The organism is Shewanella sp. BJSY2023SW005, assembly GCF_047314585.1.
In the GTDB taxonomy this organism is placed as follows: Bacteria; Pseudomonadota; Gammaproteobacteria; order Enterobacterales; family Shewanellaceae; genus Shewanella; species Shewanella algae.
In genome coordinates this window covers 1-42,550 of record NZ_JBKORJ010000044.1, presented here as the reverse complement: position 1 = coordinate 42,550, position 42,550 = coordinate 1, and the positions used below count along the sequence as shown (strand labels likewise).

Below are 42,550 nucleotides of genomic sequence, written 5' to 3'. Positions count from 1 at the left end.
ATAGCGGATTTATATGCCCATCGATGGGAGATAGAAGTGGGCTATCGGGAGATGAAGCAGCATCTTCTGGAGAGTCGCTTTACGTTGCGTAGTCAATTGCCAGAGTTGGTTATCCAAGAATTGTGGGGGGTACTATTGGCCTATAACCTCATCAGATACAAGATGATGTTGATGGCTAAGAGCTTACCGTCGTTACATCCGAACCAATTAAGCTTTAGAGATGCATCGAGTTATATCATTTTTAAACTGACTCAACTGTCATCTCAAACGCCTGGAAATGTCCCGAGAGAGGTCTTGGACATAGTGCGTAATGCGAGGCAGTTCAAGCTTGATGGGAAACGGGATAGAGCCTATCCACGTGCGTTAAAAATGAGTAAAAACAAGTATCCCATTAAGCCTAAGAAAAATGCCGTTCACACTAAGTGAACGGCATTACCCAATGGCGCCTTTGTTTTATCTATTATTGGTTCAAAGCTTACATAGTCAATTCACATAGCCAGGTCGACCCGGACACTGCCCTGCAGATAAACCACCCGCACTTCATCGCCTACCTTGAAGGTCATGCCGGGATCTTCATCCTGTATGATCATCACCTGGGTTTCATCTTCCTGACGTATCATCAACTCCACCAACTTGAGTTCACGATAGTAACTGCTGTCACCATATTGATGACCAATGCCGGCGCCGAGCAGAGCACCCAGTACAGTCGCCACATCCTGACCACTACCGCCACCGAACTGATGACCAATCACGCCACCAAGCAAGGCACCACCGAAGGTTTTCCAGCCGCGATTTCTGTCTTCCATCAGCTGTTTCTCGGTGATTTTTCGTACCGACTCCACCTGACCGTAGAGCACTTTTTCAACCGGCTGAGCCTGGTTTCTGTCATAACCGGCATAGAGGGTATGAGTTCCCGCTGCGAGGGACAATGAGAGCAGCAGCATTGCATTCAGTATCAGTTTCCACATAGCTGTTTTTCCGCTAACTTATAAGAAGGCCCTGAGCAGAATCATACGCAATTGTGAACCTACTGTCTTTCTTAAATCATGAGTTGGATCCTTTCCCGTCGCCTGAGCTGGCGTTGACGGATCCCAACGGCCTATTGGCCATTGGCGGCGACCTGCATCCCAGGCGGTTACTCAACGCCTATTACGAGGGCATTTTCCCCTGGTTCAATACCCATGACCCCATTCTCTGGTGGTCTCCGGATCCCCGCGCCGTCTTTGTTCCTGGCAGCATCAATATCTCCCGTAGTCTACGCAAGTATTTGAAAAAACAGGATTGGACTTTCAGCATCGACCGAGCCTTTGCCGATGTGATGGCCGGTTGCGCCATGCCGCGAAAAGATCAGCCCGGCACCTGGATAACCGGAGAGATACGTCTGGCCTACCAGGAGCTGCACCACCTGGGTCATGCCCACTCCTTCGAGGTCTGGGAGAATGGTCGCCTGATAGGTGGCCTGTATGGCCTGGCCGTGGGTCAGGTGTTCTGTGGCGAGTCCATGTTCCACCGTAAAACCAACGCCTCCAAGGCGGCCTTTATCGCCCTGCACCAATATGCACTCAAGCAGGGTTTCAGGCTTATCGATGCCCAGGTGATGAATCCGCACCTTGAGAGCCTCGGAGCCAAAAGTTTAAAGCGTAAAGATTTTCTCGCACTCTTGAAACAATTCAGGGACGGTAGTCTTGCCAGGGATTGCTGGCAAACCGACGAGGTCAAACTTGAACTCTGATAACCATGCCATTGCCATAGGCCTCAGCCAACCCTTTGCCTGCAGCTACCTGAGCGGACAACAGGAGCAGTTATTGGTTATCCAGGAAGATGAGCTGGACTTGTCACTGTTTGAGCGCCTGTTGGCACTGGGGTTTCGCCGCAGTGGCAGCGCCATCTACAAGCCCCGTTGTCCCCACTGCAACGCTTGTCAGCCCATCCGAGTTCCCCTGGATGAATTTCGCCTGTCCAAAAGACAAAAACGCACCCTGGCCAAAAACCGTGACCTGCACTTTAGGATTGTGACCGAGGAAACCCCGGCTCACTATCCCCTCTATGAGCGTTATATCTGTGCCCGCCACAGTGACGGCCCCATGTATCCTCCGAGCGAAGAGCAGTACCGTCATTTTCTCGCCTGTGAGTGGCTCAGCCCGGTGTTTATCGAACTTTGGCATGGTCAGCGACTGGTTGCCGTGGCGGTGACAGATCTCCTGCCCCAGAGCCTGTCAGCCATCTACAGCTACTTTGACCCGGACTACAGCGACCGCTCCCTCGGGATCTTACTGGTACTGCTGCAATGCCGCCTGGGCAAATTGATGTCGAAATCGTTTCTCTATTTGGGATATCAAATAGATAACCACGACAAAATGGGTTACAAGCGACTCTACCGCCCCTATGAGATCCTCGGCGTTCAGGGCTGGCAGAAAAGCGACAATCACTGAGGCCTCCCCTTTACAGCCGCTGTAATTTGCGGCATGATACGGCGGTTTTTTACATTCGAGGCTAACGGGATAACTGATTAATGGCGAAAGAAGACAACATTGAGATGCAAGGGACTATCCTTGAAACCTTGCCAAATACAATGTTTCGGGTTGAACTGGAAAATGGTCACGTTGTGACTGCTCACATTTCCGGTAAAATGCGTAAAAACTACATCCGAATCCTGACCGGTGACAAGGTCACTGTGCAGCTGACTCCATACGACTTGAGCAAAGGCCGCATCGTCTTCCGCTCACGCTAAGATCCCAGTTATTTCTCAAAAGCCGGCTGTGCCGGTTTTTTTGCTGGTGAGCCCATGGGGGCGACCCACTGCGCAGCAGGCGCACCTGGCCTGCCGTTGTCTATCCAGACATCAATGTGTCGGATAAGGGTCAGGATTCAGAATAAAAATGGCTGCCAGTGGCAGCCATTTTTTTGTTTCGACTTAGCTTCTCAGGAGATCTTCTCCGGCGCTTCCGTGTTGATCTCCAGTTCGCCATCCTTGACATCCACATGGGCGATGCCACCGGACTCGAGTTTACCAAACAGGATTTCATCGGCCAGCGGTCGTTTCAGCAGATCCTTGACCACTCTGGCCATAGGTCTGGCCCCCATGGTCTTGTCGTAACCCTTCTCGGCCAGCAAGGTTCTGGCTTCATCACTGACTTCCAGCGTCACCCCTTTCTGATCCAACTGTGCCTGCAGCTCGACCAGGAACTTGTCCACCACCTTGGCGATAATGGTCATATCCAGATGGTTGAACCAGATAATGGAGTCGAGTCGGTTGCGAAACTCGGGCGAGAACACCTTATTGATCTCCGACATCGCATCCTGGCTGTGATCCTGCTGTTTGAAGCCAATGGACTTACGCACAGTTTCCTGCACCCCGGCGTTGGTGGTCATCACCAGGGTCACGTTGCGGAAATCCGCCTTGCGCCCATTGTTATCGGTCAAAGTACCGTGATCCATTACCTGCAGCAGCAGGTTATAGATATCCGGATGCGCCTTTTCGATTTCATCGAGCAGCACCACACAGTGAGGCGTCTTGATCACGGCATCGGTCAGCAAACCACCCTGATCGTAGCCGACATAACCCGGAGGTGCGCCAATCAAACGCGACACAGTATGGCTTTCCATATATTCGGACATATCGAAGCGGATAAGCTTGAGCCCGAGGCAAGCCGCCAACTGGTTGGTCACCTCTGTCTTACCCACCCCGGTTGGGCCGGCAAACAGGAAGCTCCCCACAGGTTTATTTTCATTGCCAAGACCACTGCGTGCCAGCCGAATCGCCGCGCTGAGACTCTCTATCGCCTTGTCCTGACCGAACACCACCATCTTCAGGTTGCGTTCCAGGTTTTTCAGCAAGTCCTTCTCGGAAGAAGTCACTGTTTTTTCCGGGATCCTGGCCATCTTGGCGATGATGGTTTCAATCTCGCTCTGACCCACGGTTTTCTTGCGTTTGCTCTGAGGCATCATCGCCATCCGCGCCCCCGCTTCGTCGATCACATCGATGGCCTTGTCCGGCAGATGTCTGTCGTTGATATGCTTATCCGACAGGCTGGCAGCGCTGGCCAAGGCCGCCAGGGTATAACGCACCCCATGATGTTCTTCGTAACGGCTCTTGAGCCCCTGAAGTATCTTGGTGGTTTCGGCCACCGAAGGCTCGTGAATGTCCACCTTCTGGAAGCGCCGCGCCAGTGCCCTATCCTTCTCAAAAATACTTTGATATTCCTGAAAAGTAGTGGAGCCCATACAGCGCAGATTACCGCTGGAGAGCAAGGGCTTGAGCAGGTTGGATGCATCCATCACCCCACCGGATGCCGCGCCGGCACCGATAATGGTGTGGATTTCATCGATGAACAGAATCGCATTCTGATCCGCTGTTAACTCCTTGAGCAGGCTCTTGAAGCGTTTCTCGAAGTCGCCGCGATACTTGGTGCCGGCCAACAGCGCACCGAGATCCAGAGAGTAGACGGTCGCTTCGCTTATCACCTCAGGCACAGACTCATTGACTATCCGATAGGCCAAACCTTCGGCGATGGCGGTCTTTCCGACGCCGGCCTCGCCCACCAGCAGCGGGTTATTCTTGCGGCGACGGCAAAGAATTTGAATCGAGCGTTCAATTTCGTTATCGCGGCCGATAAGCGGATCTATCTTGCCCTGCTTGGCCATCTCATTGAGATTACTGGCAAACTGAGCCAGCATGCTGCGCTCTTCTGTGGCTTCGGATTGATCTTCCAGGCTTTCCTGCGACCCCGGAGCATCGGCCTCATCGTTCTTGGCAAAGCCGTGAGAAATATAATTCACCACATCCAGGCGGGTAATATCATAACGACGCAGCAGATAAACCGCCTGGGACTCCTGCTCACTGAAAATGGCTACCAGCACGTTGGCGCCGGTCACCTCATTGCGGCCTGACGACTGCACATGAAACACTGCCCGTTGCAGCACCCGCTGGAAACCCAGTGTCGGCTGAGTCTCACGCTCATCATCGGGATCGCTGATAATGGGTGTGGTCTGGGTAATAAAGTTGGCGACCTCCTCCTTGAGGCGGTCGATATTGGCGCCACAGGCGAGCAAGGCATCCCTTGCGGCGGGGTTATCGGTCAGCGCCAGCAGTAGGTGCTCAACCGTCATATATTCGTGACGGGCATCTCTGGCTTGTTGGAATGCCAGGTTCAAGGTCACTTCAAGATCTTTGTTCAGCATACGCACCCCCTAAAAAACTACAGAGACAGGCTGGTTAAGCTTCCTCTAACGAACACAGTAACGGATGTTGGTTTTGTCTTGCAAACTGATTCACCTGAACCACTTTGGTTTCGGCTATCCCGAACGGGTAAACGCCGCAAACCGCTTTTCCCTGATGATGTATGGTCAACATAATGTCTGTGGCTTCCTGTTCATTCTTGCGAAAGAACAGCTGCAGTACCTCCACAACAAAGTCCATTGGGGTATAGTCATCGTTGTTCAGAATCACTTTATACATTGGAGGTGGTTGCAATTCCTGCTCAACCCCTTCCTCCACACGTTCTATCTGTCCAGTCTTACCCATGATTCAATATTAGCCTCTCAACTTGGCTTCTACCAACACTATGCCCGGCCATGTCTCAAAGTACCGCTTGGCGGGCCCTGGGCGGTATTGCCCTTTGTCACACTATACTCTGGCGCGGCGGCGCTTGTCTAAGGCGTTTCTAACTCATGCTTATTTTTCAATCGGTTAAAACGTATACGCCGAGAATAAGCCTAAGATGTTCCAGGTAGGCATTACCGATAAAGTGCCACCATGGCAAAACCGTATACGCACAGTAACAAATACAATGTTGTTTTTTTGTTAACTTAAGCTTGACATCCAGCAACACTGCTTACATTCTGTTATCTGAGCGCCTGCTAAAGCGCTCAAAAGTTTTACTATCTTACTGGGAAGCAGACAATAGAAGGAAGTGGAAGTATGGCAAGCGGAACTGTTAAATGGTTCAACAACGCCAAAGGATTCGGGTTTATCTGCCCTGATGAAGGTGGTGAGGATGTTTTTGCGCACTATTCAACCATTGAAATGGAAGGCTACAGAACTCTAAAAGCAGGCCAACCTGTTGAATTTCAAGTTGAGAAGGGCCCAAAAGGTATGCATGCCTCGGCTATCTCTCCAGTTAAATAACCGGGTGAACAGAGATGAAAAAAGGCGGGGTTATCCCCGCCTTTTTAATGCCTGTTTGGCAATTGAACGAGGGAGAGCTCCCTCATTCAGCTTTCAGTATCAAGCGCTCAGAAGACGATTCAGGCTGGCACTTGGGCGCATAGCCTGCTCGGCTTTAACAGGATCCAGCTTATAGTAGCCACCCAGTTCAACGGCACCACCCTGGGCACCATTGAGTTCTGCCACTATCTGCTCTTCGGCAGCCACCAGGCCTTCGGCCAGAGGTGCAAAATAAGCTTTCAGCTCGGCATCCTTGTCCTGCTTGGCCAGCGCACTGGCCCAGTACTGTGCCAGGAAGTAGTGACTGCCGCGGTTATCCAGCTGCCCCACCTTACGGGATGGTGACTTGTTGTTATCCAGGAACTGCCCTATCGCTTGATCCAGGCAATCAGCCATCACCTGTGCCTTGGCATTGGCTGTCGTCTGGCTTAGGTGCTCGAGTGAGGCTCCCAACGCCAGGAACTCGCCCAGAGAATCCCAACGCAGGTGGTTTTCCTCTTCAAACTGCTGTACATGCTTGGGCGCACTGCCACCGGCACCCGTTTCGAACAGACCGCCACCGTTCATCAGCGGGACGATTGACAGCATCTTGGCACTGGTACCCAACTCAAGGATAGGGAACAAGTCGGTGAGGTAGTCACGCAGCACGTTGCCTGTTACCGAAATCGTGTCCTTACCGGCTTTAATACGCTCAAGGGAGAAACGGGCCGCCTTTTCAGGTGACATGATATGCAACTCAAGCCCATCGGTATCGTGCTCAGGCAGGTAGGCCTTCACTTTGGCGATCACCTGGGCATCGTGGGCACGGTTTTCATCCAGCCAGAATACCGCCGGGGTGTTGGTCAGTCTTGCGCGGCGTACGGCCAGCTTGACCCAGTCACGGATAGGTGCATCTTTTACCTGGCACATGCGCCAGATATCACCGGCTTCAACGGCATGAGACATAAGCAGATTGCCGTCCTTGTCCAGTACTTTAACCGTACCGGACGCAGGGATTTCAAAGGTCTTGTCATGGCTGCCGTACTCTTCGGCCTTCTGTGCCATCAGACCCACGTTTGGCACGCTGCCCATGGTTGCAGGGTCGAAGGCGCCATGTTCCTTACAGAAACTGATGGTTTCCTGGTAAACACCGGCATAGCAACGATCCGGGATCAGCGCCTTGGTATCTTTCAGCTGGCCATCCGGGCCCCACATCTGGCCGCTGGAGCGGATTGCTGCAGGCATGGAAGCATCGATAATCACATCACTTGGCACATGAAGGTTGGTGATGCCCTTGTCTGAGTTCACCATCGCCAGCTCAGGGCGGCTCTGGTAGACGGCGGCGATATCGGCTTCAATGGCCGCTTTCTGCTCGGCCGGCAACTTGGCTATCTTGGCATAGACGTCACCCAGACCATTGTTGACGTCCACACCCAGCTCACGCAAAGTTTCACCGTGTTTGGCGAATACATCTTTGTAGAACACCTTCACCGCATGGCCGAACATAATCGGATCGGACACTTTCATCATGGTGGCTTTCAGGTGCAGTGACAGCAGTACATCTTCCTTGCGGGCGGCTTCAATTTCGCGCTCGAAGAAGGCGGTCAGTTCATGCTTGCTCATCACGGCCGCATCTATGATTTCACCGGCCAGCAACTTAAGCCCTTGCTTGAGCACCAGTTGGCCGCCATCATCTTGCTCCAGCACTATGCTGACAGTATCGGCCTCTTTGAGGGTAACGGACTGTTCGCTGCCGTAGAAATCCCCTTGTTGCATATGGGCCACATGAGATTTGGAGTCCTTGCTCCAGGCCCCCATTGAATGCGGGTGCTTACGGGCATAGTTCTTGACCGAAGTCGGGGCGCGGCGATCTGAGTTCCCTTCACGCAGCACAGGGTTTACCGCACTGCCTTTGATCTTGTCATAACGGGCCTTGATTTCCCGTTCTTCATCGGTTTTGGCTTCGGCCGGATAATCAGGCAAATCATAGCCCTTGGCTTGCAGCTCTTTGATACAAGCCTGCAGCTGAGGAATGGACGCACTGATATTGGGCAGTTTGATAATATTAGCTTCGGGCTGGGTTGCCAGCTCACCAAGCTCAGCCAGATGATCGCCGATGCGCTGCGCTTCGGTCAGACGCTCGGGGAAGGCGGCAATCACACGGCCGGAGAGAGAAATATCACGGGTTTCGACATTGATGCCGGCTGCCTGAGTAAAGGTTTTGATGATAGGCAGTAGAGATAAGGTCGCCAGAGCCGGCGCTTCATCTGTCTGCGTATAGATGATAGTGGGGGTTTTATCAGTCATTTTCAGTCCTACGCTTTTTATAAAAATGAGTTGTTATAAGTGTTGTTATTCTTTAATTTCCTTGCCTCTTTCGCCCTGGATACCGCTACCGTCGGTAATCTATGTCTATCTTGTTATGGGCGTAAAAATTGGTTGTAGATCACAATTTGGCGAACATCATAGAGCATTCCGGCCAAGATTCAAATTCCACTATAGGCGAGTGACAGGTACACTTTGCCAAAAGTCACAACCCCGTGTCGCCGCCAAACCAGACATAGGTGTTACACTCAGGCATATCACTCCCAAATGGTCAGAGCACGCGGCTCAAGCAGCCAGGATATCTCAATGAATTCGCCAACCTCCCAACCAAGACGTAAACCCAAACGCCAGCCCAGTCACCCCAAGGGCCCTGACGGTAAAGAGTTTGGCCGAGAGAAGAGTCAGCGTTCCACCAAACCAAGCCCCAACAGCAAGAGTTTCAGTAGCAAGAGTCCTAATAACAAAAGCCCCAATAACAAGAGACAGGGCCTGAATAAAAAGCGCCCTGGTCCTCAAAAACCCCGGCCAAAAGTACCACCACTCTCGGTTGCAGAAACCCAGGTGGTGCTGCTCAACAAACCCTTCGATGTGTTATGCCAGTTTACCGATGAAGGCGGACGACGCACGCTCAAAGATCTACTGCCCATCGCCGGTATCTATGCCGCCGGCCGCCTGGACAGAGACAGCGAGGGTCTGTTACTGCTCACCAATAACGGTCAGTTGCAGGCCAAGCTGACCCAACCCAACAAGCACACCTTCAAGACCTACTGGGTACAGGTGGAAGGCGATGTCGATGACACCGCGATTCAAGCCTTACGTGAGGGAATTGAGTTGAAAGATGGCCCCACCCTACCTGCAAAAGTCCGGCTACTGCAACAACCCGAATCTTTGTGGCCACGTAATCCGCCCATTCGTGAGCGGCGCAATATCCCCACCACTTGGCTGGAGATCTGTATCCGCGAAGGGCGCAATCGTCAGGTACGAAGGATGACAGCCCATGTCGGGTTTCCCACTTTAAGATTGATACGTTATGCCATAGGCGATCTCAGCCTGGATACCGAGCAAGGGCAATGCCTGCAACCCGGTGAATATCGTACTCTTTCTGAGGCGGCGATTAAGGAGCTTCTCCATGACTGAACGTTATCGCCCCAATGTAACAGTGGCCTGCATTATTGAGGCAGAGAAGCGTTTTCTGCTGGTCGAGGAATTGATAGACGGCCAACAGAAATTCAACCAACCGGCCGGTCACCTGGAAGCAAATGAAAGCCTTATCGACGCCTGTCGCCGCGAGGTGCTCGAAGAAACCGGCCTGACTGTCACCCCTGAAGCCCTAGTGCGGATAGATCAGTTCAGTGCTTCCAAGGAGCTGGCCTTTTTACGTTTCACCTTCTGTGCTCGCCTGGCCAAGTGCCAGAGTGCCAAGCCGTTGGACGTCGCCATCAAGGCCGCCCATTGGTTGAGCATGGATGAAATCACGGCCTTGGGACCTAAGCTTCGCAGCCCCTTGGTCAGCGCCACACTGGAGAGCTATTTGCAGGGACAACGGCTGCCGTTATCTTTGCTCAATAGCGAGCTGTTGTGATTAGCTCTGGGCACCAAGGCGTGATAGAATACGCCCCCGCAGAAACTGAGCGCCTTATGGCTGTTTGTCCACCCCCGCGTCGCGCCAATAACGGCCTGCCACAACCGGGCACAAGCAGCAGTTCTCTTTTCGGGCGTTCATGAATGAATTCAACGGTTTTAGGATCTATGACAGCTAACACTCCCAATGCATCAGGAAAAAAAGTCATTGTCGGCATGTCCGGCGGTGTCGACTCATCTGTTTCAGCCTATCTGCTGCTCCAGCAGGGCTATCAGGTAGAAGGCCTGTTCATGAAGAACTGGGAAGAAGATGACACCGACGAATATTGCTCTGCCGCCGAAGATTTAAAAGATGCCCAGGCTGTCTGTGACAAGCTGGGCATCAAGTTGCACACGGTCAACTTTGCCGCCGAATACTGGGACAATGTGTTCGAGTATTTTCTGGCCGAGTACAAGGCGGGACGCACGCCTAACCCGGACATCATGTGCAACAAGGAGATCAAGTTCAAAGCCTTCCTTGAGTTTGCCGATGACATTCTCGATGCCGACTATATCGCCATGGGCCACTATGTGCGCCGCCGTGATACCGACGGTAAAACCCAGCTGCTTCGAGGCATAGATGGCAACAAAGATCAGAGCTACTTCCTCTACACCTTGAGTCACCAACAGGTGGCTCGCAGCCTGTTCCCTGTGGGTGAACTGGAAAAACCCGAAGTTCGCCGCATCGCCGAAGAGCAAGGGCTGGTCACCTTCAACAAGAAAGACAGCACCGGCATCTGTTTTATCGGTGAACGCAAATTTACTGAATTCCTTGGCACTTATCTGCCCGCGCAACCGGGCAAAATCGAGAGTGTCGACGGTGAAGTGATAGGCGAGCATCAAGGGCTGATGTACCACACTCTGGGCCAGCGCAAAGGCCTTGGGATTGGCGGCATGAAAAACAGTAACGACAATCCTTGGTATGTGGTCGACAAAGATCTGAAACGTAATGTATTGGTTGTCGCCCAAGGCGGCCAACACCCAAGACTCATGTCGGTTGGCCTCACAGCCAGACAGTTGCACTGGGTCGACAGGCAAGGCCCGGCCGATGGCGCAAAAATCACGGTCAAGACCCGTTATCGCCAGCAGGATATCCCCTGCACTGTTTATGTCCAGGGTGACGATGAGCTGAGAGTGATCTTCGACGAACCTGTGGCGGCAGTCACGCCAGGGCAGTCGGCAGTATTCTACGACGGTGAAGTCTGCCTGGGTGGCGGCATCATAGAAACCCTGATTAGGGAGTAATCATTGAGCGAGCAATTGCATGACCGCACCATGGCATTTGCCGGCATATTGCAGGCTATCGCCCAGGTGCAATACATAGCCCGCCACGGGGAAAGCGATCCGCAGCAGTTGGCTGCGGCACTCGATGGCATCATGGTGACAGATCCCGAGAATATCGATGAGATCTATCCCGACAAAGTTGTGCTGGCCAACGGCTACAAGTGGATTATCAACCAACTGGGTGACAGCGCCCAGAAAGATGTGGAAATCACCCGCTATCTGGTCGGAATTCTGGCGCTGGAGCGTAAACTGAGCCGCAACCAGGCGGCTCTGGGGATGCTGTCTGAGCGCATCAATCAGGTGCATCGCCAATTGAGCCACTTTGCCATAACCGACGAGCAGGTTATCGCCAACCTGGCCAGCATCTACAGCGATATCATCAGTAATTTGGGGCCCAAGATCCAGATTTCGGGCAACCCCAACATACTGCAGCGGCCACTGGTCCAACATAAAATACGCGCCTTGTTGCTGGCAGCAATGCGCAGTGCCGTACTCTGGCGTCAACTCGGCGGCAAACGCAGACATCTGGTGTTTGCCCGCAAGGCGATCGTCGATACAGCTAAAAAAAGCCTCACCCTATAATAAAGCCAAGTTCATCAAGGAGCTTATAATGGATCTTTCCGCACTGACTGCTATCTCACCGGTAGACGGGCGTTATGGTAGTAAAACCGCCGAACTTCGGGGGATATTCAGCGAGTACGGTCTTACCAAGTATCGTGTTCAGGTCGAAATCAACTGGCTGAAACTGCTTTCCAGCTGCCCTGAAATCGAAGAAGTCCCCCCCTTCAGTGAAGAAGCTCTGGCATTGCTGGACAATATTCGCGATAACTTCAGCGAAGCCGATGCCCTGAGAGTCAAAACCATCGAAGCCACCACCAACCATGACGTTAAGGCGGTGGAATACTTCATCAAGGAAAAAATCGCCGACAATGCCGAGCTGGCCGCCATAGGCGAGTTCGTGCACTTTGCCTGCACCAGTGAGGACATCAACAACCTGTCCCACGGCCTGATGCTGACCGAAGCCCGTGAACAGGTACTGCTGCCATACTGCCAGAAGCTGGTCGATGCCGTTAAAGAGCTGGCCAGACGTTACAAGACTGTGCCTCTGATGTCCCGTACTCATGGCCAACCCGCCTCGCCTTCGACTCTGGGTAAAGAGATGGCCAACGTTGCCGTACGTCTCGAACGCCAACTCAAACAAATTGAAGCGGTTGAGATCATGGGTAAGATCAACGGCGCCGTGGGTAACTACAACGCTCACCTGTCGGCCTACCCAGAAGTTAACTGGCATGAGCTGTCACAGCGCTTTGTCACCAGCCTGGGGCTGAACTGGAACCCCTACACCACTCAGATTGAACCGCACGACTATATTGCCGAGCTGTTCGATGCCGTGGCCCGTTTCAATACCGTGCTGATTGATTTTGACCGTGATATCTGGGGTTATATCGCCCTGGGTCACTTCAAGCAGAAGACTGTGGCCGGTGAAATCGGCTCATCCACCATGCCGCACAAGGTTAACCCTATCGACTTTGAAAACTCGGAAGGTAACCTGGGCATAGCCAACGCCCTGATGCAGCATCTGGCCAGTAAACTGCCGGTTTCCCGCTGGCAGCGCGATCTGACCGACTCCACAGTACTGCGTAACCTGGGTGTGGGTATCGCCCACTCGCTGATCGCCTACCAGGCCACACTCAAGGGTGTCAGTAAGCTGGAAGTCAACGAGGCGCACCTACGCGATGAACTGGATCACAACTGGGAAGTGCTGGCCGAGCCGGTACAGACAGTCATGCGCCGCTATGGCATCGAAAAGCCTTACGAGAAGCTCAAGGAGCTGACCCGTGGCAAGCGTATCGATGGTCAGCAGCTGGCAGCCTTTATCGACGGTCTGGAGCTGCCTGAGAACGTGAAACACGAACTCAAGCAACTGACGCCGGCCAACTACATAGGCCGCGCCGAAGCCTTTGTCGATGATTTGAACTGATAGCCTCTTGGCTGTCACGGGCGGTACTGGTTTCCAGTACCGCCTTTTTTCTCCCCGGGGTTTATGCCGTTGCAAGCGGGATAACTGACTGGCCATTGAAACAGTTTATGGATTGGATAACAGATGACGAACACTTACCAGCTGACTCTGGACAGCAATGCCTTTGTTAAAGAGGTGTGGCAGCAACAACCCAAGGTGATCAGACAAGCCTTCAAGGACTTTGTCGATCCTATCGCCGCCGATGAGCTGGCGGGCCTCGCCTGTGAAGAGGAGATTTCCTCGCGGGTGGTAATCACCAGGGGGCAGGACTGGGAAGTGATCTCAGGCCCATTTGAAGACTATGACAAGTTCGGTGAAGAAAACTGGCAACTGCTGGTACAGGCCGTCAACCACTGGTATCCGGACTCACAGGGTCTGGTGGAAGCCTTCCGTTTCCTGCCGGACTGGCGCTTTGATGACCTAATGGTGTCCTTTGCCACGCCGGGTGGCGGTGTCGGCCCCCATATCGACAACTATGATGTCTTTATCATTCAAGGCGAGGGGCGCAGGCGCTGGACAGTGGGTGCCAAGGGTCAATACGCCAAGCGTGGCAACAATCCCAATACCCCTTTGATTGAAGACTTTGAGCCCATCATAGATACAGTGCTGGAGCCCGGCGACATGCTGTATATTCCGCCCGGTTTCCCCCACAGGGGCGAAACCCTGACCCTGGCACTGTCCTACTCAATAGGCTTCCGGGCACCGAGTCAGCAAGAACTTATCAGCGAAATGGCCGACTTTATGCTTGATCAGGATCTCGGCCACAAACGCTTCACTTCGAGTGAAGAAGCCGGGCAACCTGCGCTGATCGCCAAGAGCCAGCAACAGGGGATGATGGCGCTGCTGAAAGAGCTGACTGAAAACCCTGACTATTATCAGGGCGTGCTTGGCAAGTTGCTGAGTCAGAACCGCTTTGAACTGGATATTTGCCAGGGTGAGCCTATGAGTACCGAGGAACTCATTGAAGCCGCGGCCGAAGGCGCTGTATTCAAGCGCATAGGTGGGCTTAAAATTCTCATGCTGGAAGACGATCCCAACTGCCGACTGTTCATCAATGGTGAAGCTTTTGAATTGCCGCAAGGCAGTGAAAAGCAGGCGCAGCTTATTGCCAATCACACCAGCATCAGCGGCGAAGATCTTGAGTCACTGCTTCAGAATGATGCCGTGGCATTGCTGCTGTGCGAACTTTTGGAAAAGGGTTATTGCTATCTCAGTGACGAGGAATGAGCCGACTACCCTACTGCTAAAGCCGAGGTTTGAGAACCCTTATTCAGACTCTCACTTGGCTTGGCCAGACACTGCACAGACACTAAAAAAGCAGCCTACGGCTGCTTTTTTAGTTTGCTCTAGGGTTATCAGCCCCAGAGTTTATCGTCTTCCTGGATCTTGTATAGGCTCTCGGCTCTGGAAACCAGCAACTGGGCGAACTTGGCCTGGGTAGGGTCTTTGGTCGCCCCAGATTGCACCAGGTTCTCGGCCTTGAGCTGCCAGGTCAGCGAAAAGTGACGCAAGGCTTCGCGAGCAGTGGCTGCTACGCTGACATCAACATAGTCGGAAGGCAAGTCACCGGACATCACCCAATAGGTCTTGTGGCTGGGCTGTTTGGATTCGATTTTCCACATGGCTACATAAGGCGCCAGATAACGGCTTTCCGCCGGTACCACTTTGCTGGGGATCACCCCTTTCTCTGCAAGAAATTTATTGGCTTTCTGGAACTGTTCACGCACCCAAGCCTGGCGCAAGGCTTCCTGCTGTTCGGCGTTAGGCGGTGTGCTTGTCTGTTCAGTCATAAACTTTCCTTTCTTCTTGTTTGTTTTTATTGTGTTTTTATATTATGTATCTGTTCAACTAAGCCTCTGGCCGGCTTTTTCAGTACCACTCCATAATGAGACGACTATGAGTGGCTGACTTCAGTTTTCAACCAGCTTTACGTTAACGTAAGGTGGAAAGCAAAATTGCCAGATAGATCACAAATATTCTGCTCATCAGCTTTGTTGAGAGTATCGCTAAATGCTATGGTTCTGCAATAAATATAACAAGCGGTCGGCGGCCGCTAAGCGCCGCCCCAATAAGCACAGCGGAGAACAGACGTGGCTGTATTTAATCATGTATCATTCGACGAACATGAACAGGTAGTATTCTGTCATGACAAGGAAAGTGGCCTGCGTGCCATCATCGCCATCCACAACACCAACCTGGGCCCTGCCGTAGGCGGTTGCCGTATGTGGAACTACCAATCAGACGATGAAGCTCTCACTGACGTGTTGCGCCTCTCCCGCGGTATGACTTACAAGAACGCGCTGGCCGGTCTGGCTATGGGTGGCGGTAAGTCGGTGATCATAGCCGATCCCAAGACAGAGAATCGTGAGCAGCTGTTCCGCGCCTTTGGCCGTTTTGTTCACAGCCTGGGCGGCCGCTACTACTCGGCCGAAGATGTGGGTACCACCCCTGCCGACATCATGATTGCCCATGATGAAACCCCTTATGTGCTTGGCCTGGAAGGAATGAGCGGCGATCCCTCTCCTTTTACCGCCATGGGAACTTACCTGGGTATCAAGGCTGCCGTTAAACACAAGCTGGACAAAGATAGCCTCAAAGACCTCAAGATAGCCGTTCAGGGCGTAGGCCATGTGGGCTATTATCTGTGCAAGCACCTGCATGAAGAAGGCGCCGAGCTGTTTGTAACCGATATTCATCAAGCATCACTGGACAAGGTCGCCACCGACTTTGGCGCCGTGGTGGTTGCCCCTCAGGACATCTATGCTCTGGACGTCGATGTCTATGCCCCTTGCGCCCTGGGCGCCACACTTAACGACACCACACTGCCACAGCTGAAAGCGAGCATAGTCGCAGGCTGCGCCAACAACCAGTTGGCCGAGCCCCGCCATGGTGAGCAGCTCAAGCAGATGGGCATCCTCTATGCCCCAGACTATGTGATCAACGCCGGTGGTATCATCAACGTGTCTTTCGAAAAAGACTATGATGCCGCCAAGTCTACCGCCAAGGTTGAAGAGATCTACAACACCCTGTTGTCCATCTTCAAGCAGGCCGATGAGCAAAACCGCACCACGGCTGAAGTAGCAGATGAGATGGCCCGCGCCATCATCAATGGTACCCAAGCCTAAGCTCGCTCATATTCCATAAAGGGGCCTTCGGGCCCTTTTTTATTACTGAAAAAATTTTCCTCCTGTCGGCAAATAGATAAGCACCAGAAACAGAAAATTCATTTTTACGGACTGGCAAGCGTCATCTGCCTCTGCTTGACTTAGCATTCGTCATCTCGAATGTCAGGGAGTCAATGATGCTCAGATTCGGCTATGAAGTGGAACAGCAAAAGGTTGAATTACAGGCCAGCAACTGGAATGGATTTGAGCGTTTGTTTGTCGACGGTAAAGTGGTATCCAGCAAATTCAACCTGGGACTGCACAGCGAGCACAGCTTCAAGTTGCGTAACGGTGTACGTTGCCGAATGCAACTCCTGGTTGACCCCACCACAGAGCTGACTATCTGTCGCATCTACAAGTGTAACCGCCTGCTGGCGAGCCTCAAACAGGGGAAACAGCAGTCAAGCAGCTCACATCTGCAACACTGGTTGCTACTGGGGGGATTGGTGTGCGTGCTATTGGTTTATCTTTGATTTACCGAGCACACATTCAACCATAGGGTTAACGCTTGTCAGTATGATTTATCTTGTTGAGCAGCATGAGCAGCTGCCCTCTTTCCGGCTCATCCAAGGCTGCCATAAACTTCTCGTTGACCCGCTCGGCCTCGCGAATTAAGTCCTGCTCCATCGCCTTGGCCTGATCGGTCAGAAAAATTTGAAACGCACGCCGGTTGTCTTCTTCCTGATGGCGATAGATTAAGCCTTGTACCTGCAGTTGATCCAGCAGGCGTGTCATGGTGTAGTTGGCCACATCACAGCGACGTGACAACTCGGTTTGGCTGATCCCTTCCTCTTGCCAGAGCGCAAACAACACAGGCCAGAGTTTAATATCCAGCTGATAACGCTTCAGGCGGCTATCCAGTTCATGTTGCAGTTCCACGTTCAGATGGGATACCAGATAACCGAGACTCTCTTTGCGGTTCAAGCAACACCTCCTGTACTTCAGGGCTTGTCTGTTCGCTATCGGCAGGGCTTCGCCCCATTCAGCAAAATCGCTTATTCTGCTTCATTGGTGCCGGGCCATTTCCACTGCCGAGTTTAACTATACCACTGTGCCAAATGATTGACCTACTCAGTGGCATGAAAGCAGCGCAAGGTAGGACATCTCCAGCGGAATAAATCTGCATTGACCGCCCTATACGCAGCTTTTTGACTCGCCTTTTGGGGCATATCTACCAGTCCAGTATCCGCTTTAAACTTGAGTGGCGGCCTTGATTCTGAGTCAATCAAACTTCTATACGAATGGTATTAATACTACCACCTGCTGAATATTTCACTAACACAAGAAAGGAGAATAATGGGGCATTTACAGTCAGGCTACTGTAAATAAAGGTTTTATATCTGCCTGAATGGCAAAGCGATTCCTTTGACTTTTAACTCAGTAAATAGGTTTCGGCAAAGCGATAGAAACAGGCACGCCCAAGCCTGGCCTTTAGACCTCGAGGCAAGCTTACCAATAGCCCGGATTCGGCGCTCTCAAAGGCATTGAGCCCCAGCACCTCGAACTCATTACCCTGGGAGCAAACCAGGGCAAAACGGCTGCTCTCGGCCTCGATATCCAGCTGTTTGTAATCGACTATGATGAGCGGTGTGTCGGCCACCGCTACCTTCAAACGCTCTGCCGGGGTGATCAACAGATGTTCACCCTCGATGCAGTGCAAAATACTACTGAAGAGCCTGGCGAACTTGGCTGGCAACGGTGAGTTGAGATAATACCAGTCGCCTTTAACGTCTATCTCAAACAGGGCTTGCTGCTGACACAAGTCCGGCCTTGCCCCAAGCCCTTTCAGGGCTTCACTCACCTTGTCTGCCGACTGTTTCATCCTGACTTCCTATTCTTGGGTTCCCTATTCATGGGCTCACTTTTGGAGCCCTATTCTTGGCGCTCTCAGGCTTGCGTTTGAGTCAGCTCCAGCAAGGCTTCGATGGGGTGCCTGGGCCTAAAGCCACCAAAGCGTTTGACCTGGCTGCGACAGGAGTAGCCGGACACCAGTATCTGCTCCTGCGGCAGCGACTTTATCGCCTCGTCCCAGGACATCTCATACAGAGCCTTGGAGCGTGGCAGGTTTTCCAGCTCATGGCCATAAGTACCGGCCATGCCGCAACAACCCAGATTCACGGTTCCCAACTTGGCACCAAAACGGGCAAAGATGGTTTGCCATTCTTTGGCAGTGCCGGGGCGAGCACTGGATTCAGTGCAGTGGCTGAACCAGGTGAACTCGCGCCCGCTTGCAGGCAGTTGCGGTAACTGCTCGAGCATGGCACTGAGCCACTCGCTGGCAAGCTGGACATTGAATTGGCCGCGCTTGGCGCCGAGCGCCTCACGGTATTCGTCGCGATAAACCAGCACCAACGCAGGATCTACCCCCACCATGGGCATGCCAAGGGCATGCACCTGATTGAGAAAATCGGCGGCGGTCTGCGCCGTCTTGGCAAACTGCTCCAGAAACCCCTTGATATGAGCCGGTTTACCGTTGGGCTTAAACGGCAGCAATACCGGCTTGAGTCCAAGCGCTTCAATCAGGCGAATAAAGCGATAAACCAGTTCGGCATCGTAGAAGCTGTTGAAAGGATCCTGCACTACCAACGCATAGTTTTGTCGCTCAGCGGCGGGGATAGCGCTCAAGGCGTTGAGATCATAACCACGGCTGGGGTGAGCATCCAGGCGCTGTTTCAGCGTAGGAACAGACAGCGCAGGCGCATCCACATACCCCAGAGCCTTCTTAATCACCCACTTGGATAGAGGATTCTGCGCCGCAAAGTTACTCAGCCGGGGCGCCTTGGCCATCAGCTGCACCGAATCCTCGACACCGGCCACCAGGTAATCCTTGGCGGGACGCTGATAACGGCGGTAATAGATACTGAAAAACTGTGCCCGGAACTTGGGAACATCCACCTTCACCGGACACTGGCCGGAGCACGCCTTACAGGCGAGACAGCCCTTGAGCGACTCCATCACCTCGTGGGAATAGTCGTATTCTTTCTTGGCGTTGAGGCTGTTCTGCAGCCGCTGCAATAAGCCCATGGGTTTGGACTTGGCCAGCTCATTGACATCAACGCCTTCAGATTCCAGCAGTCGCAGCCACTCACGCATTAATCCGGCGCGGCCCTTGGGCGAATGGATCCTGTCTCCAGTCACCTTGAAAGATGGGCACATGGGTGAAAAGCGGCTGTAGTTGAAACACAGGCCGTTGCCGTTACAGTTCATCACATCCGGGAAGGCATCGCGGACACTGACAGGTATTTGCCTATCGAAACTGCCGCGCTTGGTACTGTCGACATTGTAGATAAGTTGTTGGCCTTTGGGCGCCACCAGCTTACCCGGGTTGAGTTTATTCTGGGGGTCAAACAGCGTCTTAACTTCTTCAAGCTCACTCCAAAGCTGCTCGCCAAATACCTGGGGGCCATACTCACCACGCACGCCTTTACCGTGCTCGCCCCACATCAGGCCGCCGTATTTCTGCGTCAGTGCCGCCACTTGATCCGAGACGGTGCGCAGCAAGGCTTCATCCTTGGGATCGCACATATCCAGCGCCGGACGCACGTGCAGCACCCCGGCATCCACATGGCCGAACATGCCGTATTGCAGTTGATGGCTATCCAACAGGGCACGGAACTCCATGATATAGTCGGCGAGCTTTTCCGGTGGTACGGCGGTATCTTCGGCGAAGGCTATCGGTTTGCGGCGGCCTTTGGTGGCCCCGAGCAGCCCGACCGCCTTCTTGCGCATGGCATAAATCTTATTGATGGAACCGGCATCCCGGGTAAGCTGATACCCAAGCACCCCTTTTTCACCGGCGGCAATCTGTGCATCCAGCGCCGCGGCCAGACGCTCTGCCCGCTCATCGACCTGGGCTTGTTCTCCGGCAAACTCCACCATGTTAAGGCCATCGATTACCTTGCCGGGCACTTCCTGAATAAGTTCTGATACCGAGTGCCAGATAATGTCCTCCCGCGCCAGATTCAGCACCTTGGAATCGACGGTTTCCACCACTGTGGCATTGGCGAGCACCAAGTCGGGCGCATGGCGCAGTGCCGATTCAAAAGAGTCATACTTGATGTTGACCATAAGGCGGCTGGCCGGCAAGGGGGTGATATCCAGTTTGGCCTCAGTCACTACCGCCAGCGTACCCTCAGAGCCCGTGAGGATCCGCGACAGATTGAATTCGCAGAGCTGTTGATCCCAGACATTTTTCAAATCGTAACCGGTCAAAAAACGGTTCAGCTTGGGAAAGCGCTGTTCAATCAGCTCTCGCTGCTCACGGCAGCGACGGGCCACCTCGGTAATCAGCTTGTTGCCGAGCGGGTTGTCAGTGACCTTCTCACCCGATTCCAGTGCCTCACGGCTCACCGGAGCCGTGTGCAGCACACTGCCATCCACCAACACACTGGTAAGCTCCAGCACATGATCCGAAGTCTTGCCATACACCAGCGAGCCGGCGCCGGAGGCATCGGTATTGATCATGCCGCCCAGGGTGGCACGGTTGGAGGTGGAAAGATCCGGACTGAAGAAAAAGCCGTGCGGCCGCAACGCATCATTGAGCGCATCCTTGACCACACCGGCCTCGACTCTGACCCAACCTTCCTCTGGATTAACTTCCAACACCCGGTTCATATGGCGCGAGAGATCCAGTACTATCCCATGGGTCAGCGCCTGGCCATTGGTTCCGGTACCGCCGCCGCGGGCACTGAATACCACCTTGGCAAAAGCCTCCTCACAGGCGAGCCGCAACGCCATGGCAATATCGGCGCTGTCTCTGGGATAGAGCACCGCCTGCGGCAGGAACTGATAGACAGAGTTATCCGTCGCTTGAGCCAAGCGGGCACTGTAGCGCCTGTCGATATCGCCGTGAAAGCCTCGCTGCTCAAGCGCATCCAGATAATCCAGATACAGGGGTTCCAGAGTTTGTTGGTGTGATAATAGGGGTAACATCTTATTGCTCGGCTCAATTATTGTTATCGGGCCATTATAAACAAAAAGAAGCCGCTAAAAAGCGGCTTCTTTCATAACTTACTGAGTTGTTTCAAGCTTAGCCGTGGGCTTCAGCCAGGTACAACCAGGTGTCGATCACAGTGTCGGGGTTCAGAGACACTGTGTCTATGCCCTGCTCCACCAACCAGGCAGCGAAGTCGGCGTGATCCGAAGGACCCTGACCACAGATACCCACGTAAGCACCCTTGGCCTTGGCAGACTTGATAGCCATCGCCAGCAACGCCTTAACGGCTTCGTTACGCTCGTCGAACAGGTGACTGATGATGCCCGAGTCACGGTCCAGACCCAGAGTCAGCTGAGTCAGGTCGTTGGAGCCAATGGAGAAACCATCAAACATCTCCAGGAACTGATCCGCCAGCAGGGCGTTGGATGGCAGTTCACACATCATGATGACGCGCAGACCATCTTTACCACGCTCCAGACCTTGCTCTTTCAGCAGTTCGATAACCTGACGGCCTTCTTCAAGAGTACGAACGAACGGGATCATGATCTCTACGTTCTTCAGCCCCATGTCGTTACGAACCCGCTTGATGGCTTCACACTCGAGGGCGAAACAATCACGGAACGACTCGGAGATATAGCGGCTGGCGCCACGGAAGCCCAGCATTGGGTTCTCTTCCTCTGGCTCGTACTTGTCACCGCCGATCAGGTTGGCATATTCGTTTGACTTGAAGTCAGACATACGCACGATGGCCTTCTTGGGGTGGAATGCTGCAGCGATAGAAGAGATACCTTCCACCAGACGGGCAACATAGTATTCAACCGGAGAATCATAACCGGCAATCATCTCGGTGATCTCGGCTTTCAGCTCATCGGTTTGCTGATCAAATTCCAGCAGAGCCTTGGGGTGAATACCTATCATACGGTTGATGATGAACTCGAGACGGGCCAGACCCACACCTTCGTTAGGCAGACGGGCAAAGTCGAAGGCGCGGTCAGGGTTACCCACGTTCATCATTATCTTCATCGGCAGATCAGGCATGGAATCAACGCGGCTGGAAATCACATCAAACTCCAGCTTGCCTTGATAGATATAACCTGTGTCGCCTTCGGCGCAGGATACCGTTACTTCCTGACCGTTTTGAATTTTGTCGGTCACGTCACCACAACCCACTACCGCAGGCACGCCCAGTTCACGGGCAATGATAGCAGCGTGACAAGTACGACCACCACGGTTGGTGACAATGGCGCTGGCACGCTTCATGATAGGTTCCCAATCCGGGTCGGTCATATCGGTAACCAGTACATCGCCTGGCTGGATCTTGTCCATTTCGTCGATAGATTTGAGCACCTTGGCAACACCTGAGCCCACCTTGTGGCCAATAGCGCGACCCTCACAGATCACTTCGCCACGGCTCTTGAGGTGATAACGCTCAATCAGCTGCACATCTTCACGGGAGCGTACGGTTTCAGGGCGAGCCTGAACTATGTAGAGACGACCGTCGTTACCGTCTTTGGCCCATTCGATATCCATCGGACGGCCATAATGCTTTTCAATGATCATCGCCTGTTTGGCCAGCTCCATCACTTCTTCATCATTGATGGAGAAAGTCATGCGCTGTTCTTTGGCGACATCTTCAATTTTCACCTGCTTGCCGTGAGATGCATCATCCGAGTACACCATCTGGATCAGCTTGCTGCCGATGTTACGACGAACAACGGCCTTGTGACCGGCAGTCAGGGTTGGCTTGTGTACGTAGAACTCGTCTGGGTTAACTGCACCTTGTACTACCATTTCGCCCAAACCGAAGGAAGAAGTGATAAATACCACATCCTTGTTACCGGACTCGGTATCCATGGTGAACATCACGCCTGAAGCCGCCTTGTCTGAACGTACCATGCGCTGAACACCGGCTGACAGCGCCACACCGCGATGGTCGTAACCCTGATGCACACGATAGGAGATAGCGCGATCATTGAACAGGGAGGCAAACACATGCTTGATGGCAACCAATACAGCTTCGAAGCCCTTCACGTTGAGGAAGGTTTCTTGCTGACCGGCAAATGAAGCGTCGGGCATATCTTCTGCAGTGGCAGAGGAACGCACGGCGAATGAGGCGTCTTGGGTTTCAGAGGCTAATTTTTCGTAGGCTTCCCGAATCGCTTGTTCGAGTTCTGGCTGAAATGGGGTTTCGATAACCCACTGTCTGATCTGTGCACCAACTTTAGCCAGTGCGTTGACATCATCTACATCCAATGTGTCAAGAATGTCGTATATCTTCTGGTTTACTCCACTTTGCTCAAGAAACTCATTGAACGCGTGGGATGTGGTCGCAAAGCCGCCAGGTACTTGAACACCGGCATTGGCCAGATTACTGATCATTTCACCAAGGGAAGCGTTTTTACCGCCGACCTTGTTGACGTCACCCATGCCTAATTCCTGATACCAGAGTACGTATTGCTGCACAGTTCTATCTCCGCAAGTTTATTTCAGTGGCCCCTTCACACGAGGGCAGCGGCATTTTACACTCCGTGGCAACAAGCGTAAATCTATAATTTTATTTGTAATTTTATTACTACACGAGGTCGGCATGGCACGTAAAGTATTCTACATTTCTGATGGAACAGCGATCACGGCCGAAGTGTTTGGTCACGCAGTACTTTCTCAATTTCCATTGGAATTTGACTCACTTACCATTCCTTTTGTGGAAAATACTGCTAAGGCAGAAGCCGTTAAAAAGCAGATTAATGATAGTTTTATTACAACAGGGGAACGGCCTCTGGTGTTTCATTCCATCGTCAAACCGGAAATTCGCGACATCATTTATTCCAGTGAAGGCCTGGACTACGACTTTCTCAACACTTTTGTCGCGCCACTGGAGCAACAATTGGGGGTACCGGCCAGCCCGGCACTGCATCGCACCCATGGTATGGCCAACGCAGGTTACGATGCCCGTATCGACGCCATCAACTTTGCCATGGAAAACGACGACGGCCAAACCATGAAGCATATGGACAAGGCCGACATTATCCTGCTTGGGGTTTCCCGCTGCGGCAAGACGCCATCAAGCCTCTATCTGTCGATGCAGTTTGGTATCAAGGCCGCCAACTATCCTTTTATTCAGGATGATATGGACAACCTCAAGCTGCCCGAGGTGCTGAAACGCAACAAACCCAAACTGTTTGGGCTGACCATTGAACCCGTACGCCTGCATGAGATACGTCAGAGCCGAATGGAGAACAGCCGCTATTCCTCCTTGCGCCAATGCCGCCTCGAAGTCAAAGAGGTGGAGATGATGTTCAAGAAAGAGCGCATACCTTATATAGACACCACCAACCAATCGGTCGAGGAAATTGCCACCAAGATCCTCGACGCCACGGGTCTTGAGCGCCATATGTTCTGAAAATACCCCCAGGCGGCAGACAAAACCTGCCCGAGTTGAAACTGAGTTACAGAATGGCATTTTCTGGCTAACTACTTGTTACCACAGTGCGAACCCTGAATGGCTCAAGTGGGACTTGACACTTTTTCAAGGCCCACTTGGGCAATTATCGGACAATTGCCACTTTGCAGCTCGGCTCGATTGGTTATAATCCGACACAAGATAAGCGCAAAGCGCTCAAGAAATTTCCCCCGGTATCATGAATGACCATTAAAACAGACGAATTACGCACCTCTCTCTTATGTAAAGTGATCTCACCTGCCCAACTCGCATCTGAGTATCCATTGACTCAGGAAGCCGCAGACTACCTGGTTGAACAACGCCGCGAAGTCGAAGCCATTATTCAGGGTGACGATCCGCGTTTGTTGGTCATCATAGGACCCTGCTCCATCCATGACACAGAAGCGGCCCTGGAGTATGCCGGTCGCTTGGCCAAGCTGCACCATGAACTCAAAGACGATCTCTGCATTCTGATGCGGGTCTATTTTGAGAAGCCCCGCACCATAGTCGGCTGGAAAGGCCTGATTTCCGATCCTGACTTGGACGGCAGCTTCAGCCCCAATAAAGGCCTGCGCCTTGCCCGCAAGTTGCTTCAGCAGATCACCGAGCTGAAACTGCCTATCGCCACCGAGTTTTTGGATATGGTGAATGGTCAGTATATTGCCGATCTCATCACTTGGGGCGCCATCGGGGCCCGCACCACAGAAAGCCAAATTCACCGCGAAATGGCCTCGGCACTCTCCTGCCCGGTAGGCTTCAAGAACGGTACCGACGGCAACATCAATATCGCCGTCGATGCAGTGCGCGCCGCCAGAGAACCACATATCTTCTACTCTCCGGACAAAGACGGCTCACTGGCGGTCTACCGCACCCATGGTAATCCGTACGGGCATATCATTCTGCGCGGCGGTAAAACTCCCAACTACAGTGAGCAACATGTGACCAAAGCCAGAGAGCAGATGGACTCGGTTGGGATCCACTCCGGCATAGTGGTCGACTTCAGCCATGGTAACAGCCAGAAGCAGCACAAGAAGCAGCTGGAAGTCGCCGAAGATATCATGACGCAGCTGCGCAGCGGCTCCACCGCCATTGCCGGTATCATGGCCGAGAGTTTTATTGTGGAAGGCAATCAGAAAGTGGTTGCCGGTGAGCCACTCACTTACGGCAAAAGCATCACAGATGCCTGCCTGCACTGGGAAGACTCGGAAAAGCTGCTCAGAGATCTGGCCGCCGCCGCCAAAGAAAGACGCCGCCTGCTGGGCAAATGAGTCGCCCAGATACGGACCACTGAAATGGAATCGCCCCGGTATCTCCACGCTGGAGATGCCGGGGCTTTTTCATGCCCGGATACTTTTGAACATCCAATATTTTTCATGCAGGGCTTTCTGGCTTAGGCTGTCAATCCGCCTTTGGTCGAACTATAATACCGCCCCTGATTTTCCAGCATAACCTTGAGGTTGCCGTATGCCAGAAACGACACAGAGCCAATATGAAGCGGCCGTAGCGCGCCGAATTGAACAAGCCGAGGCTCGGGTGATCAAGGCGGTTTTCCCGTCCATTACCAATCATCACAACACACTGTTTGGCGGTGAAGCCCTCGCCTGGATGGATGAAACCGCCTTTATCGCCGCCACCCGCTTTTGTCGCAAGACACTGGTCACCGTCAGCTCTGACAGAATCGATTTCAAAAAACCGATCCCCGCCGGTAGCCTGGCAGAATTGATCGCCCGGGTGATCCATGTGGGCAACACCTCGATGAAAGTCGAAGTGAACATTTTTGTAGAAGATATGTATCAGGATAAGCGCGAGCACGCTATCCGCGGTGTCTTCACCTTCGTGGCTGTCGATGAAGACAGAAAGCCGACCCAGATCTGGAGTGATGATCTGGCCAACTAGGCCCTCGCATAATCCTGGCCTGTATCTGGCTACAGGCTTTTTAGGTTTCATTCTGCAACAGTCTTTGCCGCTGAAAAGGCTTTTATTGACCGTCGTTCTCGACTAAAGTCTAAAAGCGACAGTAACAAAAAGTCACTTAAACCCTGATAAAGCAATAGGATTATTTGTCACTTTTCTGTTACATTGACCCTTCTTCAGCGTGCAGAGCCATAATCATAACAAGCCATGAAGCCAGAAAACTTAAATATTATCATCGCCGATGATCACCCTTTATTTCGCAATGCCCTGCGCCAGGCGCTTAACAGCGGTTTATCCAATACCCGCTGGTTTGAGGCCGACAGTGCCGATGCGCTGCAAAAACTGCTTGAGCAAACTCATCAGGGATATGATCTGGTACTACTGGATCTGCAGATGCCGGGCTCCCATGGCTACTCCACCCTTATCCATCTGCGCGCCCATTTCCCCGAACTGCCGGTGATAGTGATTTCAGCCCACGAAGATGCCGCCACCATCAGCCGTGCCCTGCACTACGGCGGCGCCGGTTTTATTCCCAAATCGGCGTCGATGGAAACCTTTGTCGAAGCAATCACCGCAGTAATGTTCGGCGATATCTGGCTGCCTCAAGGCATAGAGTTGGTTGAAATCAATGATGAGGACGAAACCGACAAGGTCGCCGGCAAGCTATCTGAGCTGACGCCGCAGCAATACAAGGTATTGCAGATGTTTGCCGAAGGCCTGCTCAACAAGCAGATAGCCTACGACCTGGGCGTATCCGAGGCGACCATCAAGGCCCACGCCACCGCTATCTTCCGTAAGTTGGGGGTTCGCAACCGCACCCAGGCCGTGATAGCGCTGCAGCAACTGGGGATGGAAAAGGTCGAGATCAACTGATCTCACCGCTTCCCAAAGATTTTTCAGTCCTCCATGGCGGCACACTTGCCAAGATAGATGATTTCCGGCGCACCCGGGCACAACACTTCGACACACTCATCGCCGGTGCAGATAAGATGTGACCAGCCTTCACTGTGGCCATGGAAGAAACTGATTGGGCTTTCCTGCGACCAGGCGTGATCTTTAATCAGGCGGCTGTTGTAACCCTGTTCGTCCCCAAGCTCGCTCAGCGCCTGCCAAAGCTCCAGCAACCCATGTTCATCCAACATACGAAACGCAGTGACCGAGTGGTAATGCAGCCGATAGCGCCCTTCACTCGGTAAATGAAACAACTCCAGGCTGAGATCGACTCCGGGATGGGGCGTATTTTTGATTTGATAGCGTTTGCCGCCGGGAAGCTGCAACATGAAATCACCGCCCCAGAAGAGCCCGGTGATAAAAAGATCCCCCTGCTCGAAGGGTGTCTGCCATCTGCCTATTTTCATGCTCCCTCCCATTAATCCCTGCGCTCGTTAATTCCCCTCAGACAAAAGTGGGGTAAACAAGAAAGTACTCAACAAGCGGATACCGGGCAATGGCCGCTATAACGCATAAAAAAGCGCCGCCGGGGCAAACCCTCGGCGGCGCTGCATTTGAGAGGCTCAGCGTTTACAAGCCCAGGTGGCTGGCATGAAACTTAAGCTGCTCATCAATAAATGAGGCGATAAAATAGTAGCTGTGATCATAGCCGGGGTGGCTGTGAAAACTCAGCGCAATTCCGGCGTCAGTGGCGGCGGCCTGCAAGGCCTGTGGCAGTAACTGCTCGGCCAGGAACAAATCACTCTCGCCCTGATCAACCCGCATCGGTAGCCCTTTGGCACCACTTTTTATCAGCTCTACCGTGTCATAAGCCTTCCAAGCCTCCCTGTCGCTGCCAAGATAGGCAGCAAATGCTTTCTGGCCCCAGGGGCACTGGCTAGGATGACTGATGGGGGCAAAGGCGCTGGCGCTGAGATAACGGCCCGGATTTTTAAGGGCTATCATCAGCGCGCCGTGGCCGCCCATGGAGTGACCGGCAATGACACGCTTACCCGATACCGGAAAGTGCTGCTCTATCAAGGCCGGCAACTCATCTACCACATAGTCATACATACGATAGTGGCTGCTCCATGGAGCCTGGGTAGCATTGACATAAAAACCGGCCCCCAACCCCAGATCGTAGGCGGCATCATCGGCATCAGCCACACCTTCTCCGCGCGGGCTGGTATCCGGGCAAACTATGGCCAGCCCCAGCTGAGACGCGAGGCGCTGGGCCCCGGCCTTTTGCATAAAGTTTTCATCCGTACAGGTCAACCCGGAGAGCCAATACAGCACAGGTACCTTTTGGCTATTGGCCTGCTCCGGCAGATAGATGGCGAAACGCATCTCGCAGTTCAGACTGCTGGAGTGATGACGATACTGCTTGTGCCAGCCTCCAAACGACCTGTTGTTACTGATATTTTCCATAAGAAGGTCCTCAGAAGTGGATCACGCTGCGAATGCTCTTGCCTTCATGCATCAGCTCGAAGGCTTCATTGATATCTTCAAGCCCCATGGTGTGGGTGATAAAGTCATCCAGCTTGAATTTACCGGCCAGATAATCTTCCACTATGTCTGGCAACTGTGAGCGTCCTTTGACACCACCGAAAGCCGAGCCTTTCCACACCCGGCCGGTCACCAGTTGGAAGGGTCTGGTGGAGATCTCCTGTCCGGCACCGGCAACCCCAATGATCACTGACTCGCCCCAGCCCTTGTGGCAACACTCGAGCGCCGAACGCATCACATCCACATTGCCGATACACTCGAACGAATAATCGACGCCACCGTCGGTCAAATCCACAATCACCTGCTGAATAGGCTTGTCATAGTCCTTGGGGTTGATGCACTCGGTTGCCCCCAGCTTCTTCGCCAGTTCAAACTTGGATTCATTGACATCTATGCCTATGATGCGACCGGCCTTGGCCATAACAGCGCCAATCACCGCCGACAACCCTATGCCACCGAGCCCGAAGATGGCCACGGTGGCGCCCTCTTCCACCTTGGCTGTATTCATTACAGCGCCCATGCCGGTAGTGACACCGCAACCCAGAAGGCAGATCTCTTCCAGCGGTGCCGACTTGTTGACTTTGGCCAGGGAGATCTCAGGCAATACCGTATATTCAGAGAAAGTCGAGCAGCCCATGTAGTGGAAAATCGGCTTGCCGTCTTTGAAGAAACGGGTGGTTCCATCCGGCATCAGGCCCTTGCCCTGGGTCTCGCGGATCTTCTGACACAGGTTAGTCTTGCCGGAGCGGCAGAACTTACACTCACCGCATTCAGGCGTGTAAAGAGGAATAACATGATCGCCCACCGCCACACTGGTGACGCCTTCGCCGACCATCTCCACTATACCGCCGCCCTCATGGCCGAGAATGGCCGGAAACACGCCTTCTGGGTCGTCGCCGCTCAAAGTAAAGGCATCGGTATGACACACACCACTGGCAACAATGCGCACCAATACCTCACCGACCTTGGGCAACATCACATCCACCTCTTCCATCTTCAACGGCTCACCGGCAGCCCAGGCTACGGCGGCGCGGGACTTGATAAATTTGTCTGTCATTGTCGCTTCCTTCTGTTGTGATTGATTCGGTAACGAACCTCTTGGCTCATAAACCGGATGCCAACATTGTATTTATTCCCAAATAAAAGATAATCAGCCAAATATACAAATCACTTTTACTGAGAAGTAATAATGAACCACTGGGAAGGGATCAGCGAATTTATCGCCGTGGCCGAGAGCCAGAGCTTTACCCGCGCCGCCGAGCGGCTCAACTTGTCTGTGGCGCAGATAAGCCGCCAAATCGCCGCGCTGGAGAAACGCCTGGCAAGCAAACTCTTCTATCGCACTACCCGCAAGGTGTCGCTCAGTGAAGAGGGCCAGCTTTATTATCGCCACTGCCGTTTGCTGCAAGATGGCATAGAAGAAGCTGAGCGCGCCCTTGGCAGTTTGAAACAGACCCCGCAGGGCTTGCTGCGGGTGACGGCGCCGGTCACTTACGGCGAGCAGTTTATTCTGCCACTACTGAATGACTTTCTCTGCCAGCACCCCAAGCTGGATCTGCAACTGGATCTCAACAACAAGACGCTGGATCTCATTGATGGCGGTTATGATTTGGCGATTCGACTGGGTAAGCTGGCGGACTCCAGCTTGATGGCGCGGCGTCTTGGCAGTCGCCGCAATTATGTCTGCGCCAGCCCGGAGTATCTGGCCAACCACGGCGTGCCTCACACTCTGGGCGAGCTGCATCGGCATCAATGTTTACTGGGTAACCACCCTTACTGGCGTTTTATCGAGCAGGGCCAGGAACGTCAATGGCGTTTGAGTGGCCGCTTGGTGTGTAATTCTGGCCCTGGGCTATTGGACGCTGCCCGCAAAGGGCTCGGGCTGGTGCAACTGCCAGATTATTATGTCGGCGAGGATCTCGCCAGCGGCGCCCTGGTATCAGTGCTTGAGTCTTACCAGGCGGCGCCTGAGGGTATTTGGGCCTTATACCCACAGAACCGCCATCTGTCGCCCAAGGTCGGCCTGCTCTTGGACTTTTTGCAGCAAGCGCTGCCGGAGGCGCCGGATCTGGGCACGTCTTGAATGGATGCCCTGTCGTGGATGGATGACAGGTCTTGAGCTGCAGCCAGATCTTAAATAGGAACTGAATTCTGCGTAGGCTCTGAATCCTGCATAGCTGTTAAAATTTCAAGTCTCTGAGCTTTCGAGTCCCTGTGATTTCGAATCTCTGTGATTTCAAATCTAGGCTTGGCAGGCTTACCCCTGACGCGTCTTAGCGCGCTGCCAGTGCAGCAGATATTTATCCAGCTCATTGGCAAAGGCCTGTCTATCTGCCTGGCTCAACTTGGGACTGCCACCGGTATCTATACCGCTGGCACGCAGGGTATCGAGAAAATCCCGCATATTGAGGCGGGCACGCACATTGTCGCGATTCAGCAGCTCACCGCGGCTATTGAGCGCCTTGGCGCCCTTGTCTATCACCTCGGCCGCCAGCGGAATATCATTGCTGATCACCAAATCGCCGGCCTGACACAGGCGCACGATTTCGTTATCGGCCACATCAAACCCCTTGGGAACTTGTAAGGTTTTGACACTGGCAGCACCTATTATCCTGAGCGCCTGATTGGCGACAAAAGTGATATTGATGCCGGTACGCGCCGCCGCCCGCACCAACATTTCGCGGATCACTACCGGGCAGGCATCGGCATCGACCCAGATTTGTGCCAGGTCTGATGCCTGCTCATTTTGATTCTGCTGCACTCGCGCTCCTTTAGTTTGCAATAAAATTTGCACGCCATTTTATATCATGCCGTGTATCTGTGCGCGCTAAATCCCCATGCCTACAATCAAGCGTTTTGCCCGGGAGCGTATCAACACTTCGCCCTCCTGAGCATCAACTCAAACGCTTTCAATCGTGCTCTTCTGCCAGTTTGGCACACCAGTCATCATACTCAAGCGGCTCGTGCCCACGCGCACCTTGCTCTTCCGTGTAATCGCAATAGTTGCACCACAGCGTCAATGCCCGGCGATAAGCCTCACCACTCAAATTAAAGCGGGATAACGGCACAACCGGTAAAATAGTGGCCAACTCATCAAGCTCATCTAGCATCTGCCAACAGATATCGGCCCGAATACACAAACAATACGGCACTTCATGCAACGCAAAATCCAGGCTTTCCAACAGACTGCGGGCCAAATGCAATGCTGCTTGCTGGCGCAGGAAGTCTGTAACCCCGCTATCGGCCAGTATTTGCTGCAGCAAAATCTCGGGAGACGGATTATCAATGCCTTCTGCGGCACCCAGTAGCGGCCGCATTTTGATATAAGTATCCTGGAGCCCATAAGCGCAGTAGAGCCAAAGTTTTACTCTGGGCTCATCAAAACGTGCCAGCCAAAACGCCTGCAACTTTGGCAGTAATCCAGAGTGGGCCAAGGGCAGTGCCAGTGAAGGACTGTCCAGCTCAAGTTGGCTAACCTCCTCGCTCGCGGCTTGCGGGGCGTTTATATCCGGCTGTGAACGGCAGAGAGCCAATTCACATAGCGACTCATGGTAAGATGCCAGCGCCTCACCCTCGAGCGCGTCTATGCGCTCAAGCACGGCTGCCAACTCTTTTTTCCATAAAGACTTAATTCCGTTCGCCCTGGCCTCGAGGTAAGCTCGCCAATCGCCGGCAATATCCAAGTTAGGGATCATTTTCCAACCATAAATTATCTATCACTCTTTGTATAAAAGGCCTGTAGCTCGCTTGAAATCGCATCCTGGTAGCTGGAGCTCAAAAACTGGCCCCAAGCTCTGCCCTCTTTGAAAACCTTATTGACTGTATCGACCAAGAAAACGCTTTGCACTATGGCCCATTGATTATCCAACTTGGCTACATAATCTGCCGGGGAGAGTGCTTCTTCACTGATTTTGGGGCAAAAGATAATAACCTGAAGATACAAACCCCAAACTAGCGGCAGGAATCCCACCTTAAACGCGACTCTGTTCCTTAACTGGCTGATGTAAGTATCCATATCTGAAGGCAACTCAGCCAGATAAACCATAGCTACGGCTCTATTGCTGGCCCAGGTTTGCCTTTTCAAAAGCGCGACGCACCCGGGGATCTTTGCTTCACATTCCTGAACCGGCTTGAAGCCCTGTTCCTTCAAAGCCAGCGCCATGGATTTGCCTACAGCTGTTATCGTCATACTTGACTCTCCGGACAACCACTAGCAGCTAATACTGGGTGTCTCGATTATTTATTTCTTTTTAATATTAACGTTGGGTGTCCATATTTTTTCTTAATATTAACGTTGGGTGTCCATATTTTTTCTTTGTTGCTCTCTTTATTGAAAACCAATATGGTAGCTTTACTTCCTTTAAACTAGATACAGATACAGAATTTGGCATTCTTAAAAACATAACAAGACCAAGCAGCATCACGCATTGCGTGCGCTGAACCTCGCTACGCTCGGCCGCTGTTGGCGACAAGCAGACATCCGCGTCTGACTACAGAGAAGTTAATTTTCCCAGTTATTTTCTAGGTTAATGATCTCTGCGTTTATGCACATAAACGTTTTTTCATAGTTACTATTGAAGAAAAACTCTTTACCAGTGGTTAAATCGAGTACTGAATACTCAAACTCATGATCACCGATAGCTTCTTCCATAAGCGCAAAAATAATGTTTGCTCGTTCCTGAGTCATTTTCTCTGATGCGTTGAAGTGAAGTTTTACTAATCTAGGTTGACCATGCAGTACAACATTCAATTCAGGGTTGCATGTAATGCTAGTTCTAGAGTAATTGTAACTATCTTTAGGAGGTTGAAATGCCTGAATATTTTTCCCTGATTGCCAGTCTTTAAAATTATTTGCAACTTTCTCGTAGTTTATTTTTTTGCTGGCGTTTTTTTGTTTTCTGCAAATTTCGTAGAGATACGATATGTGGCGTTTTTGCGTAAATAGGCTTTTAATCGCAGTCCTCAGCGACAAGTAGTAGTCTTTATAAAACGCGTAAGGTGGTCTATTTGCAATGTTTCGGATCTTTGTTAGCTTCGGTTTTCCTGTCGTTACAACGATCATTGAAAACTCTGAAACTCCAAGTTGAGGCATAGACTGTTCTCCAGTATTGGTCAATCAGCATACGATGCTACAAAATATACAGAAAATATACAGGACATCCTAAATCAAAATGGGGATACCCATAATTCTTGGCGGATTGTTGACTCCTTGTCTAGGCTTGAATGGAGCCTTTGAAAAGGAAAGGATGCCATGCCGAGGCCAAGATATGCTCAAGTCAGTCTTGAGGACACCCCCTTCTATCACTGCATCTCCCGCTGTGTACGCCGCGCCTTTCTATGTGGCGTTGATGACTATTCGGGCAAGAGCTACGAACATCGCCGCGATTGGGTTGAGTCGCGTCTATTGGAACTGGCGGCAGTGTTCGCCATTGACTTGTGTGCCTATGCGGTCATGTCCAATCATCTGCATTTGGTACTCAGAGTTGACTTGAAAACCGCCACTGAATGGACATTGGAGCAGGTTTTACAGCGTTGGCATCTGCTTTACAGTGGAACTCTGTTATCTCAGCGTTTTCTGCGCGGTGAAACACTTTCTGATATTGAATATCTCACCCTGCAACAAACCACTGAAGTCTATCGCCAACGTTTGATGGATATCAGTTGGTTTATGCGGGCGCTCAATGAACCTATTGCCAGACAAGCCAATCGGGAAGACGGATGCAGCGGTCGCTTTTGGGAAGGCCGCTTCAAATCCCAGCCATTGTTGGATGATGCAGCGGTATTGGCCTGCATGGCTTATGTTGACTTGAACCCTATCCGCGCGGGAATAGCCAAAACCCCAGAAGACTCAGACTATACCAGTATTCAACGGCGGATACAGGCCGCGATGCAAGGCAAAAACACACCTGAGCTGTTACCCTTTGTCGGCAATGAACGGCTGAACATGCCACAAGGATTGCACTTTGAAGCCAAGGATTATCTGCAACTGGTCGATGATACCGGGCGTATTATCCGCCATGACAAGCGCGGCCAGATTACTGCTGGCACTACGACCATTTTGAATCGTTTAAACATCCCCGTCGGCAACTGGCTCAAGTTGACGACGGATTTTAGCCGTCTATTCAAGGGGCCGGTTGGGACACTGGAATCTCTTACAGACTACTGTATTCACCTACAACGACGACGAAGGCAAGGGGCTGCTAATTGTCAGAAGTTGTTTAGCTAAATCCCCTTAGTCTTCTCCACCAACTGAGTCGAACTTTGTTCGATTTCAATAATGCCTGAAATTCGAATTTTGCACTCACTTCAATAGTCGAATGGCCTTCAAATGGCCTGAAACACTATTTTCTTTCAATAGAAACACAGTATTTTACAAGCTAGATCACTAGATATTTTTCTCACCCAACATTTACAATCGGTTATTTATAATGGGTGTCTTAATTATTGGTTTGGGTGTCTTAATTATTGGTTATTTATAATGGGTGTCTTAATTATTAGTCGTCTTGACTATCTTCTTATGGGTGTCTCGATTTCTTCTGGTGGGGAGATAATCGCAATGGCTTTAACGACAGCTTGCTCAGCCCCTATGGGCATGGCTGGCACCTTAATCGCCAAAAATTTAATCGCTTTTTAGCCGAGCAGGCACAAAGTGCAGGTGTAACCTTGTTAACCCAATGCCAATTTAAAACTGGCAAGCTTATCAATGACAAACACTATCATTTAACGCTTGATAGACAGGGCGCTGAACATCAACTCAATGCCAAGTTCGTTGTTGATGCCAGCGGAGCACGCGCCAGCTTCGCCCAAACCCAGGGAAGTAAAAAACAATCAAACCATGCCCTGGTGAGCCTGGGACGCCGCTTTATCATCACAGATAAACACTATCCTTTGTCACAGCAAACACACCTTGAAGCTGTTGAAAATGGCTGGTGGTATGCGGCCCGTCTGCCAAATGACAGAGTACTGATAAGCTTAACGACGGATCCCCAAACAGCTAAAACACTCAAGCTTCATGCGACAAACAACTGGCTCGATATCCTGGTTAACTCTCCCAATACCAAGGCGCTGCTGCAGGGAGTCACTCCCGAAGATCCCCAGCCTAAACGCTATCCAGCCTCCTCATTTTGTTTAAACCCTGCCACAGGCAAAAACTGGCTTGCCATTGGTGACGCTGCCTGCACATTCGATCCCATCACCTCAGGCGGGATCATCAAAGCCATGGCCGACGGTGTCACCTGTGCAGATATCATCGCGGGTATATTCAAAACATCAGGTCATGACACTCACCATGGTCTGATGCAATATCAGCAAATGCTCATCCAGCGCTACCAGCATTATCTGGCCATGCGTGCTCATTACTATCAGCAGGAAAAACGTTTTTTAAACAGCCCCTTTTGGCAAAAAATGCAGGCTATGAGCTCTCACAAGATTCACAGCGAAATGGAACTGCAGGCCAATTTAACGTAAATAGCGACGGCGAATAGTAGATCACTTGTCGTTGTACTTGTGATTTCCAAAGAAACCCGATGCCGCAAGGCCATTCCTTGATATCCCTATCGTTAGACATTCGAAAATTTATTCATATTAGACACCGTGTCAGTGCGTCCTGGAAGGAGATACCCAGTGTCTGGTGTGGAATCACTGGCTGTGTTGCAGCATAAGCATCTGTTAGTTCGCAAATATGCACAGGCCTTTACGTTAAATAGAACTAAATAAAACCGCCCCGTAATTCTTGCACTCACTTCTATAACCGAACATCCCTCAAAGGCTTGAAAAACAAAGTTCTTTCAATGGAAACATCTGCCTTTCTGTAAGACAGACATGACTAAAGCTTTTACTCAGCTAATTGTGGGTGTTCTTGTTGCCGCTGGCTAATTGTGGGTGTCCTTGTTGCCTTTTCAGCATAAGCATCTGTTAGTTCGCAAATATGCACAGGCCTTTACGTTAAATAGAACTAAATAAAACCGCCCCGTAATTCTTGCACTCACTTCTATAACCGAACATCCCTCAAAGGCTTGAAAAACAAAGTTCTTTCAATGGAAACATCTGCCTTTCTGTAAGACAGACATGACTAAAGCTTTTACTCAGCTAATTGTGGGTGTCCTTGTTGCCGCTGGCTAATTGTGGGTGTCCTTGTTGCCTTTTTCGACTGAGCTTTGATGGGTATTTCAAAGGCTAGTCAAGGCTGTGAGAAACATCAAAAAGGTATGGCTGTCCTATCTTTCTAACACAGACATGACTAGAGCCTTTACTCAGCTAATTATGGGTGTCCTTGTTATTTGATTACTCGAAGCTGGAAAACCAAAGAAAGTGGCGATTATTGCCTGCGTTCGCAAGATGGTGGTCATCCTAAACTCTATGCTTCGAGATGGCATCATGTGGGACCAAAACATCGCCCAAAATAAAGGATTGACGCCATAGTCGTTTGTTATAGCGTTCCAAAATGGACAGCGAACGAACTAGATGCTTTTATACAAGCATAAAGGAACACACCATAAGAAGACAAAACACTCCCAACACTCAAAACATTAACGAAATTACCTGTTTTTCGCCATTCTCTCGCATACGAAAATTGAGCTAGATAAGTGGTCCCAGTTGCGAATGCCGCCAAAAGCACACCAATGCAAAACAACAAAATTGAGTGGGTTAGAGCATTTGTAACTAGCTTGGTTGAACCTTCAGTCCATATTTTTCCAGTAAAGGCTAGCAACGCAGCCGCTGCACCACCATTTATGATCATGCTAGATTTTAAAGCAGCTTGTCCCGCAGTGATAACAGACTTAAACATTTCGATACTGTGGGAGGTCATATTCTGAGACGCCGCTATATTTCTAGCGTTATTCGCCTCAAATTCCTTCAATAAACGTTCATGCTCAAGTTTGTTAAACTCCCCAACTTGTTCGGCTCTCTTCTCTAGTTGAGCCATGAAGTTATCCATTGCTTCAATTGAAACCGATGTTTCGCCTGCTTGTTTTGTATTACCAAGAGCCTTTCTAACTTCCTGAATCACTTCTTTTGATTTCAACGATTAACCTCATAAATCAATGTAAGCTATAACGCCGCGCACAGCGGCTGGCAAAGCTGGCGTTTTTTGTGCGAATAGCACAAAAAGTGACAGGTTTGACAGTCCGTTGCTGCGCCTTGTTAGCGCTGTCACGATGACAACAAAGCTTTCTCAACCTGTCTGAGAAGCCTCATAACATTACCAATTTTGTTGTCTGAGTCAGATTCTTCTTGCAACCAATTCTTTGCAGTTTCTAAATATTCTACTGCGGTCTTATCACGGTATTTTTTCCAATATCGTAATGCATGATCTGCATATGTCATAGCATGAAAAGCCTTCCTGACATCTGCGGAATGACATTGTTCTAACGAGCTCATGCTTTCATTCAAAGCTTTTCTAACATCACCAGAGTCTACCCGTGATATATTTGCTCTAAATTTAATAATTGCATGTGAGTTTTTAATAGACCAGTTTCTGCTTCCACTCTTCGCTATTGCTTCGTCTATCACCTCAAATGCTCGCTGATGGTCATCTCTTCGGCTCATGTATAGTGCTTTTTGCTGCAAATTAAAAGGCGAAGGGTATTTCTTATAAATGATGTCATATATTACTTCGCCATCGCGAACTTCAGGAAACGCTCTTTCAAATAGGCGAGCATCATATGCACGCCTTTTGAATGAATCGTAGTTAGGGATGCTGTACCTCGGTACATTTTTATGGAACCTTGTCAGCATTTTCGCGAGATCAGCCGTTGGGGCAATCGTCGAAATGTGGTCGGCCAATAAGTTAGAACGAATCGAAAAATAATCTTGATTATCTTCTGCGAATTCACCTGCATATTCTGACAAGCTACTACTTAATATAGAAACAAGTTCATATAATTCTGCATAATCGTTGTACGCCTTACTAAAATAGCTATATAACACGTCCATTGATGTAACGCTTCTGCCTGAATGTAGGTAACAGGCCATGAGAAATAACTGGACTAACTTATCATCTCTTTTGCGGAGATCTTCGATCACATTATTAAAACGGTCTTTTATAGATGGTGTTCTACAATTTTTTTCAATCAATTCAAACAGAGAGTCACCCGCATTCAATCTGTATTTCTTCCTTGCTTTAATGTCTGCGGGAATATTCTCGATAATTATTTGAGCATCTTGATCATTAAGATTAGCAATATCGATAATTTCAATATTCTTTCTTAAGAAGTTTGCGTTCGATGCTGAGAGATAAGCATAATCTCTTTCCGCAATAACAAGCTGAAAATTACTCTTCGCAGATAGGTAATTTAATGCCTCTATTGATGTTTGTAAGTTATCAACAAATAGCAATGTAGGGATATCAGACAATTTAGCAGCTATATTTTGTGCTTTAGGAATTGATATATCTGAGAGCATGAGTTTAATGCCATTAAAATCATGGAGCGCAGCGACCTGCATGAGAAGAGTAGTTTTCCCAGTTGCCGGTCCACCTGTAATTAGCACATTTCGCTTTCTATTTACTAACTCCTCAATATCGTCGTAAAAACGAAGTTTAGCGACACGCTGCGAATAGATGTCGCTCCACCCCGGAGTCGCTCCCTCAAAAAAATCTTGGATTGCCCTATGTTGTATATCGGAATGAGAGGGAATTGAGTATTCGGGGAATGGATTGACATATGAAGTTGATTTAATATCTAAATCTGATTCAAAGGACTTTAGATACTTAAGGAAATCAGATGTGTCGGATCGAATGATCTTTAACCCTAGCGACTTGAAATACATGACCTCGTCATCGGTATTGTACTCAGGATGCACTATTATCCATGAGTTTTTTCTATTCCTATCTTCGATAGCATCCGAGAATGCCTGTAAAGTTCCTGCATCTCTTAGCGCATACCCCCAGAATAGAGTAGGGTATTTATTCATTAATGACCGGAAGAAGTTCCATCTATTAGGGTCACTCGAAAAAGCACTTGCGATATCAAGGTCGCCGAATATTAGGGTTGATTCGGCATCGGAAACACTACCATGTAAATATATATAATCGATGGCCGATTTATCTTGTATGCTTACACCATTAAGACTTGCATTATTTATATACTTGTTAGGATTTTCACGAAATACAGACTCAACTAAGTTATCTACGTTTGTGGTAAAAATATATTTAAGGTTTATGAATTCTAAGTTTTTATACAGAGGACTGTACTCACCTACATCAAATCTCGCTTTAATAAATGAAATTAGATCATCCTTTCTAGATCTGGAGATAAATGTGCATAGTTGAGGCAGTTGCAATGACTTTGGAGCTTCAGGAAATTTTGTCAATATTTCTTGCCGAAGTTTGTCTCCAACAGGAAGATCAAGTCCTGTTCTATCTTTTGCGAGCAATGAGAACCCTGCCCCTGTGAAAACATTAATACCCTCTTTAAGGGCGCGTTCGAATGTGCTTTTACTTTCTATTTCCATACTTTTCTCGATTTTTAATTGCGCTAACGCCGCCAGCAGGGGCACGAAAACCAGAGCGAAGCGGCGGTTTTTGTGTCCCTCTGGCTGGCCTTGTTAGTTTTTGACATGCAGTACGCCTACCTGACCTGAAAGTAAGTCGTTGCTTTTCTCATGGCAGGCTAGGACTATCGCACAATTATTACTTACCAGAGAAACGGATTTCCAAAGTGTGAACTCAACGGATGAATATTTTACAGGCTCATTAGTGTATGTAGTATCTGACAGGTTCAGATAGACGAGGACATCAATATTGCCGGTGTCATCAGAATATTTTTCTTTTCGATGCCTGCTAAGCTCTGACGCTACGCAAGGCAATGATTCACTCAATGGAATATGAATTGGTGAATATTGCTCTAGAAAATCTTCTGGCTTTGTATTCTCGGTAATCGAGCCTAACTTGTCTTTATATTCTTTGCCTCTCTTACGACCAGGAGACAGCACCTCCTTGATCTGGAAGCCGTAACCCAGATAGAAAACGTCATTTGGCTCCTGATCTGATTCGGAAAGCTCTGACTCATCAAATTCAATCGGAAGATAGGAAAGAAATTCTCTTAGCACCCATAGTTCACGCCAGGGCGGGATCCCACTTTAAATTGAACTTTTACGGTTGGTCATGATCTGATCTGCCTTGCCCTTAATCCACAGATGACCATGACCCTTTTGAAACAACTAGAACAGATTACCGATCCCCGTAAGGACATCAATCTAAAGCATAATTTAGTGGATGTGGTGTTCCTGACACTCAGTGCTATCCTCAGCGGTGCGACTGGGTGGAAGTCCATTCAGGAATTCGGAGAAGAACAGCTAGATTGGCTCCGTCTGTACCGAAAATTTGAAAATGGCATCCCTAAAAGGCATTGTATCAGTAATATAATCAAAGCATTGGACAGCGAACTGCTCCTTCAAGCCATATTTGGCTGGATCAATGAGCAACGGCAAACGGAAGGGAAAACCGTTATCGCGCTGGATGGAAAAACCCTGCGCGGGGCGTGGAGTGAGGATGCTAAGAATGCACTCCATGTTGTCAGCGCATTTGATGTCGGCAACGGCATTACACTTTACCAAGACAGTTCACATTCTAAAGGGAAAGAAGCTGAAGTCGCCCGCAACATGATTGATGCTATGGCACTGGATAATGCCGTTCTGACGCTGGATGCACTGCATTGTCAGGTGTCTACCATGAACAAAATTAAACAGGGGAACGGTGATTTCATTATTCAGCTCAAGTCGAACCAGCCGGGATTATTTGAAGCAGTCAAAACCAGCTTCAGTAAAGCGTATGAGCAGCCAGAACTGGCTATATTTGAGCAGTTCAACATGGGTCATGGCCGCAGGGAGCGCCGAACAGTCATGCAGATAGAAGCAGAATTATCAGCGGAACTTAAGAAAAAGTGGCCGCACATCACCTCATTTATCGAAGTTGCCAGTGAACGGACAGTCGATGGAATAACATCATGTTCTTCACGCTGGTATGTCAGTTCCTTACCGCTCAATGCCGAAGAGGCCGCGAGGACTATTCGAGAGCATTGGGGGGTAGAAAATCAGCTCCATTGGGTGCTGGATGTGGTCTTCCGCGAAGATGCGCTGAAGGTAACGGATCCTGATGGCGCAAAGCATCTCGCCCTATTTAACCGAGCGGCTCTGAGTGCGATAAGGCAGCACCAAGGCAAAAAAGACAGTCTGGCAGGTAAGCGCCGCCGTGCTGGTTGGAGTCCTACATTTCGCTCAGAGTTGTTATTTGGTTAAGATATAAGCAAAGTGGAATCCCGCCCTG

Annotated in this window: 40 protein-coding genes and 1 pseudogene; 22 read left to right on the top strand and 19 right to left on the bottom strand. The window is 50.8% G+C overall.

Annotated features, from left to right (window positions below; translation table 11 throughout):
- Positions 1–426, top strand: a 426-nt coding sequence (locus ACMHXI_RS13355) for a transposase (protein WP_413735160.1), incomplete at its 5' end; no start/stop codon positions are given.
- Between the two features lie 62 nt (positions 427–488).
- On the opposite strand, the gene ACMHXI_RS13350 is transcribed toward ACMHXI_RS13355, so the two are convergent.
- On the bottom strand, positions 489–968 hold the full coding sequence (locus ACMHXI_RS13350) for a glycine zipper 2TM domain-containing protein (protein WP_025887702.1): 480 nt from the start codon (positions 966–968) through the stop codon (positions 489–491).
- 53 nt (positions 969–1,021) lie between these two features.
- Here ACMHXI_RS13350 and aat point away from each other — a divergent pair, with 53 nt between their 5' ends.
- The 3 genes from aat (at position 1,022) to infA (ending at position 2,731) form a co-directional block, all read left to right on the top strand.
- Positions 1,022–1,732, top strand: a complete 711-nt coding sequence (gene aat / locus ACMHXI_RS13345) for a leucyl/phenylalanyl-tRNA--protein transferase (RefSeq protein ID WP_208137130.1) — start codon at positions 1,022–1,024, stop codon at positions 1,730–1,732.
- Positions 1,722–2,432: an arginyltransferase gene (locus ACMHXI_RS13340; protein ID WP_025011175.1), complete on the top strand. Its 711-nt coding sequence runs from the start codon at positions 1,722–1,724 to the stop codon at positions 2,430–2,432. Before aat ends, ACMHXI_RS13340 begins: the two co-directional genes overlap by 11 nt.
- Positions 2,433–2,512: 80 nt before the next feature.
- Positions 2,513–2,731, top strand: coding sequence for a translation initiation factor IF-1 (infA, locus tag ACMHXI_RS13335; protein ID WP_005500725.1), 219 nt, complete (start codon positions 2,513–2,515; stop codon positions 2,729–2,731).
- A 191-nt stretch (positions 2,732–2,922) separates the two neighbouring features.
- Here infA and clpA read toward each other — a convergent pair whose 3' ends face one another.
- Both clpA and clpS read right to left on the bottom strand, forming a co-directional pair.
- Complete coding sequence (gene clpA / locus ACMHXI_RS13330) at positions 2,923–5,181, bottom strand: ATP-dependent Clp protease ATP-binding subunit ClpA (protein ID WP_028781435.1); 2,259 nt, start codon at positions 5,179–5,181, stop codon at positions 2,923–2,925.
- A gap of 34 nt (positions 5,182–5,215) precedes the next feature.
- On the bottom strand, positions 5,216–5,524 hold the full coding sequence (gene clpS / locus ACMHXI_RS13325) for an ATP-dependent Clp protease adapter ClpS (protein WP_025011177.1): 309 nt from the start codon (positions 5,522–5,524) through the stop codon (positions 5,216–5,218).
- Between the two features lie 396 nt (positions 5,525–5,920).
- Between clpS and cspD the strand changes: the two genes are divergently transcribed.
- Complete coding sequence (gene cspD / locus ACMHXI_RS13320; protein ID WP_025011178.1) at positions 5,921–6,127, top strand: cold shock domain-containing protein CspD; 207 nt, start codon at positions 5,921–5,923, stop codon at positions 6,125–6,127.
- A gap of 99 nt (positions 6,128–6,226) precedes the next feature.
- Here the strand turns inward: cspD and ACMHXI_RS13315 are convergent, their stop codons facing one another.
- Positions 6,227–8,452, bottom strand: a complete 2,226-nt coding sequence (locus ACMHXI_RS13315; protein WP_109247917.1) for an NADP-dependent isocitrate dehydrogenase — start codon at positions 8,450–8,452, stop codon at positions 6,227–6,229.
- Positions 8,453–8,776: 324 nt separating this feature from the next.
- Between ACMHXI_RS13315 and ACMHXI_RS13310 the strand changes: the two genes are divergently transcribed.
- The 6 genes from ACMHXI_RS13310 (at position 8,777) to ACMHXI_RS13285 (ending at position 14,621) form a co-directional block, all read left to right on the top strand.
- Positions 8,777–9,607, top strand: a complete 831-nt coding sequence (locus ACMHXI_RS13310) for a pseudouridine synthase (RefSeq protein WP_109247916.1) — start codon at positions 8,777–8,779, stop codon at positions 9,605–9,607.
- A complete protein-coding gene (locus ACMHXI_RS13305; protein WP_109247915.1) occupies positions 9,600–10,052 on the top strand; it encodes an NUDIX hydrolase in 453 nt (150 codons plus the stop codon). Before ACMHXI_RS13310 ends, ACMHXI_RS13305 begins: the two co-directional genes overlap by 8 nt.
- 167 nt (positions 10,053–10,219) lie before the next feature.
- Positions 10,220–11,335, top strand: a complete 1,116-nt coding sequence (gene mnmA / locus ACMHXI_RS13300) for a tRNA 2-thiouridine(34) synthase MnmA (protein WP_028781431.1) — start codon at positions 10,220–10,222, stop codon at positions 11,333–11,335.
- A gap of 3 nt (positions 11,336–11,338) precedes the next feature.
- Positions 11,339–11,956, top strand: a complete 618-nt coding sequence (hflD, locus tag ACMHXI_RS13295) for a high frequency lysogenization protein HflD (RefSeq protein WP_028781430.1) — start codon at positions 11,339–11,341, stop codon at positions 11,954–11,956.
- 28 nt (positions 11,957–11,984) lie between these two features.
- Positions 11,985–13,355 carry an adenylosuccinate lyase gene (purB, locus tag ACMHXI_RS13290; protein WP_025887690.1) on the top strand — a complete coding sequence of 457 codons (1,371 nt, stop codon included), beginning with the start codon at positions 11,985–11,987 and terminating at the stop codon, positions 13,353–13,355.
- Between the two features lie 123 nt (positions 13,356–13,478).
- The gene (locus ACMHXI_RS13285; RefSeq protein WP_109247914.1) at positions 13,479–14,621 is read left to right on the top strand and encodes a cupin domain-containing protein; all 1,143 of its coding nucleotides are present in this window, start codon (positions 13,479–13,481) and stop codon (positions 14,619–14,621) included.
- Positions 14,622–14,749: 128 nt separating this feature from the next.
- Here ACMHXI_RS13285 and ACMHXI_RS13280 read toward each other — a convergent pair whose 3' ends face one another.
- Positions 14,750–15,184, bottom strand: coding sequence for a DUF4826 family protein (locus ACMHXI_RS13280; RefSeq protein WP_044734627.1), 435 nt, complete (start codon positions 15,182–15,184; stop codon positions 14,750–14,752).
- Between the two features lie 300 nt (positions 15,185–15,484).
- Here ACMHXI_RS13280 and ACMHXI_RS13275 point away from each other — a divergent pair, with 300 nt between their 5' ends.
- Positions 15,485–16,519: a Glu/Leu/Phe/Val dehydrogenase dimerization domain-containing protein gene (locus ACMHXI_RS13275; RefSeq protein ID WP_109247913.1), complete on the top strand. Its 1,035-nt coding sequence runs from the start codon at positions 15,485–15,487 to the stop codon at positions 16,517–16,519.
- A 173-nt stretch (positions 16,520–16,692) separates the two neighbouring features.
- Positions 16,693–17,031 carry a hypothetical protein gene (locus ACMHXI_RS13270; protein ID WP_223828833.1) on the top strand — a complete coding sequence of 113 codons (339 nt, stop codon included), beginning with the start codon at positions 16,693–16,695 and terminating at the stop codon, positions 17,029–17,031.
- A gap of 28 nt (positions 17,032–17,059) precedes the next feature.
- On the opposite strand, the gene ACMHXI_RS13265 is transcribed toward ACMHXI_RS13270, so the two are convergent.
- From ACMHXI_RS13265 to ppsA, 4 genes are all read right to left on the bottom strand, one after another.
- Complete coding sequence (locus ACMHXI_RS13265) at positions 17,060–17,482, bottom strand: MarR family winged helix-turn-helix transcriptional regulator (RefSeq protein ID WP_025011184.1); 423 nt, start codon at positions 17,480–17,482, stop codon at positions 17,060–17,062.
- A gap of 448 nt (positions 17,483–17,930) precedes the next feature.
- Complete coding sequence (locus ACMHXI_RS13260; RefSeq protein ID WP_100145700.1) at positions 17,931–18,380, bottom strand: DUF1285 domain-containing protein; 450 nt, start codon at positions 18,378–18,380, stop codon at positions 17,931–17,933.
- A gap of 65 nt (positions 18,381–18,445) precedes the next feature.
- Positions 18,446–21,490, bottom strand: a complete 3,045-nt coding sequence (locus tag ACMHXI_RS13255; RefSeq protein WP_413735153.1) for an FAD-binding and (Fe-S)-binding domain-containing protein — start codon at positions 21,488–21,490, stop codon at positions 18,446–18,448.
- A gap of 97 nt (positions 21,491–21,587) precedes the next feature.
- Complete coding sequence (gene ppsA, locus ACMHXI_RS13250) at positions 21,588–23,957, bottom strand: phosphoenolpyruvate synthase (RefSeq protein WP_044734630.1); 2,370 nt, start codon at positions 23,955–23,957, stop codon at positions 21,588–21,590.
- Between the two features lie 124 nt (positions 23,958–24,081).
- Here ppsA and ACMHXI_RS13245 point away from each other — a divergent pair, with 124 nt between their 5' ends.
- From ACMHXI_RS13245 to ACMHXI_RS13230, 4 genes are all read left to right on the top strand, one after another.
- Complete coding sequence (locus tag ACMHXI_RS13245; protein WP_208147140.1) at positions 24,082–24,894, top strand: pyruvate, water dikinase regulatory protein; 813 nt, start codon at positions 24,082–24,084, stop codon at positions 24,892–24,894.
- 242 nt (positions 24,895–25,136) lie between these two features.
- Complete coding sequence (locus ACMHXI_RS13240; protein WP_025011188.1) at positions 25,137–26,201, top strand: 3-deoxy-7-phosphoheptulonate synthase; 1,065 nt, start codon at positions 25,137–25,139, stop codon at positions 26,199–26,201.
- 196 nt (positions 26,202–26,397) lie between these two features.
- Positions 26,398–26,829, top strand: a complete 432-nt coding sequence (locus ACMHXI_RS13235; protein WP_045283855.1) for an acyl-CoA thioesterase — start codon at positions 26,398–26,400, stop codon at positions 26,827–26,829.
- Positions 26,830–27,054: 225 nt separating this feature from the next.
- On the top strand, positions 27,055–27,720 hold the full coding sequence (locus ACMHXI_RS13230) for a response regulator transcription factor (protein WP_044734632.1): 666 nt from the start codon (positions 27,055–27,057) through the stop codon (positions 27,718–27,720).
- A 23-nt stretch (positions 27,721–27,743) separates the two neighbouring features.
- Here ACMHXI_RS13230 and ACMHXI_RS13225 read toward each other — a convergent pair whose 3' ends face one another.
- The 3 genes from ACMHXI_RS13225 to ACMHXI_RS13215 all read right to left on the bottom strand — a co-directional run bounded on the left by ACMHXI_RS13225 (position 27,744) and on the right by ACMHXI_RS13215 (position 30,340).
- Positions 27,744–28,205, bottom strand: coding sequence for a hypothetical protein (locus ACMHXI_RS13225; protein WP_025011191.1), 462 nt, complete (start codon positions 28,203–28,205; stop codon positions 27,744–27,746).
- A 163-nt stretch (positions 28,206–28,368) separates the two neighbouring features.
- Positions 28,369–29,205, bottom strand: coding sequence for an S-formylglutathione hydrolase (gene fghA, locus ACMHXI_RS13220; RefSeq protein WP_304715108.1), 837 nt, complete (start codon positions 29,203–29,205; stop codon positions 28,369–28,371).
- Between the two features lie 10 nt (positions 29,206–29,215).
- Positions 29,216–30,340, bottom strand: a complete 1,125-nt coding sequence (locus tag ACMHXI_RS13215) for an S-(hydroxymethyl)glutathione dehydrogenase/class III alcohol dehydrogenase (protein WP_345872032.1) — start codon at positions 30,338–30,340, stop codon at positions 29,216–29,218.
- 132 nt (positions 30,341–30,472) lie between these two features.
- On the opposite strand from ACMHXI_RS13215, the gene ACMHXI_RS13210 reads away from it, so the two are divergent.
- Positions 30,473–31,366, top strand: coding sequence for a LysR substrate-binding domain-containing protein (locus ACMHXI_RS13210; RefSeq protein ID WP_304715110.1), 894 nt, complete (start codon positions 30,473–30,475; stop codon positions 31,364–31,366).
- A gap of 174 nt (positions 31,367–31,540) precedes the next feature.
- Here the strand turns inward: ACMHXI_RS13210 and ACMHXI_RS13205 are convergent, their stop codons facing one another.
- From ACMHXI_RS13205 to ACMHXI_RS13190, 4 genes are all read right to left on the bottom strand, one after another.
- The gene (locus ACMHXI_RS13205) at positions 31,541–32,011 is read right to left on the bottom strand and encodes a YaiI/YqxD family protein (protein WP_145839801.1); all 471 of its coding nucleotides are present in this window, start codon (positions 32,009–32,011) and stop codon (positions 31,541–31,543) included.
- Positions 32,012–32,192: 181 nt separating this feature from the next.
- Positions 32,193–32,978 (bottom strand): hypothetical protein, encoded by a 786-nt coding sequence (locus ACMHXI_RS13200; protein ID WP_413735148.1) that lies wholly within the window; start codon positions 32,976–32,978, stop codon positions 32,193–32,195.
- Positions 32,979–32,992: 14 nt separating this feature from the next.
- Positions 32,993–33,472, bottom strand: a complete 480-nt coding sequence (locus ACMHXI_RS13195) for a hypothetical protein (RefSeq protein WP_392465725.1) — start codon at positions 33,470–33,472, stop codon at positions 32,993–32,995.
- A gap of 312 nt (positions 33,473–33,784) precedes the next feature.
- Positions 33,785–34,375, bottom strand: coding sequence for a hypothetical protein (locus ACMHXI_RS13190; RefSeq protein WP_413735146.1), 591 nt, complete (start codon positions 34,373–34,375; stop codon positions 33,785–33,787).
- A 159-nt stretch (positions 34,376–34,534) separates the two neighbouring features.
- Here ACMHXI_RS13190 and ACMHXI_RS13185 point away from each other — a divergent pair, with 159 nt between their 5' ends.
- From ACMHXI_RS13185 to ACMHXI_RS13175, 3 genes and pseudogenes are all read left to right on the top strand, one after another.
- Positions 34,535–35,509: a transposase gene (locus ACMHXI_RS13185; RefSeq protein WP_345872039.1), complete on the top strand. Its 975-nt coding sequence runs from the start codon at positions 34,535–34,537 to the stop codon at positions 35,507–35,509.
- 347 nt (positions 35,510–35,856) lie between these two features.
- A complete protein-coding gene (locus tag ACMHXI_RS13180) occupies positions 35,857–36,750 on the top strand; it encodes an NAD(P)/FAD-dependent oxidoreductase (protein ID WP_218996831.1) in 894 nt (297 codons plus the stop codon).
- Positions 36,751–37,566: 816 nt separating this feature from the next.
- Positions 37,567–37,704: pseudogene (locus ACMHXI_RS13175) on the top strand (IS110 family transposase); the annotation flags it as partial.
- 7 nt (positions 37,705–37,711) lie between these two features.
- Here the strand turns inward: ACMHXI_RS13175 and ACMHXI_RS13170 are convergent.
- From ACMHXI_RS13170 to ACMHXI_RS13160, 3 genes are all read right to left on the bottom strand, one after another.
- A complete protein-coding gene (locus ACMHXI_RS13170; RefSeq protein WP_011866941.1) occupies positions 37,712–38,308 on the bottom strand; it encodes a hypothetical protein in 597 nt (198 codons plus the stop codon).
- Between the two features lie 128 nt (positions 38,309–38,436).
- Positions 38,437–40,737, bottom strand: coding sequence for an SIR2 family protein (locus tag ACMHXI_RS13165; RefSeq protein WP_413735143.1), 2,301 nt, complete (start codon positions 40,735–40,737; stop codon positions 38,437–38,439).
- A 93-nt stretch (positions 40,738–40,830) separates the two neighbouring features.
- Positions 40,831–41,334, bottom strand: a complete 504-nt coding sequence (locus tag ACMHXI_RS13160) for a DUF1780 domain-containing protein (RefSeq protein WP_413735141.1) — start codon at positions 41,332–41,334, stop codon at positions 40,831–40,833.
- A 93-nt stretch (positions 41,335–41,427) separates the two neighbouring features.
- Here ACMHXI_RS13160 and ACMHXI_RS13155 point away from each other — a divergent pair, with 93 nt between their 5' ends.
- On the top strand, positions 41,428–42,522 hold the full coding sequence (locus ACMHXI_RS13155; protein WP_109248997.1) for an ISAs1 family transposase: 1,095 nt from the start codon (positions 41,428–41,430) through the stop codon (positions 42,520–42,522).
- Positions 42,523–42,550: the final 28 nt, after the last annotated feature.

What these genes read in the sequence shown, in the direction of transcription:
- ACMHXI_RS13350 (WP_025887702.1), bottom strand. Translation starts at nt 968, where the DNA reads ATGTGGAAACTGATACTGAATGCAATGCTGCTGCTCTCATTGTCCCTC.
- infA (WP_005500725.1), top strand. Translation starts at nt 2,513, where the DNA reads ATGGCGAAAGAAGACAACATTGAGATGCAAGGGACTATCCTTGAAACC.
- clpA (WP_028781435.1), bottom strand. Translation starts at nt 5,181, where the DNA reads ATGCTGAACAAAGATCTTGAAGTGACCTTGAACCTGGCATTCCAACAA.
- clpS (WP_025011177.1), bottom strand. Translation starts at nt 5,524, where the DNA reads ATGGGTAAGACTGGACAGATAGAACGTGTGGAGGAAGGGGTTGAGCAG.
- cspD (WP_025011178.1), top strand. Translation starts at nt 5,921, where the DNA reads ATGGCAAGCGGAACTGTTAAATGGTTCAACAACGCCAAAGGATTCGGG.
- ACMHXI_RS13315 (WP_109247917.1), bottom strand. Translation starts at nt 8,452, where the DNA reads ATGACTGATAAAACCCCCACTATCATCTATACGCAGACAGATGAAGCG.
- ACMHXI_RS13310 (WP_109247916.1), top strand. Translation starts at nt 8,777, where the DNA reads ATGAATTCGCCAACCTCCCAACCAAGACGTAAACCCAAACGCCAGCCC.
- ACMHXI_RS13305 (WP_109247915.1), top strand. Translation starts at nt 9,600, where the DNA reads ATGACTGAACGTTATCGCCCCAATGTAACAGTGGCCTGCATTATTGAG.
- mnmA (WP_028781431.1), top strand. Translation starts at nt 10,220, where the DNA reads ATGACAGCTAACACTCCCAATGCATCAGGAAAAAAAGTCATTGTCGGC.
- purB (WP_025887690.1), top strand. Translation starts at nt 11,985, where the DNA reads ATGGATCTTTCCGCACTGACTGCTATCTCACCGGTAGACGGGCGTTAT.
- ACMHXI_RS13285 (WP_109247914.1), top strand. Translation starts at nt 13,479, where the DNA reads ATGACGAACACTTACCAGCTGACTCTGGACAGCAATGCCTTTGTTAAA.
- ACMHXI_RS13280 (WP_044734627.1), bottom strand. Translation starts at nt 15,184, where the DNA reads ATGACTGAACAGACAAGCACACCGCCTAACGCCGAACAGCAGGAAGCC.
- ACMHXI_RS13270 (WP_223828833.1), top strand. Translation starts at nt 16,693, where the DNA reads ATGATGCTCAGATTCGGCTATGAAGTGGAACAGCAAAAGGTTGAATTA.
- ACMHXI_RS13260 (WP_100145700.1), bottom strand. Translation starts at nt 18,380, where the DNA reads ATGAAACAGTCGGCAGACAAGGTGAGTGAAGCCCTGAAAGGGCTTGGG.
- ACMHXI_RS13255 (WP_413735153.1), bottom strand. Translation starts at nt 21,490, where the DNA reads ATGTTACCCCTATTATCACACCAACAAACTCTGGAACCCCTGTATCTG.
- ACMHXI_RS13245 (WP_208147140.1), top strand. Translation starts at nt 24,082, where the DNA reads ATGGCACGTAAAGTATTCTACATTTCTGATGGAACAGCGATCACGGCC.
- ACMHXI_RS13240 (WP_025011188.1), top strand. Translation starts at nt 25,137, where the DNA reads ATGACCATTAAAACAGACGAATTACGCACCTCTCTCTTATGTAAAGTG.
- ACMHXI_RS13235 (WP_045283855.1), top strand. Translation starts at nt 26,398, where the DNA reads ATGCCAGAAACGACACAGAGCCAATATGAAGCGGCCGTAGCGCGCCGA.
- ACMHXI_RS13230 (WP_044734632.1), top strand. Translation starts at nt 27,055, where the DNA reads ATGAAGCCAGAAAACTTAAATATTATCATCGCCGATGATCACCCTTTA.
- ACMHXI_RS13225 (WP_025011191.1), bottom strand. Translation starts at nt 28,205, where the DNA reads ATGAAAATAGGCAGATGGCAGACACCCTTCGAGCAGGGGGATCTTTTT.
- fghA (WP_304715108.1), bottom strand. Translation starts at nt 29,205, where the DNA reads ATGGAAAATATCAGTAACAACAGGTCGTTTGGAGGCTGGCACAAGCAG.
- ACMHXI_RS13215 (WP_345872032.1), bottom strand. Translation starts at nt 30,340, where the DNA reads ATGACAGACAAATTTATCAAGTCCCGCGCCGCCGTAGCCTGGGCTGCC.
- ACMHXI_RS13210 (WP_304715110.1), top strand. Translation starts at nt 30,473, where the DNA reads ATGAACCACTGGGAAGGGATCAGCGAATTTATCGCCGTGGCCGAGAGC.
- ACMHXI_RS13200 (WP_413735148.1), bottom strand. Translation starts at nt 32,978, where the DNA reads ATGATCCCTAACTTGGATATTGCCGGCGATTGGCGAGCTTACCTCGAG.
- ACMHXI_RS13195 (WP_392465725.1), bottom strand. Translation starts at nt 33,472, where the DNA reads ATGACGATAACAGCTGTAGGCAAATCCATGGCGCTGGCTTTGAAGGAA.
- ACMHXI_RS13190 (WP_413735146.1), bottom strand. Translation starts at nt 34,375, where the DNA reads ATGCCTCAACTTGGAGTTTCAGAGTTTTCAATGATCGTTGTAACGACA.
- ACMHXI_RS13185 (WP_345872039.1), top strand. Translation starts at nt 34,535, where the DNA reads ATGCCGAGGCCAAGATATGCTCAAGTCAGTCTTGAGGACACCCCCTTC.
- ACMHXI_RS13165 (WP_413735143.1), bottom strand. Translation starts at nt 40,737, where the DNA reads ATGGAAATAGAAAGTAAAAGCACATTCGAACGCGCCCTTAAAGAGGGT.
- ACMHXI_RS13155 (WP_109248997.1), top strand. Translation starts at nt 41,428, where the DNA reads ATGACCCTTTTGAAACAACTAGAACAGATTACCGATCCCCGTAAGGAC.